At 42.6% G+C, this 57,434-nt stretch carries 67 protein-coding genes and 1 tRNA gene (1 of these 68 running past the window's edge); 8 read left to right on the top strand and 60 right to left on the bottom strand.

The features are described from left to right. Positions 1–1,146, top strand: the 3' portion of a protein-coding gene (locus LG34_RS10775) for an HlyC/CorC family transporter (protein ID WP_109216043.1). 150 nt of this gene lie to the left of the window's left edge; the window shows 1,146 of its 1,296 coding nt (coding positions 151–1,296); the start codon falls outside the window, past its left edge; it ends in the stop codon at positions 1,144–1,146. Between the two features lie 165 nt (positions 1,147–1,311). Here LG34_RS10775 and LG34_RS10770 read toward each other — a convergent pair whose 3' ends face one another. The 7 genes from LG34_RS10770 to LG34_RS10740 all read right to left on the bottom strand — a co-directional run bounded on the left by LG34_RS10770 (position 1,312) and on the right by LG34_RS10740 (position 7,899). Further along, the gene (locus LG34_RS10770) at positions 1,312–2,337 is read right to left on the bottom strand and encodes a branched-chain amino acid aminotransferase (protein WP_109216042.1); all 1,026 of its coding nucleotides are present in this window, start codon (positions 2,335–2,337) and stop codon (positions 1,312–1,314) included. A 292-nt stretch (positions 2,338–2,629) separates the two neighbouring features. Continuing rightward, on the bottom strand, positions 2,630–3,127 hold the full coding sequence (gene ilvN / locus LG34_RS10765; RefSeq protein WP_109216041.1) for an acetolactate synthase small subunit: 498 nt from the start codon (positions 3,125–3,127) through the stop codon (positions 2,630–2,632). Between the two features lie 15 nt (positions 3,128–3,142). Continuing rightward, positions 3,143–4,876 (bottom strand): biosynthetic-type acetolactate synthase large subunit, encoded by a 1,734-nt coding sequence (gene ilvB / locus LG34_RS10760; protein WP_109216040.1) that lies wholly within the window; start codon positions 4,874–4,876, stop codon positions 3,143–3,145. Between the two features lie 109 nt (positions 4,877–4,985). Continuing rightward, the gene (locus LG34_RS10755; RefSeq protein WP_109216039.1) at positions 4,986–5,936 is read right to left on the bottom strand and encodes an AEC family transporter; all 951 of its coding nucleotides are present in this window, start codon (positions 5,934–5,936) and stop codon (positions 4,986–4,988) included. A 3-nt stretch (positions 5,937–5,939) separates the two neighbouring features. Continuing rightward, positions 5,940–6,431, bottom strand: a complete 492-nt coding sequence (locus LG34_RS10750; protein WP_109216038.1) for a dihydrofolate reductase — start codon at positions 6,429–6,431, stop codon at positions 5,940–5,942. Between the two features lie 197 nt (positions 6,432–6,628). Next, positions 6,629–7,477, bottom strand: coding sequence for a thymidylate synthase (gene thyA, locus LG34_RS10745; RefSeq protein WP_109216037.1), 849 nt, complete (start codon positions 7,475–7,477; stop codon positions 6,629–6,631). 349 nt (positions 7,478–7,826) lie between these two features. Then, positions 7,827–7,899: transfer RNA gene (locus LG34_RS10740), tRNA-Gly, on the bottom strand. 361 nt (positions 7,900–8,260) lie between these two features. On the opposite strand from LG34_RS10740, the gene LG34_RS10730 reads away from it, so the two are divergent. Continuing rightward, positions 8,261–8,701, top strand: a complete 441-nt coding sequence (locus tag LG34_RS10730; RefSeq protein WP_109216035.1) for an FMN-binding protein — start codon at positions 8,261–8,263, stop codon at positions 8,699–8,701. A gap of 102 nt (positions 8,702–8,803) precedes the next feature. On the opposite strand, the gene LG34_RS10725 is transcribed toward LG34_RS10730, so the two are convergent. After that, positions 8,804–9,058 (bottom strand): hypothetical protein, encoded by a 255-nt coding sequence (locus LG34_RS10725; protein WP_109216034.1) that lies wholly within the window; start codon positions 9,056–9,058, stop codon positions 8,804–8,806. A 283-nt stretch (positions 9,059–9,341) separates the two neighbouring features. On the opposite strand from LG34_RS10725, the gene LG34_RS10720 reads away from it, so the two are divergent. Further along, positions 9,342–10,274, top strand: a complete 933-nt coding sequence (locus LG34_RS10720) for an alpha/beta fold hydrolase (protein WP_109216033.1) — start codon at positions 9,342–9,344, stop codon at positions 10,272–10,274. Positions 10,275–10,548: 274 nt separating this feature from the next. Here the strand turns inward: LG34_RS10720 and LG34_RS10715 are convergent, their stop codons facing one another. From LG34_RS10715 to LG34_RS10665, 11 genes are all read right to left on the bottom strand, one after another. Next, positions 10,549–12,504 carry a PTS mannitol transporter subunit IICBA gene (locus LG34_RS10715; RefSeq protein WP_109216032.1) on the bottom strand — a complete coding sequence of 652 codons (1,956 nt, stop codon included), beginning with the start codon at positions 12,502–12,504 and terminating at the stop codon, positions 10,549–10,551. 96 nt (positions 12,505–12,600) lie between these two features. Continuing rightward, the gene (locus tag LG34_RS10710; RefSeq protein ID WP_109216031.1) at positions 12,601–13,362 is read right to left on the bottom strand and encodes a DeoR/GlpR family DNA-binding transcription regulator; all 762 of its coding nucleotides are present in this window, start codon (positions 13,360–13,362) and stop codon (positions 12,601–12,603) included. Positions 13,363–13,422: 60 nt separating this feature from the next. Next, positions 13,423–14,691: a zinc-binding dehydrogenase gene (locus tag LG34_RS10705; protein WP_109216030.1), complete on the bottom strand. Its 1,269-nt coding sequence runs from the start codon at positions 14,689–14,691 to the stop codon at positions 13,423–13,425. Between the two features lie 433 nt (positions 14,692–15,124). Next, positions 15,125–15,334 (bottom strand): alpha/beta-type small acid-soluble spore protein, encoded by a 210-nt coding sequence (locus LG34_RS10700; RefSeq protein WP_109216029.1) that lies wholly within the window; start codon positions 15,332–15,334, stop codon positions 15,125–15,127. 220 nt (positions 15,335–15,554) lie between these two features. Then, positions 15,555–16,481 (bottom strand): LysR family transcriptional regulator, encoded by a 927-nt coding sequence (locus LG34_RS10695; protein WP_109216028.1) that lies wholly within the window; start codon positions 16,479–16,481, stop codon positions 15,555–15,557. A 129-nt stretch (positions 16,482–16,610) separates the two neighbouring features. Further along, complete coding sequence (locus tag LG34_RS10690; RefSeq protein WP_242979880.1) at positions 16,611–17,867, bottom strand: glycoside hydrolase family 3 protein; 1,257 nt, start codon at positions 17,865–17,867, stop codon at positions 16,611–16,613. A 13-nt stretch (positions 17,868–17,880) separates the two neighbouring features. After that, positions 17,881–18,846, bottom strand: a complete 966-nt coding sequence (locus LG34_RS10685) for a zinc-ribbon domain-containing protein (RefSeq protein ID WP_109216073.1) — start codon at positions 18,844–18,846, stop codon at positions 17,881–17,883. Between the two features lie 33 nt (positions 18,847–18,879). Further along, entirely contained in the window at positions 18,880–19,239 is a 360-nt protein-coding gene (locus LG34_RS10680; RefSeq protein ID WP_109216027.1) for a hypothetical protein, read from the bottom strand. A 29-nt stretch (positions 19,240–19,268) separates the two neighbouring features. Beyond that, the gene (rlmD, locus tag LG34_RS10675; RefSeq protein WP_109216026.1) at positions 19,269–20,645 is read right to left on the bottom strand and encodes a 23S rRNA (uracil(1939)-C(5))-methyltransferase RlmD; all 1,377 of its coding nucleotides are present in this window, start codon (positions 20,643–20,645) and stop codon (positions 19,269–19,271) included. A 198-nt stretch (positions 20,646–20,843) separates the two neighbouring features. Beyond that, complete coding sequence (locus LG34_RS10670; RefSeq protein ID WP_109216025.1) at positions 20,844–21,788, bottom strand: 3'-5' exoribonuclease YhaM family protein; 945 nt, start codon at positions 21,786–21,788, stop codon at positions 20,844–20,846. Positions 21,789–21,914: 126 nt separating this feature from the next. Then, positions 21,915–23,162: a S1C family serine protease gene (locus tag LG34_RS10665; protein WP_109216024.1), complete on the bottom strand. Its 1,248-nt coding sequence runs from the start codon at positions 23,160–23,162 to the stop codon at positions 21,915–21,917. A 235-nt stretch (positions 23,163–23,397) separates the two neighbouring features. Between LG34_RS10665 and LG34_RS10660 the strand changes: the two genes are divergently transcribed. From LG34_RS10660 to LG34_RS10650, 3 genes are read left to right on the top strand one after another with little or no spacing between them, the layout of a single operon-like run. Beyond that, positions 23,398–25,773, top strand: a complete 2,376-nt coding sequence (locus tag LG34_RS10660; protein ID WP_109216023.1) for an endonuclease MutS2 — start codon at positions 23,398–23,400, stop codon at positions 25,771–25,773. 10 nt (positions 25,774–25,783) lie between these two features. Next, positions 25,784–26,482, top strand: coding sequence for a response regulator transcription factor (locus tag LG34_RS10655; RefSeq protein WP_109216022.1), 699 nt, complete (start codon positions 25,784–25,786; stop codon positions 26,480–26,482). Between the two features lie 39 nt (positions 26,483–26,521). Beyond that, positions 26,522–27,916, top strand: a complete 1,395-nt coding sequence (locus LG34_RS10650; RefSeq protein WP_330427515.1) for a HAMP domain-containing sensor histidine kinase — start codon at positions 26,522–26,524, stop codon at positions 27,914–27,916. A 167-nt stretch (positions 27,917–28,083) separates the two neighbouring features. Here LG34_RS10650 and LG34_RS10645 read toward each other — a convergent pair whose 3' ends face one another. After that, positions 28,084–28,569 (bottom strand): hypothetical protein, encoded by a 486-nt coding sequence (locus tag LG34_RS10645; protein ID WP_146190219.1) that lies wholly within the window; start codon positions 28,567–28,569, stop codon positions 28,084–28,086. 105 nt (positions 28,570–28,674) lie between these two features. Further along, entirely contained in the window at positions 28,675–30,057 is a 1,383-nt protein-coding gene (locus LG34_RS10640) for a short-chain fatty acid transporter (protein ID WP_109216019.1), read from the bottom strand. Between the two features lie 279 nt (positions 30,058–30,336). Between LG34_RS10640 and LG34_RS10635 the strand changes: the two genes are divergently transcribed. After that, on the top strand, positions 30,337–31,878 hold the full coding sequence (locus LG34_RS10635) for a phosphomannomutase/phosphoglucomutase (RefSeq protein WP_242979878.1): 1,542 nt from the start codon (positions 30,337–30,339) through the stop codon (positions 31,876–31,878). Positions 31,879–32,084: 206 nt separating this feature from the next. On the opposite strand, the gene LG34_RS16760 is transcribed toward LG34_RS10635, so the two are convergent. The 33 genes from LG34_RS16760 to rpsJ all read right to left on the bottom strand — a co-directional run bounded on the left by LG34_RS16760 (position 32,085) and on the right by rpsJ (position 49,705). Continuing rightward, the gene (locus tag LG34_RS16760) at positions 32,085–32,258 is read right to left on the bottom strand and encodes a hypothetical protein (protein WP_177956967.1); all 174 of its coding nucleotides are present in this window, start codon (positions 32,256–32,258) and stop codon (positions 32,085–32,087) included. A gap of 377 nt (positions 32,259–32,635) precedes the next feature. After that, positions 32,636–33,160: a bL17 family ribosomal protein gene (locus tag LG34_RS10630; RefSeq protein WP_109216018.1), complete on the bottom strand. Its 525-nt coding sequence runs from the start codon at positions 33,158–33,160 to the stop codon at positions 32,636–32,638. A gap of 179 nt (positions 33,161–33,339) precedes the next feature. Beyond that, positions 33,340–34,299 carry a DNA-directed RNA polymerase subunit alpha gene (locus tag LG34_RS10625; RefSeq protein WP_109216017.1) on the bottom strand — a complete coding sequence of 320 codons (960 nt, stop codon included), beginning with the start codon at positions 34,297–34,299 and terminating at the stop codon, positions 33,340–33,342. Positions 34,300–34,427: 128 nt separating this feature from the next. Further along, entirely contained in the window at positions 34,428–35,021 is a 594-nt protein-coding gene (gene rpsD, locus LG34_RS10620) for a 30S ribosomal protein S4 (RefSeq protein WP_109216016.1), read from the bottom strand. Between the two features lie 19 nt (positions 35,022–35,040). Further along, complete coding sequence (rpsK, locus tag LG34_RS10615; RefSeq protein ID WP_109216015.1) at positions 35,041–35,436, bottom strand: 30S ribosomal protein S11; 396 nt, start codon at positions 35,434–35,436, stop codon at positions 35,041–35,043. 82 nt (positions 35,437–35,518) lie between these two features. Continuing rightward, positions 35,519–35,887: a 30S ribosomal protein S13 gene (rpsM, locus tag LG34_RS10610; protein WP_109216014.1), complete on the bottom strand. Its 369-nt coding sequence runs from the start codon at positions 35,885–35,887 to the stop codon at positions 35,519–35,521. A 354-nt stretch (positions 35,888–36,241) separates the two neighbouring features. Further along, positions 36,242–36,355 carry a 50S ribosomal protein L36 gene (rpmJ, locus tag LG34_RS10605; protein ID WP_003022746.1) on the bottom strand — a complete coding sequence of 38 codons (114 nt, stop codon included), beginning with the start codon at positions 36,353–36,355 and terminating at the stop codon, positions 36,242–36,244. A gap of 209 nt (positions 36,356–36,564) precedes the next feature. After that, on the bottom strand, positions 36,565–36,783 hold the full coding sequence (gene infA / locus LG34_RS10600) for a translation initiation factor IF-1 (RefSeq protein ID WP_021739335.1): 219 nt from the start codon (positions 36,781–36,783) through the stop codon (positions 36,565–36,567). 14 nt (positions 36,784–36,797) lie between these two features. Then, positions 36,798–37,073 (bottom strand): KOW domain-containing RNA-binding protein, encoded by a 276-nt coding sequence (locus LG34_RS10595; protein WP_109216013.1) that lies wholly within the window; start codon positions 37,071–37,073, stop codon positions 36,798–36,800. Next, on the bottom strand, positions 37,064–37,861 hold the full coding sequence (gene map / locus LG34_RS10590) for a type I methionyl aminopeptidase (protein ID WP_109216012.1): 798 nt from the start codon (positions 37,859–37,861) through the stop codon (positions 37,064–37,066). The genes LG34_RS10595 and map overlap by 10 nt, the downstream gene beginning before the upstream one ends. Positions 37,862–37,882: 21 nt before the next feature. Beyond that, positions 37,883–38,527: an adenylate kinase gene (locus LG34_RS10585; RefSeq protein WP_109216011.1), complete on the bottom strand. Its 645-nt coding sequence runs from the start codon at positions 38,525–38,527 to the stop codon at positions 37,883–37,885. A 139-nt stretch (positions 38,528–38,666) separates the two neighbouring features. Beyond that, positions 38,667–39,983, bottom strand: a complete 1,317-nt coding sequence (gene secY / locus LG34_RS10580; protein WP_109216010.1) for a preprotein translocase subunit SecY — start codon at positions 39,981–39,983, stop codon at positions 38,667–38,669. Continuing rightward, entirely contained in the window at positions 39,983–40,423 is a 441-nt protein-coding gene (gene rplO, locus LG34_RS10575; protein WP_109216009.1) for a 50S ribosomal protein L15, read from the bottom strand. The genes secY and rplO overlap by 1 nt, the downstream gene beginning before the upstream one ends. A gap of 18 nt (positions 40,424–40,441) precedes the next feature. Further along, on the bottom strand, positions 40,442–40,624 hold the full coding sequence (gene rpmD, locus LG34_RS10570; RefSeq protein WP_109216008.1) for a 50S ribosomal protein L30: 183 nt from the start codon (positions 40,622–40,624) through the stop codon (positions 40,442–40,444). A 13-nt stretch (positions 40,625–40,637) separates the two neighbouring features. Further along, positions 40,638–41,147: a 30S ribosomal protein S5 gene (gene rpsE, locus LG34_RS10565; RefSeq protein WP_109216007.1), complete on the bottom strand. Its 510-nt coding sequence runs from the start codon at positions 41,145–41,147 to the stop codon at positions 40,638–40,640. A gap of 17 nt (positions 41,148–41,164) precedes the next feature. Then, positions 41,165–41,533, bottom strand: a complete 369-nt coding sequence (rplR, locus tag LG34_RS10560) for a 50S ribosomal protein L18 (protein ID WP_109216006.1) — start codon at positions 41,531–41,533, stop codon at positions 41,165–41,167. Positions 41,534–41,551: 18 nt separating this feature from the next. Next, complete coding sequence (rplF, locus tag LG34_RS10555) at positions 41,552–42,091, bottom strand: 50S ribosomal protein L6 (protein WP_109216005.1); 540 nt, start codon at positions 42,089–42,091, stop codon at positions 41,552–41,554. A 333-nt stretch (positions 42,092–42,424) separates the two neighbouring features. Next, positions 42,425–42,826 carry a 30S ribosomal protein S8 gene (rpsH, locus tag LG34_RS10550; RefSeq protein WP_109216004.1) on the bottom strand — a complete coding sequence of 134 codons (402 nt, stop codon included), beginning with the start codon at positions 42,824–42,826 and terminating at the stop codon, positions 42,425–42,427. 53 nt (positions 42,827–42,879) lie between these two features. Next, the gene (locus LG34_RS10545) at positions 42,880–43,065 is read right to left on the bottom strand and encodes a type Z 30S ribosomal protein S14 (RefSeq protein ID WP_021739346.1); all 186 of its coding nucleotides are present in this window, start codon (positions 43,063–43,065) and stop codon (positions 42,880–42,882) included. A gap of 15 nt (positions 43,066–43,080) precedes the next feature. Next, a complete protein-coding gene (rplE, locus tag LG34_RS10540; protein ID WP_109216003.1) occupies positions 43,081–43,620 on the bottom strand; it encodes a 50S ribosomal protein L5 in 540 nt (179 codons plus the stop codon). Between the two features lie 23 nt (positions 43,621–43,643). Then, positions 43,644–43,949, bottom strand: a complete 306-nt coding sequence (gene rplX / locus LG34_RS10535) for a 50S ribosomal protein L24 (RefSeq protein ID WP_109216002.1) — start codon at positions 43,947–43,949, stop codon at positions 43,644–43,646. A 13-nt stretch (positions 43,950–43,962) separates the two neighbouring features. Continuing rightward, positions 43,963–44,331 carry a 50S ribosomal protein L14 gene (rplN, locus tag LG34_RS10530; RefSeq protein ID WP_021739349.1) on the bottom strand — a complete coding sequence of 123 codons (369 nt, stop codon included), beginning with the start codon at positions 44,329–44,331 and terminating at the stop codon, positions 43,963–43,965. A gap of 16 nt (positions 44,332–44,347) precedes the next feature. After that, positions 44,348–44,605 (bottom strand): 30S ribosomal protein S17, encoded by a 258-nt coding sequence (gene rpsQ / locus LG34_RS10525; RefSeq protein ID WP_081695246.1) that lies wholly within the window; start codon positions 44,603–44,605, stop codon positions 44,348–44,350. 37 nt (positions 44,606–44,642) lie between these two features. Continuing rightward, a complete protein-coding gene (gene rpmC, locus LG34_RS10520; protein WP_021739351.1) occupies positions 44,643–44,843 on the bottom strand; it encodes a 50S ribosomal protein L29 in 201 nt (66 codons plus the stop codon). Positions 44,844–44,845: 2 nt separating this feature from the next. Beyond that, a complete protein-coding gene (gene rplP, locus LG34_RS10515; protein ID WP_021739352.1) occupies positions 44,846–45,271 on the bottom strand; it encodes a 50S ribosomal protein L16 in 426 nt (141 codons plus the stop codon). Then, a complete protein-coding gene (gene rpsC, locus LG34_RS10510) occupies positions 45,271–45,924 on the bottom strand; it encodes a 30S ribosomal protein S3 (protein WP_109216001.1) in 654 nt (217 codons plus the stop codon). The genes rplP and rpsC overlap by 1 nt, the downstream gene beginning before the upstream one ends. 10 nt (positions 45,925–45,934) lie before the next feature. Continuing rightward, on the bottom strand, positions 45,935–46,321 hold the full coding sequence (gene rplV, locus LG34_RS10505; protein ID WP_021739354.1) for a 50S ribosomal protein L22: 387 nt from the start codon (positions 46,319–46,321) through the stop codon (positions 45,935–45,937). A gap of 21 nt (positions 46,322–46,342) precedes the next feature. Then, entirely contained in the window at positions 46,343–46,624 is a 282-nt protein-coding gene (gene rpsS, locus LG34_RS10500; protein ID WP_021739355.1) for a 30S ribosomal protein S19, read from the bottom strand. A gap of 10 nt (positions 46,625–46,634) precedes the next feature. Next, on the bottom strand, positions 46,635–47,477 hold the full coding sequence (gene rplB, locus LG34_RS10495) for a 50S ribosomal protein L2 (protein WP_109216000.1): 843 nt from the start codon (positions 47,475–47,477) through the stop codon (positions 46,635–46,637). Positions 47,478–47,549: 72 nt separating this feature from the next. Next, positions 47,550–47,849: a 50S ribosomal protein L23 gene (gene rplW / locus LG34_RS10490; RefSeq protein ID WP_109215999.1), complete on the bottom strand. Its 300-nt coding sequence runs from the start codon at positions 47,847–47,849 to the stop codon at positions 47,550–47,552. Beyond that, the gene (rplD, locus tag LG34_RS10485) at positions 47,849–48,469 is read right to left on the bottom strand and encodes a 50S ribosomal protein L4 (protein WP_021739358.1); all 621 of its coding nucleotides are present in this window, start codon (positions 48,467–48,469) and stop codon (positions 47,849–47,851) included. Before rplD ends, rplW begins: the two co-directional genes overlap by 1 nt. 32 nt (positions 48,470–48,501) lie before the next feature. Then, a complete protein-coding gene (gene rplC / locus LG34_RS10480) occupies positions 48,502–49,179 on the bottom strand; it encodes a 50S ribosomal protein L3 (protein ID WP_109215998.1) in 678 nt (225 codons plus the stop codon). A 208-nt stretch (positions 49,180–49,387) separates the two neighbouring features. Then, a complete protein-coding gene (gene rpsJ, locus LG34_RS10475; RefSeq protein WP_022035229.1) occupies positions 49,388–49,705 on the bottom strand; it encodes a 30S ribosomal protein S10 in 318 nt (105 codons plus the stop codon). A gap of 552 nt (positions 49,706–50,257) precedes the next feature. On the opposite strand from rpsJ, the gene LG34_RS10470 reads away from it, so the two are divergent. After that, the gene (locus LG34_RS10470; protein ID WP_109215997.1) at positions 50,258–51,118 is read left to right on the top strand and encodes a class I SAM-dependent methyltransferase; all 861 of its coding nucleotides are present in this window, start codon (positions 50,258–50,260) and stop codon (positions 51,116–51,118) included. A 172-nt stretch (positions 51,119–51,290) separates the two neighbouring features. Here LG34_RS10470 and LG34_RS10465 read toward each other — a convergent pair whose 3' ends face one another. The 6 genes from LG34_RS10465 to LG34_RS10435 all read right to left on the bottom strand — a co-directional run bounded on the left by LG34_RS10465 (position 51,291) and on the right by LG34_RS10435 (position 57,349). Continuing rightward, a complete protein-coding gene (locus LG34_RS10465) occupies positions 51,291–51,449 on the bottom strand; it encodes a helix-turn-helix domain-containing protein (RefSeq protein WP_109215996.1) in 159 nt (52 codons plus the stop codon). A gap of 374 nt (positions 51,450–51,823) precedes the next feature. Continuing rightward, complete coding sequence (locus tag LG34_RS10455; RefSeq protein ID WP_330427516.1) at positions 51,824–52,810, bottom strand: magnesium transporter CorA family protein; 987 nt, start codon at positions 52,808–52,810, stop codon at positions 51,824–51,826. A gap of 224 nt (positions 52,811–53,034) precedes the next feature. Next, complete coding sequence (locus tag LG34_RS10450) at positions 53,035–55,311, bottom strand: xanthine dehydrogenase family protein molybdopterin-binding subunit (protein ID WP_109215995.1); 2,277 nt, start codon at positions 55,309–55,311, stop codon at positions 53,035–53,037. Beyond that, positions 55,308–55,775, bottom strand: a complete 468-nt coding sequence (locus LG34_RS10445; protein ID WP_109215994.1) for a (2Fe-2S)-binding protein — start codon at positions 55,773–55,775, stop codon at positions 55,308–55,310. The genes LG34_RS10450 and LG34_RS10445 overlap by 4 nt, the downstream gene beginning before the upstream one ends. A 1-nt stretch (position 55,776) precedes the next feature. Then, a complete protein-coding gene (locus LG34_RS10440; protein ID WP_109215993.1) occupies positions 55,777–56,577 on the bottom strand; it encodes an FAD binding domain-containing protein in 801 nt (266 codons plus the stop codon). Positions 56,578–56,716: 139 nt separating this feature from the next. Next, positions 56,717–57,349, bottom strand: coding sequence for an endonuclease III domain-containing protein (locus LG34_RS10435; protein WP_109215992.1), 633 nt, complete (start codon positions 57,347–57,349; stop codon positions 56,717–56,719). Between the last annotated feature and the right edge of the window lie 85 nt (positions 57,350–57,434).

Raw genomic sequence — 57,434 nt, 5'->3', positions numbered from 1 at the left:
GTACTGAAAATCACGGATGACTCCGCAAAGATGCTTAGTGCGATCCTGATCGGCAATAACGTGGTCAACCTGACCGCTTCTTCTCTGGCTACCACCCTTACCATTCATATTTTTGGCAGCACCGGTGCCGGAATTGCCACCGGAATCCTGACGGTACTGATCCTGATCTTCGGTGAGATTTCTCCGAAAACCATTGCAACTCTGCGGGCAGAAAAAATTTCCCTGCGTTTTTGTAACATCATCTGGATCCTGATGAAAGTCTTGACTCCGGTCATCTTTATCATCAATCATCTGGCAATGCTGGTACTTCGTCTGACGGGTGTCAAAGCTTCCGAAGGCAAGCAGGCCATGACAGAGAGTGAGCTGCGTACCATCGTGGATGTCAGCCATGAATCCGGTGTCATTGAATCCGAAGAGAAAGAAATGATCAACAACGTATTCGATTTTGGCGATGCATTGGCAAAAGAAGTCATGGTACCACGTATCGATATGACCTTTGCTCAGGTGGACAGCAGTTATGACGAAATTCTCGATATTTTCCGGGAAGACCGTTTTACCCGTCTGCCGGTGTACGAAGAGACCACCGATGATGTCATCGGTATCTTAAATATCAAAGACCTGCTTTTATGTGACCGGGAGCATTTCTCCGTGCGGGAGCTGATGCGCGAACCGTATTTTACTTACGAACACAAACACACGGCGGATCTTCTGGTGGAGATGCGAAACTCTTCCATTAATATTGCTATCGTACTTGATGAGTACGGCACAACCGCCGGTCTGCTGACATTAGAAGATCTGATTGAAGAAATCGTCGGAGAGATCCGTGACGAATACGACTATGACGAAGAAGACCCGATCCAGAAGATTTCGGATCATGAATATCTGGTGGAAGGTTCCATGAATCTGGAAGATTTCAGTGATGCACTGAACCTGCATCTGGAATCCGATGATTACGATTCCATCGGCGGCTATATGATCGGTCTGTTAGACCATCTGCCAAAGATTCGGGAATCTATTATGACACCGGATGGCATTTTCCTGCAGGTGCGCACAAAGAATAAGCATCGAATTGAGAAGATTTATGTACGTCTTCCGGAGATTTCTGCTAAAGCTGAAAATTTCGGTTCAAAAGACGGATATCAGTAATGAAATAAACCGATCTGCTGACATCACATTTATCATTTTATAACAGCAAAAAAGAGACTTCTCTATGGCTCATAACCACAGGGAAATCTCTTTTTTATTTTCATTATTTATTCACAGTGAGAAATCTTACAAACTCTCTGAAACAATTCTACTTCTTTTTTTTGATTACTCGATTACGTGAATCCATCCTTCCGGAGCTTCAATCTTGCCTTCCTGAATATCAACTAATGTCTCACGCATTTTAGCAAGAACCGGTCCCATCTCATCCATACCGCTTGCGAAGCAGATCTCACGACCATGATCTACGATCTTGCCAACTGGAGAGATAACTGCTGCTGTACCGCACAGACCACACTCAACGAAGTTCGGAACCTCATCCAGATATACTTCTCTCTGCTCTACTTCCAGTCCAAGGTAATGCTCAGCTACATACATCAGAGAACGACGTGTGATAGATGGCAGAATACTGTCAGACTTCGGTGTTACGATCTTGTTGTCTTTTGTAACGAATAAGAAGTTTGCGCCACCTGTCTCCTCAACTTTTGTACGTGTTGCAGCATCCAGATACATGTTCTCAGCATATCCTTCTTCATGAGCAGTTACAATTGCATGTAAGCTCATTGCATAGTTTAATCCGGCTTTGATATGACCTGTTCCGTGAGGAGCTGCACGGTCAAAATCTGTCACACGGATTGTTAACGGTTTTACGCCGCCTTTGAAGTACGGTCCAACCGGTGTTGTCAGTACACGGAACTGATATTCCTGTGCCGGTTTTACACCGATAACCGGGCTGCTTCCGAACATATACGGACGAATGTAAAGTGTTGCGCCTGTACCATATGGTGGAACATAAGCCATATTTGCTTTTACAGTCTTCTCTACAGCCTCGATGAATTTATCTTCCGGATAAACTGGCATTTCCAGTCTTCTTGCGGAATCAGCCATACGGGATGCATTTAAGTCCGGGCGGAAAATAACTACTTTTCCGTCTACGGTTGTGTATGCTTTTAATCCCTCAAAAACAGTCTGTGCATACTGTAATACACCTGCACACTCGTTTAATACGATAGTAGCGTCCTCGGTCAGAGTTCCCTCATCCCATGCGCCATCTTTATAATTTGCTACGAAACGTTTGTCTGTCTGACGATATCCAAAGTCCAGGTTTTCCCAATCGATATTCTTCTTTTCCACTGTGATATCCTTCTTTCTTATCTATTTTGCAATTTTCACTTTTTGTTCCTGCATTTACGTTTTTTCTCTCTATGTACTGTTATACAGCAAATCATAGAGCATTTCCAGTTCTTTTTCAAAAAATGCCTGCATTTTTTTCATGTGTTTCAGGCAAAAGATGAATTAATTTTCATTCAATAATTCATCCGATATCCCATTCTTCACATGAATTGTATTTTTTACTAATCATTGCGACTGCAAAAATGCATCTTCCAGCAGTTTTTTCACATCCAACCCGAGCTTCCTAAATTAATTATCTACAGGAAGTACTGATAGATTCGATAGCTACTGCACCACCCCGCACAATCTCCACACTCTGGAACCGCTGTTTTAAAAAGGCGATCAGTTCGTTATTTCTGCGCTCTGTCAGCTTGCACTCTAAAAGAACACTGTCCATTCCGATGTCTGCCGGCTCTACATGAAAGGTCTCTGCAATTCGGAATACTTCTGCCTTATCAGTGTTGCTTAATTTTTTCACCTTGGCAAACATAAGCTCTTTCATATGGATCGGTACATCGGTCAGATCCATAACTTTAATAACCTCAACCATACGGTTTAACTGTTTTTTAATCTGTTCAAAGGTAATGTCATCGCACACTGTGCTGATGGTGATTCTGGAAGTATCCTCCTCCTCTGTCGTACCTACGGTCAGACTTTTCAGGTTGTAGGATTTTCCTGCAAATAAACCGGAGATTTTTGCAAGAACACCAACCTGGTTTTCTACATATAATGCAATCCATCTGTCTTTCATTGCCATTCTCCTCCCTTATTTGCTTTTCAGAATCATGTTATTCATCGGATTTCCACCCGGAACCATCGGAAGTACGATTTCCTCTGTAGCGATCATAAATTCGATGACAGTCGGCGCATCGGTATTGTTCTTTGCTGCCTCCAGTGCCGGAATAATGTCCTCTTCCTTTGTGACACGGATGCCGTGTGCACCGTAACTCTCTGCCCATTTCATGAAATCCGGTACATATGGCGGACAACTTTCATTTGGTCCCTTGCAATGTTCCGGACATCCTTTGCGGCGGCGCAGACAGGTAGCAGAATAACGTTTTCCGTAGAATAGCTGCTGCATCTGACGAACCATACCAAGGTAATAGTTGTTCAGCAGGCAAACGGTGATCGGCGTCTGCTGTACAATAGCGGTTGCCATCTCCTGCATGTTCATCTGAAATCCACCGTCACCGGTGATACATACCACATCTCTGTCACGATGTCCCATCTTTGCTCCAAGTGCAGCCGGGAAACCAAATCCCATGGTTCCAAGTCCGCCGGAAGTGATGATCTTCTTATTTTTATTTACATCCAGATACTGGCTTGCCCACATCTGGTGCTGACCTACGTCAGTAACGTATGTAACTTCATCGTAAACCTGATTTAAACCTTCCATGATCATCTGCGGTGTCATGCCTTTATCACGGCGCATTTCCAGTGGATTCTCATGATCCCAGGCTGCGATCTGTTTTACCCATTCGTCAGTATCCTTCGGCTCTACCCATTCCAACATCTGCTGCAGGGCAACTTTTGCATCCGCTACGATCGGCACATCTACCACAACGTTTCGGGAAATCGCTGCTGCATCGATATCCACATGAATGATCTTGGCCTTTGGTGCAAACTCGTTCAGATCACCAGTGATACGGTCATTGAAACGGGTTCCAATGGAAAAGAGCACATCACATTTGCTGACTGCGATATTTGCCGCATAACGGCCATGCATTCCGCTGCTTCCAACGTAATACGGATGGTCGGACGGGATCGCGCCTTTTCCCATAACGGTTGTAACAACCGGAACATGTGTGATATTTACGATCTGCTCTAACAGTTCGTTAGCCCCTGAGATATTGACACCGCCTCCGGCAAGGATTAGCGGGCGGCGTGCCACTTTCAGTAATTTTGTCGCTTTTTTCAACTGTCCAAGGTGAACGCCCTCGTTAATTTTGTAACCACGGATGTCTACATGATCCGGGTATTCGGACGGACCTGTTGCAGTCTGAATATCTTTCGGAAGATCGATCAGAACCGGTCCCGGCTTTCCTGTTTTTGCAATGTGGAATGCCATTTTGATGGTTTTTCCCAAATCTTTGCGATCACGGACTGTCACACTGTATTTGGTGATACCGCGTGTCATACCGACGATATCAACCTCCTGAAATGCATCGTTACCAATCAGATTTAATGGTACCTGACCGGTAAATACAACCAGTGGAATACTGTCATAAAAAGCATCTGCAATGGCTGTCACGGTGTTTGTCGCACCAGGACCGCTTGTTACCAGGCATACGCCTGTTTTTCCGGTCTCACGGGCATAACCTTCTGCCTCATGAACCAGCGCCTGCTCATGACGTGGCAAAACCAGATCAATCTTGCCATTTCCCATCAGATATAATTCATCAAATAAATCAGTTACCGTTCCGCCCGGATAGGCAAACACGGTATCTACGCCTTCTTCAAGAAGAGCTTTTACAAATAATTTTTTTCCTGTTATATCCATTCAACTCTCTCCTTTTTCCTTCCTTTTTGTCCCTACATCACTTCGGATTTTTATATACATCTATTTCTTATGTAGAAGTGATCCCTTCATTTTATGGAACTTTGGGAAGTTATATCCACCCTAACGTGCGCAGCAGGAAAATCCATCCCGTCAGTGTCACGGAAGCCAGCAGTGTGGTCGCCACTACGATGCTCGCCGTCAACACACCATCGTTATGCATATTTTTTGCCATGATATAACAGCTCGGGGTTGCCGGTGCTGCCAGCATGACTACGAGTGCGACCATTTTTTCGCCCTGAAAACCAAGAGCAGCCGCAATCGGAATAAAAATTGCTGCCTGGGCGATCAGCTTGATAAAAGCAGCCCAGAGGGTAGGTTTGATCTTTGCCAGTGCCTTCTTTCCTTCAAAGCCCGCGCCAAGTCCGATCAATGCAAGTGGGGTTGCCATCTTTGCCACATTGTTTACGGTCGAATTTACCAGTTCCGGCAGTGGATTATGTAATAATGCCACGATCAGACCAAGGACTATGCCGATGATAATCGGGTTCTTCAGGATGTTGATACCAGCCTGTTTGATTCTGCCTGTATCGCGCTCATTCTCCGGATAATCTCCTTCAAATGTCAGTACAAGCACGGAATATATGTTGTACAACGGAACCGCACCGATGATCATTAGGGATCCCATTGTTGACTGCCCGTAAATATTCTGGATAAATGCCAGTCCCATAACCGCCGCGCTGCTGCGGAAGGAAGCCTGAGTAAAAGCACCTACCATAGATTTGTCTTTCATAAAAATTTTTGTCAGGCCATACACACTCCAGAAACAGATAGAAGTGGCAATGGCACAAAACAGCACATATTTCAGGTCAAATACTTCCTGAATATTGACGGATGACAGGTCACGGAACAGCAAAAACGGCAAAGTCACCTTGAAATTGAACTTATTTGCCACCGTGACAAAGTTTTCGTTCAGCATACCGATCCGACGTAAAAAGTAGCCAATTACCATGACAAGGAAAATCGGTATCGTCACATTGATACTAAATAAAAAGTTACTCATGCTTTATGCCTTCTTTTCATATTTATAGAAATAATATTCCAGATCAAAGTAGGTCTGCTCCTCGCTGTCCGCGGTAACCACCCACTCTTCTTTTTCATCCAGATTCGGGAACCAGGCATCTGCCTCGTAAGCAAAATCGATTTTTGTAATGTGCGCCACCTCGCACTCATCCAAAAGCTGTCTGTAAATACTCTCACCGCCGATGACGTAAATATCTTTGCTGTCGTATTTTTTCAGTTCTTCGTGCAGTTCGTCCATATCGTGCACGATCACAGCTCCGTCAACCTGATAACTGTGATCACTTGTCAGAACGATATTCACACGGTTTTTCAGCGGTTTCTTTCCCGGAAAACTCTCCAGTGTTTTACGTCCCATGACAACGATTTTTCCGGTGGTTGTCTCACGGAAAAACTTCATGTCATCCGGAATGCTCACCAGCAGCTTATTATTTCTGCCGATGGCCCAGTTTTTATCTACTGCTACAATTAAATTCATGTATCTCACATCTCTCTTTCTTCTTAATTAATATTTCATACAGTTCACACGCGCCATTCGCAAAACGCCTTTTCAGGCTTCTCCGTAGCTACGCTACTATTTTTGCTCATAATAAGGCGCTCCCTTCATCACTATGCATCCAGCCAATTCCTCATGCAAGCATGATCATTGTCTGAATACATGTGATGAGTGAACTGTTAAACCGCGATTGGTATATTTGTGATCTGCGGACCGGTCTGATAATTATCCAGACGCACATCATCTCTTGTAAACTTGTAAAAATCCTTCACTTCCGGATTCAGCCAGAAGGTCGGAGCCGGAAGCGGCTCACGGGAGATCAGCTCCTGTACCAGCGGAATATGTCTGTCATAAATATGCGCATCCGCAATGACATGCACCAGCTCACCCACCTGCATATTGCAAACCTGCGCCAGCATATGCATGAGTACCGCGTACTGACACACATTCCAGTTATTTGCTGCCAGAATATCCTGGGAACGCTGATTCAATATCGCATTCAGCACCAGTTTATCCTGCCCCGGTTTCTTTGTCACATTAAATGTCATGCTGTAGGCACAAGGATACAGATGCATTTCATGCAGATCCGCGTGCACATAAATATTGGTCATAATACGGCGACTGTAAGGATTGTTTTTCAGATCATAGATCACACGATCCACCTGATCCATCATACCTTCCTTATACTGATGCTTTACGCCCATCTGATAACCATATGCTTTTCCGATGGAACCGGTTTCATCTGCCCACTCATCCCACACATGGCTGTGAAGATCATTGATATTGTTGGATTTCTGCTGCCAGATCCAGAGCATCTCATCCGTACAGCTCTTGATGGCAGTTCTGCGCAGAGTCAGTGCTGGAAATTCTTTGGACAGATCATAGCGATTTACCACACCAAACTGTTTGATGGTGTAAGCACTGGTTCCATCCTCCCATTTCGGGCGCACCTTTTCTCCCTCTGTGCTGGTTCCGTTTTCAATAATATCTTTACACATATTGATAAAAATGTGATCTGCGTAACTCATCTGCGTCCTCCAATTATATTTTCTATTCTAATATTTCGTTCCATAAAAAATAAATAGATCTGACATTCCTTCGACATCATATATTTTATTTTTCTCGTATTCGTAATAGTATAGCAAAAAAAACACAATTCTTAAAGTAGTAACTTGAAAAATACTGCATACAACAAATGGAAAACGCCGCAGCTTCCGGCACGCAAAAAAGCGCGAGACGGTGCTATTGGTCTGGAAGACCAATGGTTAGCACCGACCGAAGAGGGCTTTATGTCCTCTGAGACCTCGAACTCCGCGGCGCCGCGGGTTCATGTTTTTAGACGAAAAAAAAGGTATCCAATCGGATACCTTTTTAGGAAGCGCGAGACGGGACTCGAACCCGCGGCCTCGACCTTGGCAAGGTCGCGCTCCACCAACTGAGCCACTCGCGCATATCTTATTGTCTTTAGCTGTTCGCCTCAAGACAAGTGATATGATACCGCGGTCAGTCCCAAAAGTCAAGCACTTTTTTCAATTTTTTTACATTATTTTTTATTCCATCTGAAATTTTGTACCAGAAGATAACATTTACTTTTTCAGATTCGAAAAAAACTGGTTCTTTTTTGCCAGATTCTAATGCTACCAGGTTCTCAGATAATAGAGCGCGTAGCGTCCTTTTCCCAATCAAATCCCCCTGCTTTCATCCAAAAAGCCTTTCTCCTATCTTTTCTCCCCATTTTTTCCGAAGGAACACATATTTTTCTTCTTTTTGCATATGATGTACAAAGTATGATATGAGGGGGAAACTGTTGCATGCGTTCAAAGACAAAAATTATAGTGCTTCACATGAAAGAAGTCATTTATACAACCATTTTTATTATTCTCGGAATTGTACTCATTTTTTTACTGATCTACATGTTTGGTCCGGGCAGGCATCAGAAAAACGATAGCGACCAGCCGAAATACAAAGCCGGTGTATACACATCTTCAATCGCCTTTGAAGGGCAGACGTTGGATGTGCAGGTCGTAGTGGATGAAGATCACATTAACTCTGTGTCTTTTGTAAATCTGAATGATACCGTTGCCACCATGTATCCGCTGATGCAGTCCTCCATGGACAATATCAGTGAGCAGATCTGCAAAACGCAGTCCACCGACAACATTTCTTATTCGGAAGAAAATCAATATACCGCAACGATGCTCCTGAATGCAGTCGAAGATGCGCTGGACAAAGCGATTGTTTCTGATGAATAACATGACACAACACTCATTTTTATTCGATTTTTGCAAAAAACAAACCCCATCGACGGGCATCTGCTGCTCACGATGGGGTAATATTTTTCAAAACTTTTTGGATTACTCTGATGCACTGTCTGTTGTGGTCAATCCGCTCAGATAATCACTCAGTGCTGCTGTGGAAAGTTCTGTTTTTGTCATCGGTTTCTTCTCCTGATAATAAGAATATCCGGAAAATCCGATCCAGCATACAACTGCTGCCGCAATCACTACACCAAGGGATCTTGCAAGTACACGATTGCGTTTTTCTTTTTTCATTGTCTGTTTTCTGTTTTTCTTTTCTTCTTTATATCTATCAACTTTTGCCTGACTCATATTCTGATAAGCTCCTTCTTGCTTTCTTTTCCCCAAAAGTATAGCATACCTGTTCGGGTTCGTCAATGAACGATACCGCCACTTCACTACAGTTCCCGGCATTTGTCTCTTGCATCCATTACTTTTTCCCGATATGATGGAAGCATAACAATCACGGATGGGCTTGCGATGATTCTGAAAAAAAGTATCTGCTTACACTTACCAGATCCTCGCACCAAATCTCATGTGCGTTCGACATTTTAATCATTTGAGAAGTACAGATTGTAGAGGGGGAAAATCCAATATGAAACACGATATCACTTACCCATCCTCGGATGGAAAAACACAGATTCACGCGATTATCTGGGAACCGGAAGGTACACCAAAAGCGGTCTTGCAGATTTGTCACGGCATGGTTGATTACGCAGACCGATACGACGATTTTGCACAACATGCTGCCGCTCAGGGTTACTATGTGGTCGCCAACGATCACCTTGGGCATGGCGCATCCGTTGTTACCGACGACCAGCACGGTTATTTCGGACACCCAAACGGCAATGAATGTGTTATTGCTGATATTCATACCCTGCGGACTATGACGCAGAAAAAATATCCGGATCTGCCTTATTTTTTCCTTGGACACAGCATGGGGTCCTTTCTGACTCGTCAGTATATCCAAATGCATGCGGATGGACTGGCAGGTGCCGTGATCATGGGAACCGGTTCCCAACCAGGCATTGTGTTACATATCGGAAAGCTGCTCTGCCGACTGATCGCGCTGTTTCGCGGATGGGAATACCGAAGTTCCTTTGTAGATAATATGGCATTTGGCGGTTACAATAAACAATTTGAACCTGCGCGTACACCAAGTGACTGGCTCACCAAGGATGAAGCCATTATTGATGCCTGTGTCAACAATCCGTGGTCTACTTTCCGCTTCACGGTAAACGGTTATTACCAGATGTTTCGTGGGATACAATATATTCAGAATCCGGCTCATATTCAGCAGATTCCAAAAAATCTGCCACTGTTTTTCGTTGCCGGTGCAGATGATCCTGTTGGAAATAATGGAAAAAGCGTGACGCAGGTCTGCCAGCAGTATAAAGATGCCGGCATTCAGGATGTGCAGATCAAACTTTATCCGGGAGATCGGCATGAGATTTTGAATGAAACCGATCGTGATGTGGTCTATGCAGATATCCTTACGTGGCTGAATGGGCACCTTGCACGTAGGTAAAAATTCTGCGGCGGGAAAAATTTAGGTATTGAATGGGGAACCATGGGATTTTGTCTTGTCAGCTAACAATCGCTTTCCAAGAAAAAATCCCCTGATTCCCCAATTTACGTTACGGAATATATAAAACTTCCACTTCCTTAAACGTAATTTTTTGAATCTCAATATCGCAAATTGGAAACTCCGGCTATTTTTCTTAGCGAGCGATTACTAGCCGATAAGACAAAATAGCCGGAGTTTCCTTCACAATCTTAAATTTTTACCACCAAAGAAACTTTTAAGATAACCGTTCCATTACCCAGTCAAGGTCAGAAGTCGTTTTCATTTTTTCCAATACTTCATCGTCTTCCAATACTTCACAGATCTTTGCCAGCAGATCCAGATGTTCATCCCCGATTCCGGCAATTCCAAACACAAGCTGTGCCTTTTCATCACCAAAATCAACACCTTCCGGATACTGTAAGAATACGATACCAGTTTTCTTTACGGTGCCTTTTGCCTGACTGGTTCCGTGCGGGATTGCAACACCCATTCCCATATAGGTTGTGATCAGTTTTTCACGTTCCTGCATAGCATCTACATAAGTTTCATCCACGTAGCCAAGCTGATGTAATAACTCACCTGCTGCTTGAATAACTTCTTCTTTTGAAACCGGTGCCTGATTCAGACGAATTCCTTCTTTGATCAGAACCTGTTTTTTCTCAGAAGCAGCCTGTGATGTCTCAGCAGATACGTCTGAAATTTTTTCTTCTATTTCTGCATTTTCAACAACAGGTGTCGTTTTCTCTGCCTGTTTTTCATTTATAACATTTGTATCAGCTATCGGTGTAGAAGCTGCTGTATCAGCGGTTTTGCTGGTCAGCTGTTCATACAGTTCATCCAATGCCGGATCCGCAAGGAAGTTTCCAATGGTCACAAGCTGTGCCTGCGGTGCAGATTTTCTTGCACGGTCTGCCAGTGTTGTCTGAACAACCGCGATATCGCAGTCTGCCGGAATATTATCGACAGAAGTGTTACTTACATGAATCTGCGGACAAACCGCTTTCAGACGGTTACGGAATTTTGTTGCTCCCATAGCAGAGGAACCCATTCCTGCATCACATGCGAAAATGATTTTCTTTACTTCAGATGCATCTTTGATTGCAACCGGAGCAGCAACCTCACCTTTTGCTTCTGCTTTCATCGCTGCCATCTCTGCCTGTGCATCTTCCAGACTGGTCTTGCCACCTGCCATTTTTACGATCGGTGATGCGATGGCAAAGGAAATACCTGTTGCGATAGCCACACCAACTAATACTTTCCAGATATCCGGTCCCGGAGCCATCATCAGATATGCAATGATGGAGCCCGGGGAAGCCGGTCCTACCAGACCGCAGCCTGTCAGGTTAAACCAGAAAATTGCTACCATATTTCCGACGATCGGTGCGATGATCACAAGCGGATTCATTAAAATATACGGGAAGTAAATCTCATGAATACCACCTAATACGTGAATGATCACAGCGCCCGGTGCGGACTGTTTTGTCTTTTTATCTTTACAGAAGAACATGTATGCAAGCAGAACACCAAGTCCAGGACCTGGGTTTGGCTCAAGCATATACATAATGGTTTTTCCGACCTCTGCTGCCTGTGCAGTAGCCAGCGGTGTGAAAATACCATGATTAATTGCATTGTTTAAGAATAATACTTTTGCCGGCTCAATGAAAATTGCAACCAGCGGAAGCAGGCTGTGGCTTACCAGAATATTTACTCCTGCTGCCAGAACAGCTAAAATACCACTCATCACCGGGCCGACAACCACATACCCCAGAATTGCCAGCAGCATACCAATGATACCTGCGGAAAAGTTGTTGATCAGCATCTCAAATCCTGCCGGCATATGGCCGTCCATCAGCTGATCAAATTTTTTGATACAAAATCCTGCCAACGGTCCCATAACCATAGCAGCCATCAGCATTGTGATAGATGTATCACTCATAATCGCACCGATAACTGCGATAGCACCTACGACACGACCTCTGTCGCCGCCTACCATTTTTCCACCGGTAGATGCGATCAGGATTGGGATCAGATATGTCAGCATCGGTGATACCATACTGTTTAATTTTTCATTTGGAATCCAGCCTGTATCGATGAACAGCGCTGCCAGAAAACCAAATGCGATCAATGCTCCAATATTCGGCATAACCATTCCCGACAGGAACTTACCGAATTTCTGTACTTTGTTTTTCACAATAATACCTCCCACTTTTGTAGTCCCCATACTACGAACACAATGGGAAATATTGCAAAACCAGCATCCGAAAAACTTTCTTTTTATGTACTATTTTTAATATACGACAATGTGATGTTTTTCACATTCCAAAAGAAAATCTTCCGGCAATTTTCCGTCGGATATAATGACGTCCACATCCGACAGACCACAGATTGTATAAGTACTTTTGACATCTGTTTTGGAAGAATCCATCAAAACGATCACCTGCTCCGCCTGCGCGATCGCTGTGCGTTTTAACATTGCTTCCTCACTGTTTCCACAGGTAAAACCTGCTTTCATTGAATACCCTGTTACCCCTAAAAATGTCTGATGAAAGTTTACCTGTTCCAGTTCCCGAATCGCGGAGATACCGTACATACTGATGCTGTAGCGGTTCAACTGTCCGCCGGTCAGCATGATGACAGGCTTTGTGAGATTGGCAAGTTCCGTTGCACAGGAAAGTCCTGTGGTATAGATCAGATTGGACTGATCCGGAAAAATCCGGGCAAGTTCTGTCGTTGTACTTCCGGAATCCAGAAAAATAGCGGTATCCGGCAGGATCAGCTGTTTTGCCTTTTTTGCAATCTCCTGTTTTGCCTGTATGTTGCGCACCGAACGTCTGGTGAGATAGTCGTCTGTACCGATCACCAGCTGTACAGATTTTGCGCCACCATGAATCCTTACGATCTCTTTTGCCGCATCTAAGGCTTTGAGATCCGTACGGAGTGTCATTTCCGATACATTCGGGAACTGTTCCTTAATCTGTGAAAAACTTACGGTTCCGTGTTTGTTTACCAGTTCTGCAATCGCATTTCTGCGCATTTCCATTGCGTCCATAGTCTCTCCTCTCCGCCAGAGACTCTCAATTCCTGACGGATCGGAGAATTCTGGCAGTACTTATTCTGTAATAAAGTTTGCAAGTAAATATTCTTCTGCTTCCGGACACCATAATCCCTGATGTGCATCCACAATGTCAGCCAGAGCGATGTAACGGTCATCGTTTCTCTCTTCTGCTGCTTTTCTCAGTTCATCTAATGCTGTCAGCGGCATGCTTAAATGTGTATAAATTAATTTCTTTCCACCCGGAATCTTCGGAAGATTCAGAGTTGTCTCAGCTGCAGCATCCAGTCCACCGATATGTGTTACCATAACAGCCGGATTGATGCGTTTTGCAGCGGTCAGCTCCAGAGATTCGATCATGTCTGCAGTATTTCCACCGGTAGTTCCCATTACATGTGTAGAATTGTAATGTACATCGTAGAAATTCATCTCTGCGCTGAATTTTTTGTCTGTCGGACCTGCGAAGAAGTTCAGGCAGCCATCTCTTCCAAGGATTGCGCTGGACTGAGTTACAACAGATGATACCGGTGCATAACATAATACATCGTCATATCCTGTGCCGCCGGAGATTTTGATCAGCTCAGCAACCGGATCCTCAAAGTTTCCTGTATTTACAAAATGAAGATCGATTCCTTCCTTTTTATAATCAGCAACCGGGAATAATTCCTCTGCACGATCCAGACGCTCCTGATTAATGTCTGTAACAACAACCATGGATGGACGTACATCGCGGTGTAATGCATAGGTTAAAGCACCAAGTCCCATCGGGCCTGCACCTGCCATGATCGCAAGTTTACCATTCTCTTTGATACCCATCTCGTGTGTGTATACACCCATCTGTGTATGGTAAGCTGCATGGAAAGCTCCGATACTGCAGGACATCGGCTCAGCCAGAGAAGCTTCATAATAAGCACGGCCTTTGTACTCAAGCAGGCATCCAAGCTCCATAACCTCTGCTGGAATTACGCAATAAGTAGTATCTCCGCCAAAAAACTCATAAGAATATCCTGGGCTCCACATGGTTCCTTTGTAGTTTAATGCCGGCTGAAGTGTAAATTTCATACCCGGTTTAAACTGATCCTGATGATTTTTACCAACTTTTACGATGTCACCTGCGAACTCATGTCCCATGATTGCCGGATGCTCTGCAACATCCTCATGTACTCTCTTATGCTCTGTTCCAAGGATCGCACATTTGTAAGTTGACATACAAATACTGTCAGAAACTACTTTTACAAGGATTTCGTCATCTGTGATTTCCGGAAGTTCGAACTCTTCCAGTCTCAGGTCATTTGCTGCGTGTAATCTTACTCCTTTTGCTTTCATAATAAAAGCTCCTTTCTACATGTTATTCCCGTTTTTTCGCTTTTGCAACAACAAAAATATTTTCTTTTTCATTATTGCCTTTTATTGTTGTTTTAAAAGCTCATTTATTTTATTTCAACAGCTGTTGTCATTATAATATGCCTATACAGTGGAAATGTCAATTGTTGTTTTGACGTAAAAATACACAAAATTTTGCTTTAAATTTTTACTTCAAAAATTATAACTTTTGAATTGACAGAATACTTTTGTTGTGCTATATTGTTGGAACAACAGTAAAGACCTTTTTACTTTGTAACGTTTCAATCTTCATTATGAAAAGCGCCAACTTTTCATAGAAAAAGAGCAGCCGCACAACGCAGCTGCTCTTCTTTTTTCTCATATCCGAATATTCGGTATATGATTTTCTCTCTGATCTGAGTAGTTTTAGCAGGTCTTATTTGTCAGACATCTGCTCCTCCTGTCTCATGATCATTTTTTTCACCATTTCACCACCGATGGATCCTGCCTGACGGGATGTCAGATCTCCGTTGTAACCCTCTTTTAAAGGTACTCCAAGTTCGGATGCCACTTCCTGTTTGAAACGGTTCATTGCTTCTTTTGCCTCCGGAACTGACACTTTGTTTGAGCTCTTAGAATTACTCATGTTGTTACACCTCCGTAATGTTTTTCTCTATAGTAAAGACAGGGCGCTTCCCGGTAATTTTGTTGAATGGGAAAGGTTGTTTTTCTTTTCAACTCAACAGAAGTATCCTTGTGAAGCTTTCTGTCTTGTTCCTAGTATGAGCGGAGATGTGGTTTTTATGTCTGGGAAATTCTTCTTGTTTTTGGTGCCTTCACTAACTCAATTTTTTAATCACAAACTACTACGCCAGATACTGGCGCAGTGCCATCACATATTCCTGTCCCAGTTTGCTCAAAATCAGATTTTTTCTGGTGACATATCCGATCTCCATCTGATTTTCATCCTGTATATCACCCGTCTGATCTAAACTCCGAAACGGTACTGCCCGATAATCACTGCCATTTAATTCCTCACAGATCAAACCGGAACACAACGTATAGCCGTTTAGACCGACCATCAGATTCAGCATCGTTGCCCGGTCGTTGGCATGAATGATCTGACTGTATTCATTGGTCGGGAACAATTCTTCTGCCAGATAGAAAGAACTGTCATCTCCCTGTTCAAAGGACAGACACGGATAATGTTCCAGTTGTTCCAGCGTCAGATATGGTTCCTTCGCCAGCGGATGATCCTTCCACAAATACACATATGCTTTGCAGGTGATCAGCGGATGAAATTCCAGATTTGCAGATTTGAATAATTTTTCCATGGATTTTCGATTGAATTCGCTCAAATACAGGATTCCAATCTCACTTTTCATCGTGCTTACTTCCTGGATGACTTCCGCTGTCTTGGTCTCACGAATGGCTAATTCATATTTTGACATATCCAGTTTTTTTGCCACATCCACAAACGCTTTTACCGAAAAGGAATAATGCTGCGTAGATACCGCAAATTTCTTTTTATAAGAACCACCATCCCCATAACGCTGCATCAGCTGCTCATACTCCCGGTAAATCTCACGGGCATAGGTCAAAAACTCCACACCATCGTTTGTCAATGTCACACCGCGCCCGGTACGGAAAAAGATGGTAATTCCTACTTCTTTTTCCAGTTCCTTTAATGCATTGGTCAGAGACGGCTGCGATACATACAACTGTTCTGCTGCCTTATTTAGTGATTTCGTTTCCGCTATGGTCAATATATATTTTAACTGTACAAATGTCATGTCCATTCCTTCTTTCAGTAACTATGAATGCCTTAATGAAAAATAAGATAAAATTTCTTAACTGGTAGTTTAGCATTTTTATATCATACTGTAAAGATAGGAATTATATCAAATAATAGATTGTTCTATTTACTGCATACTCAATTTCACATTTAAAATTCTTCTTACAGAACAATCAATCTGTTCCTGTGTCAATGTACCATTCTCCAGCGCATCCAAAACGCCCTGATAGGCTTCCTGAAAATTTTCCGGCATCAACAGCATATCTGCACCTGCCTGTAATGCTTTGACCGCAGCATCGGCAGAAGAATAATTTTGTACGATAGCTCCCATATTCAAGGCATCTGTAATGACAATTCCATCGTAATTCCATTCATTTCGTAAAATATCCGTGATCATAACTGGCGATAATGAACTCGGTGTATTATCACCAATTACATTCGGTGCTGAAATATGCGCCACCATGACAAAAGGTACTCCATTCGCGCATGCCTCCTGAAACGGCACCAGTTCTTCCTGTTGTAATTCCTCCCTGGTCTTATCCGTGTACGCATAACCCTCATGAGTATCGCCGATGGTGCATCCATGTCCCGGAAAATGTTTTACACAGGATAATATTCCCGTTTCTTCAAATCCTTTCATTTCTGCCAACACCATATTGGTCACCAGTTCACTGTCAGAACCAAAAGAACGCTTGGCAACAATCTGATTTTCGGAATTGGTAAGTACATCTGCTACTGGGGCAAAATCCACATTAAATCCAAGATCCGAAAGATATGTCCCTATCGTAACCCCGACTTCATATGCTTTGTCAGTATCTCCGCTTTTCCCGATCAGATTCATCGAACCGACATTTTCTATGGAAAATCCATCATTTCCTGCAATTCTGGCTACCGTTCCGCCTTCCTCATCCACCGTCAGAAAAATTGGCAAATCCGCGATTTCTTTATACATTGTCTTGGTATTTTCCAATAATTTTTTTGTCTGATCTTCTGATACCAGATTGGCTTTCATATATACCATGCCGCCAACCGGATACTTTTCCAGTGCCTTTCGGGTCGCATTTCCAGCAGCCGTGACTGTCTGTACATCGGTAATGGCTTCCGGCGTAATGACAAATAGCTGTGCTACTTTTTCTTCGGTTGTCATATCTGCCAGATATTGTTCCACTTTTTCACGTTTCAACTCATCCGCTGATTTTTTGGGAACTTCTGATTTTTCAAGAACTTCCTGTTTTGTACTTACTTCCGAAATGTCCTGACTGGAATCTGTCGACAAACTCCCGTTATTCTGTTTTTCTGTGCTGCCGCATCCGACAACAAAAAATGCAGTGAGCACGGCAATTGCCGCGCCCACACTCATTCTTTTTATCCACTTTAATTTCATGGATCTAACCTCTTTATTCATACTCACAAATATAAGCAATTTTTCCACTCAAATAACTTTCTGTTTCAAGCGGGTTGTTTGCAACATCGTTCAGTACCCAGCGGTTTGCTGATTTCATATACAAAATTGCCATAACATCTTCTGTTACATCGCCATCCTGAAAACTCGGCTCATTTTCAAGCCACAGATCATTGCCCCAGAATGCACTGCTGTTCAGTGGTTCTCCATACAATTCACCATTTTCATTCTTCCAATAATAAGAGCTTCCACCATCGTTTCTGGTTCCTGATACATAAAAATAGCATGCCTCTGTGTTGGATGCCTGAATCTGTGCAATAATAGCATTCCACTCTTCTCTGGAATTGATTCGTGCCAGATATCCTCCACGCTTTATACAGTCATTATATGCTTCATCCCAGGTCATATCAGCGGTGATCACCTCATAGGTATGAATCCCCTCTTCAGATGACTGTTTGTCTGTCTCCTCTGAATCTGCTGAATCACTGTCCTGATCAGAATTCTGATTCTTATTCAAATTAGAATTTTTGTCTTTATCATCATTATCCTGATGATCTTTACTGTCGATGTTTTCATCATCCTTAGTATCCGACTTGGTAGCATGGTCGCTGCTTACAGTATAATTATTCTTTGACAGGAACGGTAACGTGTAACCCAAATGTTGCGCTACAAGTATAACTACAATCGCTGCCACAATTACGGCTATGACCACCACCAGCACCATCTTCACATTTCTTTTTTTATGATTCGGATATGATGAATCATACTGCATATTCTCCTGTTGCTCTTTGATTGGCTGCATCGGCTCTGCTTCAGGTTTCCTTGACACCTCAACCGGTTTCGGCTGCACACCAGCCTTCCTATTCTGCGCATTTTTGTTAACGGATTCTATTGAAAATCCACAGTTGAAACAAAACTTTGCACCATCATCCAATTGCTTACCACACTTTGGACAAAACATTTTCTTTTCTCCTTTCTTCTCTCTACCTTTTTTCTATTGTAAGCTTCGATTTTCTTTTGCTTCCACTAACCAATCCTCATGCCAGCCAACGGCAATTCCCGTTTCGGTAGAGTCACACTGTATTGCTATTTGAATACAATCTTTTCTTAATTTTCTTTCGTATTGTCCCAATGTATCAAACTGCAGCCTGCAATTTGAAAAATATCGGTCTCTATATTCCCAATCATAGCCGATCTTTTGACCATTGCTATGAATAAAATATCCATCATTTCCATACGTTTCTTCATCATTCGGTTTCATTATGACATCATTGCAAACCTTACAATTATTAAACAATTCTGCAAAAGTATACATTGATTCATCGTGTTTATTATACATTGATGGTCTGTACATCACATTCTCCTTTTCTGCAATTTGCTCCCTTATTTATCTTTTCTTTCCATTAAACAAACACTCTCTGTATGAACAGTGTGGCAGAACTGATCCACAGCCCGGGCACGCTTTAATTCATATCCATTTTCACACAGTATCTTCAGATCCCGTGCCAGTGTCGCAGAATCGCAGCTCACATAAACCACCCGATCCGGTGCCATTTTTACAATCGTCTCCAGCAGTTTTTCGTCGCATCCCTTTCTCGGCGGATCTACCACAATCACATCTGCATGCGCCTTCCGTCCTGCTGCCGCCTCTTTCTCATAAAACTCTGGCAGTACTTCCTCAGATTTTCCAACGAAAAATTCTGCATTTTCGATACCATTTTTCACCGCATTCCGTTTCGCATTTTCAATCGCCTGCGGAATGATCTCCACACCATACACCTGTTTTGCCTTCTGCGCCAAAAACAGTGAGATCGTTCCAATGCCGCAATACAGATCCCAGACATTTTCCTCCCCGTGCAGATCTGCATACTCCAATGCCAAACCATAAAGTTTCTCCGTCTGCACCGGATTCACCTGATAAAAAGATACCGGTGAGATTTCATAAGAAATTTCTCCAATCTGATCTGTGATATATTCCTGTCCCCAGAGCACGACCGTCTTGCGTCCAAGAATCACATTGGTACGCTCGGTATTACAATTGATAGAAATACTTGTCATTCCATCAATCTTGCGCAGCGCTTCCACAAGCTTTTCGCTGTGTGGCAGACTTTTTCCATTGATGATCAGACAGACCATCTTCTCCTGACTGGTAAATCCACAGCGAATCAACACATGACGCACCAGTCCTTTTCCGGTTTTCTCATCATATGCGGAAACATGATATTTTTCCATAAAATCAATGACAAGATCCAGAATCTCCCGGTTTACAGGAAGTCCCAATGCACAGTCACGATTCGGAATGATCGTATGTGTGCGTCCCGCATAAAATCCGGTCACGATATGGCCATCTTTGTCTGTTCCCACCGGGAACTGCGCCTTGTTCCGATAATGATATGGCTCTTCCATACCAACAATCGGTTCCATCGGGATTTCCGAAAATCCACCGATACGTTCCAGATTATTACGTACTTTACGCTCTTTAAACTCTAACTGTTTTTCATAGGACAAAGCCTGAATCTGACAGCCGCCGCACTGTCTGTAATACGGACATTTCGGTTCCACACGATCCGGCGACGCCTCCAGGAGCTCCATAAGACGGGCATAGCCATAAGTCTTTTTCAGTTTCATGACCTTCGCCCGCACCACATCGCCAATAACGGCATCTTTTACAAAAAATGTCATACCGTCTGCTTTTCCGATACCAGCTCCGTCCACGCCCATATCCTCTATTTTCAAAATCAATTCATCGTTTTTCTGCATAGTTATCCTTTCCAAAAGTAACATCATTTTCAAATGTCAACAAGCAGCCATATCATGGCATCATTCCATGCCGCAATCTTTTCCAGCATCGTTGTATTTTTCAGAAATCTGCAAATTACATATCATCCTATCTTCTTAGAAATCAAGTGCTCCGGACACAACAGCATCGGGAGCACTTATTTTTACTCATCTGATATATTACTTGCTTGTTCTTCTGATATTAGAATCAAGGAAACGATTGAATCCCTGCCACTCCAGACTGTTTTCCGGAATGTTAGACAATGCTTCCCGCATAGTTTCCAGTTTTGCATCGGAGTTGTCCGCAAAACTCAGTGCAATCGCCTCTGCCAGCGCCGGTTTTTTCGGGGAACCATATTCCAGTTCGCCATGATGTGCCAGAATACAGTGAATCAGCTCAGAAGCTGTCCGTTTCGGAAATCCTTCAATCTGATCAATATGTTTCTGCACTTCCATGGCTCCGATCATAATATGTCCCAGTAACTGACCATCATCCGTGTAATCATTTGCCGGGAACGTAGAAAGCTCTGTAAGTTTTCCGATATCATGGAACATCGCAGCAGTCAGCAGCAGATCACGGTTCAGCATCGGATACAATTTGCTGAAAAAGTCACAGATCTGTGTCACATGTAACGTATGTTCTACCAGTCCGCCCACGAATCCGTGATGTACACTTTTTGCAGCGGAATGAAACTGGAAACGTTTTGCAAAGTCTGCATCTGCAAAGAAAGACTCTGCAAGCTGTTTCAGATATGGATGCTTCATCTGTGCGATATAAGCTAACAGTTTCTGATACATTTCTTCTATATTATATTCACTGACCGGAAGATAATCGGATGGATTCACATCGGTCTCTGACATTTTTTTCACACGTTTGACATTCAGCTGTAACGCGCCCTGAAAGCTGGTCACATCTCCGACCACATAGATATAATCCAGTTTGTCAAACTCCTCAATTCCGCTGGAACCAACATCCCAGATTTTTGCATCCAGGGTGCCCGTTTTATCCTGAAGAATCAGAGAATCATATGGTTTTCCTGCTTTTGTTGTCGCAGTCTGTTTATGTTTACACAGATATACCTCTCCGATTCGTTCTCCCTCACGCAGTTCTTCAATATATTTCATAATTCACTCATCCCCTGTCGGGTCCTTTCTATTTCATACTGTCTTTTTCTTACGGTATTATTTTTGCTGTCATGTTCTGACTGGTCTTGTTTTTGCCCTTATATTCTTATGTTCTTGCCACTTCAGCTATTTTGCCGCATCAAACGTTACTTCCACCGTCATTTCCTGATACTTCTTATCCGCGCCCATACGCTGAAGTGTGACTTTCTCCTGCTGCCCCTCTTTTTCCTGTAACAAACAGGTGCGATACTGTTCCGCGGAAGTCAGTTCTGTATTGCCAATCTGTGTGATCACATCGCCATTTTGAAGTCCCGCCTGCATCGCCGGCGAATCCTGTGCGACATTTTTCACATATACCCCTTTCGGGATCTTGTTCTCTTTGGCGATAGTACTTGACACTGTACTCACTTCCAGACCAAGATACGCCGGAGTATCCCCATTTGACATTTTTTCCAGCATAGAACGGATCTCTGTAATACCAATCGCTGTAACGGTACTTTGTGCTGCCTCCGTACCAAAACTCTGCAAGATCAGTCCCACGACCTCACCGTTTAAGTTGATCAGCGCACCACTTCCGCCTGAACCGGCATTAATATCTGTGGAAATCACTTTATAATTTGCATCCGTAGCTGTCACTTCATGACTGCTGGAAGTCACGTTTCCCGTCAGAACTGAAAAAGGCTCTCCAAGCGGACTTCCGATTGCGATCACAATGGTTCCCTGTGTCAGTGCCGAAGAACTTCCCAGAGTCGCTGCTGCCACCCGGTTTTGCGTATCCTCTGACACCTGACTTTTCTGTACACTTAAAACAGCAATTCCGGTCGTTCCATCGTACGCGATCAGTTCTGCTTCCGCAGTACTGTCATCATAAAAGCTGACCTCAATCTGGTTTGCTTCTGCAATCAACTTTCGCTCCGTAGCGATCAGATAACGACCGTTCGTATCGGCAAGAATAATGCCGGAACCCTGATTTTCCATCACATGCTCCGTGTCAAACCAATCCGTCGTCTGTCCGATGCCTTTGACGGACACCACGGATTTGTTCGCTTCCCGTCCCACCGCATACAGTTTATTTTGCAAAATCTGATAATCATTCAGATCCATCTGCTGCGTTTCTGTAATATATACCGGTTCATCAGCAGTATCCGCTTCTTTTGTCTCATCACTGGACAATACTACCTGCTCATTTTCGGACTGAAACAGCCGCTCGATTGCCGGTTTTACAGCACAAAACACCAGTGCAGCAACCACACCGAACACAGCTGCCAGAAGAATCGTCCATCCCAGACTCATTCTCCGTTTCTTTCGATCCGGCGGAATTTTCTTGATATGCTCTTTTACAAAATGATATTCTTCCTGCTTTTTCTTATCCATGGTCAAACACCTTTCTGAATCATTTCAGCGTCCACACATTCCGGAACGCCCTCAGCATATAAGTCTTATGGAACTATTATACGTTTTCTGTAATTCTTATGCAACTATTTCTTCCACAGTGCCAATACCATAGCAAAATTAATGCAATCTTCTCTTTTCACTTTCCTGATTATGCGTTAAAATATAAATAATAGCGACTTAATTTCGTTTATGTTGTTTATGTTATGGAGGACATATGAATCAAAAAGCATTAAAAGTTTTAGAATATGACAAAATCATTCACCTGCTTGCAGATCAGGCGACTTCCGATGCCGGCAAAAAACGCTGTCTCGAACTGAAGCCTATGACAGACAAACAGGATATCATACAGGCACAGACACAGACATCGGATGCACTTTCCCGCATCTACCGCAAAGGCAATCTGACTTTCGGTGGCTTAAAAGATCCGGGATTTCAGATGAAACGACTGGAAATCGGCGGTACATTAAACGCTGCCGAACTTCTGTCTGTCTGTAACCTGTTAGAGATTACGAAACGCGCAAAATCTTATTCCAGAGAAAACCGTGACGATCTGCCAAAGGATTCGCTGGATGATATGTTTGCAAGACTTGAGCCGCTGACACCGCTTTTAGAAGAAATCCGCCGCTGTATTTTAGCAGAGGATGAGATCAGTGATGATGCAAGCCCGGCTCTGCACAGTGTGCGGCGAACCATCCGCAATATCAATGACAAGATCCATGGTGCCATGAACAGTTTGTTGAACAGTTCCACCACCCGTTCTTATTTACAGGATACGGTTGTCACCATGCGAAACGGTCGTTACTGTCTGCCGGTCAAGGCAGAATACAAAGGACAGGTTCCAGGCATGATCCACGATCAGTCCGCTACCGGTTCCACCCTGTTTATCGAACCGATGTCCGTTGTAAAATTAAATAACGATTTAAAAGAAGCATTTTTAAAAGAGCAGGAAGCCATCGAAGCAGTGTTGGCAGAACTCAGTAATCTGACTGCCCAGTACTCAGATTTCCTGATGGATAATTATCATATCCTGACGGATCTTGATTTTATTTTTGCAAAGGCAAATCTGGCAAAAATCCAAAACGGTATGGCTCCGATCTTCAACACGGAAGGACGTATCCGGATCCGTCAGGGACGACATCCGCTGCTGAACCCGAAAAAAGTCGTTCCCATCGATGTTCATCTGGGCGATGAGTTTCACCTGCTGATCGTTACCGGACCGAATACTGGTGGTAAAACCGTTTCTTTAAAAACGGTCGGTCTGTTTACCCTGATGGGACAGGCAGGATTGCACATTCCGGCAAAAGATCGTTCCGAACTTGCTATTTTTGACGATGTATACGCAGATATCGGAGATGAACAGAGTATTGAGCAGAGTCTGAGTACTTTTTCTTCTCATATGACAAACATCGTTTCCATCCTGAAACATGCTACCCCGCACTCCCTCGTTCTTTTTGATGAGTTGTGTGCCGGTACAGATCCGGATGAAGGTGCCGCCCTTGCGATTTCCATCCTCGACCGTCTTCGTCAGGATAAGATTCGCACCATGGCAACCACGCACTACAGTGAGATCAAGCTTTACGCACTCTCCACAGAAGGTGTAGAAAATGCCTGCTGCGAATTCAGCGTACAGACCTTAAGCCCTACCTACCGTCTGCTGATCGGTATTCCGGGCAAAAGTAATGCCTTTGCCATTTCCAGCAAGATCGGACTTCCTTCTGATCTAATCGAAGATGCCAAAACACGCATTACCAAAGAAAATGAAAGTTTTGAGGACGTGATCGCTGATCTGGAACAGAGCCGTCTCACCATTGAAAAAGAACAGGCAGAGATCAACCGTTACAAACAGGAAGCTGCCTCTTTAAAGAAACAATTAGAAGAAAAACAGGATAAATTAAACCGCAGCCGCGACCGTATTTTACAGGAAGCAAACCAACAGGCCGCCGCTATTTTAAAAGAAGCAAAAGATCTGGCAGACGAAACCATCCGCAACTTCCATAAATATGGCAAAACTCATGTGGATGCTGCTGCCATGGAAAAAGACCGTGAAAAAGTCCGCAAGAAACTGGACAAAGCTCAGTCCAAATCTTCCATGAAAAAGAAAGCTGCCGTCAACCACAACGTTCCGAAGAAGCTGCGTCTGGGGGATTCCGTCAAGATTCTCAGCATGAACCTGAAGGGAACCGTTCACACCCTTCCGGATGCCAAAGGAAATCTGTTCGTGCAAGCTGGTATCCTGCGTTATCAGACCAATATCCGCGATCTTGTTCTGTTAAACGAAGATGCCACTCCGGTTGTACAAAACACAAAAACCGGCGCCGGCAAGCTGAAAATGGCAAAATCATTATCCGTTTCTCCAGAAATCAACCTGATCGGTAAAACCGTAGATGAAGCTCTAATCGAACTGGATAAATATCTGGATGACGCTTATCTGGCACATTTAAAAACCGTGCGTATTGTTCACGGAAAAGGTACCGGTGCGCTGCGCAAAGCGGTTCAGAACCATTTAAAGAAACAAAAATATGTAAAATCTTATCATCTTGGCGAATTTGGCGAAGGTGATGCCGGTGTAACGATCGCCGAATTCGAATAGGAGGAAAATTATGGCAGTCAAACAGAAAATTCTGATCGTAGATGACGATGCCAATATCGCTGAGCTGATCTCATTGTATCTGCTGAAAGAATGTTATGATACGAAGATCGTAGAAGACGGAGAATCCGCTCTGCGCGAATTTAAAACTTATCAGCCAAATCTCATTTTACTGGATCTGATGCTCCCGGGCATCGACGGATATCAGGTCTGCCGTGAGATCCGGACACAGTCCAACGTACCGATCATTATGCTTTCTGCCAAAGGTGAAGTATTTGACAAAGTACTTGGTCTGGAACTTGGCGCTGACGACTATATCATCAAGCCATTCGATTCTAAGGAATTAGTTGCGAGAGTCAAAGCAGTGCTGAGACGCTATCAGGTCATGAAACCGGAAAAGGCAGAACCAGAGATCAAATGTGTGGAATATCCGGATCTGGTCATCAATCTGACCAACTACTCTGTCATGTATTACGGACAGATCATCGACATGCCGCCAAAGGAGCTGGAACTTCTGTATTTCCTTGCTTCCTCTCCAAATCAGGTGTTCACCAGAGAACAGCTTTTGGACAACATCTGGGGCTATGAATATCTGGGCGACACACGTACCGTTGACGTACATGTCAAACGTCTCCGGGAAAAAATCAAAGATCACGAACATTGGGGGATTTCAACGGTATGGGGCATCGGATACAAATTCGAACGCCGCTAACCGCATTTATTTCATATGAAACATAAAATACTTTTCAGGATGATATTTTCTTATCTTGTATTTGCAGTGCTTGGATTTATTATGATATCCACCTTTACTGCCCGTTACAATCAGAAATATCTCGAAAAACATTTTGCCTCTGCTCTACGCCGGGAAAGTAACCTGATCGCCACGTCCTTTGGAACCAACTATTACAGTTCCGATATGACGCTGACACAGTTTCAAAAACAGCTTTATGCAGTAGGCAGCTACCTGAATGCAGATATTTATGTCGTGGATACCGACGGGAAAATTCTTGTGACTTCTACCGAATCCTGGGAAGCCACTGACTCCGAAATGATCCCGGATTTTGACATTCTGGATTTTGGAAGCGATTATTATAATATCAACCATTTTTACAACCTTTATGATTCCGATGTGCTAAGTGTTTATACGCCGGTCACTCATAATTACAGTGTAAGCTGTTATGTCCTGATCTGTCAGCCACTGAGCCACATTTCAGATCTGCAATATGGCTTACTGAACAGTTATTATCTGTCCCTGATTTTTCTGGCACTGCTGGCCATGATCATTTTGGTGGTATTCTTCTTTACCGTTTACCGCCCACTGAATACGATCTGTAAAGCCGCTGTCTCCTATGCAGAGGGCGATTTTGAAACCAAACTGGAGTTGCATCGGCAGGATGAACTTGGAACACTGGCAGATACTTTAACCTACATGGCAGTGGAATTGGATGCACTTGAAAACGATCAGCACAAATTCGTTTCCAATGTGTCTCACGACTTCCGTTCTCCACTGACATCCATCAAAGGTTACGCACAGGCGATGGCAGATGGTACGATTCCACCGGAGTTACAGGAAAAATATTTAAACGTTATCATTTTTGAAGCAGAACGTCTGGAAAAGCTGACGCAAAGTCTTCTGGAATTGAATAAATATGGTTCTAAAGGCACGTACCTGAATCTGACCGTATTTGATCTGAATCAGCTCATCAAACGAACAATACTGATGTTTGAGGGACGCTGTAAAGAAAAGCGCCTTTCCTTTGACCTGATCCTGACCGGAGACGAACTGTATGTCAAAGCAGATTCCGCAAAAATTGATCAGGTTATGCACAATCTGATCGACAATGCTTTTAAATTCAGCAATGCAGATTCCGCCATCACGATTGAAACTACGCTGCGAAACGGAAAGGTATTTGTATCCGTCAAAGATCGCGGCATTGGTATTCCCAAAGACAGCATCGGACGTATCTGGGAACGTTTTTATAAGACAGATGCATCCCGTGGAAAAGATAAAAAAGGCACCGGACTTGGTCTTGCCATTGTAAAAGAGATCATTCATGCACACCATGAAAATATTAATGTCATCAGTACCGAAGGGGTAGGAACCGAATTTATCTTCACCCTCCCTTATGCAGAGAATGAAAATTAATTTCTTCTCATTCTCCTTGCAATAGATTTGTGAACATTTATACTTACTTCTTATGACCGGCAGATTGTATAGATAATCAAGCGTTTAATAAGAAATTCAGCATAATTTCCAATCAAGCAAAGAAAGAACCCGAACAGTTCATTTCTGATCTGTTCGGGTTTTCCTTTTTACTCCACATTCACCATTGCTTTTTCCCGCATGGTTCGTTTTTTCTTCACATCTGCTTTTGCTTTTTTACTCACCTTTCTATGATAGTTATTATCAAAGGATATTTTCTCCAGCTGGTCCAGAATCCGTTTCTGTCCCTTCTGTGGCTTTGCAAAATAGACAATCAGTAAAATGGCAAGCAATACAGTCGCGACAATGGATACTTCCATATCCTGACGTGCGATTGCTCCAAATATTGCTGCGATACAGAGCGCTGCTCCCATTCCAAGAAACAGATTTGCTGTTTTCTTCTTTCCGAATTTACCAACAATCTTACAACCACGCTCATCATCTTCGATTGTTCCATTAAAGTAAAGTCCAAGACTCATACCTTTAATTTCAAACTCTTTGTGATGGCAGATCGTAAAGTCCCTGTCATTCTTAAAATGTCCCCAAAAGCAATTCTGCTGCTGATACGCACGCATATTCTCTCTTGAATCTTCCACAACCTTATTTTCCCACGACATTTTCCACTCACGCGGGGTCAGGTGACTGATAATTGTTACATTTTCCATACGTTAAAAAACAAACTTTCTAAAAATTATTTCTTCCTATGCCAGTAATGGTACTAAGAACAGGAATCCAAGTGCTGTAACGATACCGGATACGATCAGTACGATTGCACAGTAACCCATGATATCTCTTGCACCCAGACCTGCGATACCAAGTGCCGGAAGTGCCCAGAACGGCTGCAGCATGTTTGTCCATGCATCACCCCAGGCAATACCCATAGCTGTAACAGCTGGTGTAACGCCAAGTTTTAATCCTGCAGGCATCATGATAGGTCCCTGAACAGCCCACTGTCCGCCGCCTGACGGTACGAAGAAGTTTACGATACCTGCTGCTAAGTAGCACAGTACCGGGAATGTACGCGGTGTAGAAATACTTACAAATCCATTACTGATTGCAGATGCAAGGGATACGCCGTTTGAACCTGCGGTAACCATCATACCCTGAATACCAGCGTAGAATGGGAACTGTAAGATAATACCACCAGCACTCTCTGCAGACTCCATGATGGCTTTTACATAACCGATCGGTGTCTTATGGAATGCAATACCAAGGATTAAGAAAATCAAGTTTACGATATTCAGTGATAATGCGTTCAGAATAGAACCTGCATTCACGAAATAGTAAATCAGATAAACTGCTCCGATTACAACAACGATATAAGAAAGAATCATACTGTTCTCAAGTTTCTCAGCCGGTGTACGATCTTTTTTCGCTTTTGTCTCAACTGCTTCCGGTGCATCTTCCAGAAGTTTCGGATCTATGGAAACAACATCTTTTGCATCCGGATGCATTTTTGCATTTACGATAGCGACAACAACTACTACTGCTACAACCATGATCAGGTTCCATGCAGAGAAAATTGTCTGTGATGTAGGAACAACCTCTGTAACTGCTCCACCTGTATTTGCAACAGTTCCGTCAACATCGAGAGCTGTCATACCAAGCGGAATAGATCCGGAAATTCCTGAATGCCAGATTACGAATCCTGAATAAGCGGCTGCAATGATCAGACGATAATCAAGACCTTTAATCTTCTTTGCTACTTCTTTTGCAAGTAATGCGCCGATGATCAGACCAAATCCCCAGTTAATAAAGCAGCAGATTGCAGAAATAATTGTAACAAATGCAACTGCTCCTGCTGGTTTTTTCGGTACTCCAGCAAGTTTTACAATAATTCTCTTGATAGCCGGTGCGTTTGCCAATGCACTACCAAGTACAAGAACCAGTGCCATCTGCATAGAGAATGCTAACAGTCCCCATACACCTGATCCCCAGGCGTTTGCAACTTCGATCGGATTCATACCTGCTACCGGCATTGCTGCGATAAATACGACAATCGTTAAGATAATACAGAAAACGAATGCGTCAGGAAGGAATCGCTGTACGAGTTTTACACAGCCATTTGTAAATTTTTTAAACATAGTCCCCTCTCCTTTCTCTACCTTGAACTATGCATTGTATTATACTCCTCTTTTTTTGAGTTACCAAGCAGTTACTTAATAACAAATCAAATTTGAGAAAAATTGAATCGTTTTTATACTTTTTTAGCATTTTTTATAAAGATTTTATATTTGTAAAAAATAGTAGGCAAATTCGCTTATAAACCACTCCTATTTTTCTCTCTTTCATTCTCTCTTGTATTCCATACGCGACTGAATTATAATCAATCTGAAAAAGAATAAAAAGGAGCAAATCATTTTATGTCAATGAGTAAAACTGAATTACTGAAGTTGCAGAACGGCAGCGATGTAAGGGGCATCGCGTGTGAAGGCATCGAAAATGAGCATGTCACACTGACTTCCGAGGCAGCGTACCTGATCGGTCGTGCATTCGCCATCTGGCTTCTGAAAAAGAAAAATATCAAGCCGGACGAATGTATCATCGGTATCGGTACAGACTCCAGAATCACCGGTCCTGAGCTGAAAAAGCAGGCTATGATGGGTATGTTAGACGAGGGCATCTACGTATCCGACTGTGGCATGGCTTCCACACCTGCCATGTTCATGTCCATCGTATATCCGGAAACCCGGTACGATGGTGCCTGCATGATCACAGCAAGCCATCTTCCGTTTAACAGAAACGGACTGAAGTTTTTTGACAAAGACGGCGGACTGGAGCACGATGATATTACTGCCATTCTTGAAATTGCCGCAGGACTGGCAGAGCAGGTATCATCAGACACACTGACCAGACCATTGCCGACAGACTGCAACCGTCTGACAGAGTTTGAACTGATCTCACTTTACAGTGCAAATCTGTGTATGAAGATCTGTGATGGCGTAAATGCCGAAAATTATGACGAACCATTAAAAGGATTAAAGATTGTTGTAGACGCCGGAAACGGTGCCGGTGGATTCTTTGTAAATGAAGTATTAAATGAACTGGGTGCAGACACAATCGGAAGCAATTTCCTTGATCCGGACGGTATGTTCCCAAATCATATTCCAAACCCGGAAAACAAAGACGCTATGAAAGCCATCTGTGACGCAACCGTTGCTGCTGGTGCTGACCTTGGTCTGATCTTTGATACGGATGTAGATCGTATGTCTGCTGTATTGTCCGATGGCACACCGATCAACCGTGATTCCATTATCGCCATGATTGCAGCTATTCTGGCGCCGGATTATCCGGGCAGCACCATTATCACGGATTCCGTTACTTCCGACCGTCTGACTGACTTTCTTGAAAATCAGCTTGGTCTGAAGCATCTGCCTTATATGCGCGGTTACAAAAATGTAATCAACAAATGTAAGGAACTCAATGCCAAAGGCATTGTAAGCCCACTGGCTATGGAGACTTCCGGTCACGGCTGCCTGAAAGAGAATTATTATCTGGATGACGGCGCTTATCTGGCTGTCAAACTGGTGATTGCCGTCGCTAAAGCGAAACGTGAAGGAAAAACTATTGATCATTTCATTTCCGGTCTCAGCACCGAATATGCCGACCGTGAAGTACGTTTTCCGATTCTTACAGAGGATTTCCACAGCTATGGCTCCCGTGTACTGGCAGAGTTCAAGACCAGAGCTTCTGAGTCCGGCTTTGAGCTTCCAACTGCCTATGAAGGGGTAAGAATCCGCTTCTCTGGTGTATGTACCGGCTGGATGCTTCTGAGAGCCTCTCTGCATGATCCGGTTATGGTTTTAAATCTGGAAGGACAGACAGTACGTGATCTGGAGATCATCACAGGGATTGCACAGAGTCTGGTGGAAGATTTTGACAAACTTGACCTGTCCGCACTGTAATAAAGGAATAGTATAAGTGTACAAAAATATTGCATATAAATTGCACAAAAAAAGAAGCGGTTCGTTCCGCTTCTTTTTTCTGTTTCATACTTCGGACAAAGTATATAAAGAGTTAGGTTTTAATCGTGTAGCTTCCCTTCTACACGAACATGAAGGTTTGGTATTTATGTTGGTATTTGAAAATTACTAATTTGTTGTGCTGCTTCTTATCGGTATGAAGTAGCATCAAAGGTTACGTCTGTTGCTGTATAAACAGAAATCACTGTTCCGCACTGTGGGCAACGACGGCCAAAATTGTTTGTAAGGTGTCCACATAAGTTACAACGATATTTGCTGTCTACAGCTGTAACAGTTACTTTTTTGTTTTCCGTACTTCTCATATGAATTCCCTCCGTTCTTTCCAATTATTCCCTTTATTAATTATTTATTCCCTATGTTTTGTACTTTCTCAAGCACATGCTTATAATACAATATGATTTAATACATTTCCAATAGAAAAAAGCTACCTTATAATAACAAAAACTTATTAATGTATTATTTCAATCACTTGTTACCAATTGGAAATGTGCAATCCGCATACTTTATGAATACATTTGAATGGTCTTTCGTAGCATGGTGCACAAGTACTGTGGATCATCAACAATTTATTAACAAGGTTTTTATGCAAACTTCCATGCAAAATATTTTTAAATTACACAAAAAAAGAAGTCATACGAAAATTTCTTTTCGTATGACTCCATGAAGTACTCTGTAAATCTTATACTAACTCAAGAACAACTTCCATTGCTCCGTCACCTTTACGAAGACCGATTTTAACGATTCTTGTGTATCCACCGTTACGATCTTTGTATTTTGGTGCGATCTCTGTAAATAATTTATCTACTAAATCAACTTCTTTAGTATCTTTTTTCTTTGCGCCTGTCTCTGTTACAGGGTAAAGAACTTTCAGCATCTCTCTTCTTGCATGAAGACGGGACGGCATATCTTTCTTGATTGTTTTCTCAACTTCATCATAAACAGTAACTTTTTTACCATCTACAACTTCTTTTACTCTCTTGCCTTCGCTGTCTTTACGAGCAACTTTAGCTTTTACAGTAACTTCTTCGAAGTTATCGCACTCTTTTACTGCAGATGCGATCAGACCTTCAGCGACTTTACGAACTTCTTTTGCTCTAGCCTCTGTAGTGATGATTCTTCCGTTGTGAAGTAATGCAGTTACCTGACTTCTGATTAATGCTTTTCTCTGGGAAGATGTTCTTCCTAATTTACGATATTTTGCCATTTTAATAGCCCTCCATTATTGTGGTTCATCCGGCAACGCTCTTTGGACTTAGATACCGAATGTGATGCGGGGAGACGTTTTGTTGTCTGCCCTGTTGATATTCCTCCACTCATGAATGACGACAGATTAACGCACATCGGTCTTATATCCTCTGCCGCTTAATGAGTTATATAAAAGAATTACTCTTCGCCCTGATTGAGCTGTAAGCCTAACTCTTTTAATTTTGCCAGTACTTCTTCTAAAGACTTGCGTCCAAGATTACGAACTTTCATCATGTCTTCCGGTGTTCTGTTTGTCAACTCTTCAACAGTGTTGATTCCTGCTCTCTTCAGGCAGTTGTAAGAACGAACGGATAATTCAAGCTCATCAATGTTCATTTCCAGAACTTTCTCTTTTGCGTTGTCTTCTTTCTCGATCATGACTTCTGCTGTCTTAGCATTCTCAGACAGGTCGATGAAGAGATTCAGATGCTCGCTTAATACTTTTGCTGCAAGGCTGACAGCCTCATCCGGCTCAAGTGTTCCGTTTGTATGAACATCTAATGTAAGTTTATCATAGTCAGTGATCTGACCTACACGTGTATTCTGAATTGTCAGGTTTACACGATCAACTGGTGTGTAGATTGCATCTACAGCGATAACGCCGATCGGTACATCTTCGCCTTTGTTTTTATCTGAGCTTACATATCCACGTCCTTTTGTAATTGTCAGTTCCATGTATAACTTGGAATCTACCCCACCGTTTAAGTGAGCAATTACAAGATCCGGATTCATGATCTGGATATCCGGATCAGCCTGGATATCAGCTGCAGTAACAACGCCTTCACCTTCAAATTCAATGTAAGCAACTTTAGATTCATTTGTTGGACTGGTATTCTTTAAAGCCAAATTTTTGATGTTCATGATGATCTCAGTAACATCCTCTTTAACACCTGGGATTGAGCTGAACTCATGTAAAACACCATCAATCTTTACCTGACTAACTGCTGCTCCCGGCAATGAAGAAAGCATGATTCTTCTCAGGGAATTACCAAGAGTAATGCCGTAACCTCTTTCGAGCGGCTCTACGACAAATTTGCCATACTTTTTGTCTTCTGAAATTTCAGCAATCTCAATTTTTGGTTTTTCAAAATCGAACACTGTACGTCCCTCCTTAAATTTTATACTAATCAGTGCTTTTATTTTAAGACACAAAAATCATCCGCCTGCATGATGCCATGAAGCGTCTGATTTTTGTGCAAATTCGGCACTGCTCGTTGCCTACATGATTATTTAGAATATAACTCGACGATAAGCATCTCGTCTACCGGTACATCGATCATCTCGCGTGTCGGTAACTCTTTTACTTCGCCTTTCAGGTTCTCCTGATCAACATCAAGCCATTCCGGAACGAGACGGCCTGCTGTTACCTCAAGGATATCTTTATATCTCTGAGAGCTTTTAGCGTTCTCTTTGATTTCGATTGTGTCACCAGCTTTTACTAAGTAAGACGGAATGTTTACGCATTTGCCGTTTACTAATACATGCTTGTGATCAACGATCTGTCTAGCTTCTTTTCTTGTTCTAGCTAATCCAAGACGGAATACTACGTTGTCAAGTCTGCTCTCAAGAATTGTCATGAGGTTTGCACCAGTCATGCCTTTCATTCTATCAGCTTTCTCATAGTAGTTGTGGAAAGGTTTCTCCAGAACTCCGTAGATGAATTTTGCTTTCTGTTTTTCTCTTAACTGAAGACCATACTCAGAGATCTTCTTGTTTGCTCTTTTTGACTGTCTATTTGATTTTTTATCAATTCCTAAATAAATCGGATCCATACCAAGGGATCTGCATCTTTTAAGAACAGGTACTCTATTTACTGCCATCTCAGACTACACCTCCTAATTAGACTCTTCTACGTTTTGGCGGACGACAACCGTTGTGAGGTACCGGAGTAACGTCTGTGATACTTGTTACTTCAAGGCCGCTTGCGGAAAGAGCACGGATAGCTGCTTCTCTTCCTGAACCCGGTCCTTTTACGAATACGTCTACTGTTTTAAGACCATGAATGAGCGCTGCTTTTGTAGCAGTCTCTGCTGCCATCTGTGCAGCATAAGGAGTAGATTTTCTTGAACCTCTAAATCCAAGACCACCGGCACTTGCCCATGATAAAGCATTGCCTTCAGCGTCTGTCAATGTAACGATTGTATTATTGAAAGAAGACTGAATATGTGCCTGTCCACGTTCAACGTTTTTCTTTACACGCTTTTTAGTCACTTTCTTTGTAACTTTCTTAGCCATAATTAAACTAACCTACTTTCTACAGATTTTTGTCAAAATGCATTGCGGTCTGTCCCATGGACGACCTCTCTATCTCAATGCATTATTTTTTCTTGTTTGCTACTGTTCTCTTCGGACCTTTTCTTGTTCTAGCGTTGGTCTTTGTTTTCTGACCACGAACCGGAAGTCCTTTTCTGTGACGGATACCACGATAGCATCCAATCTCCTGAAGTCTCTTGATGTTCATAGCAACTTCTCTTCTTAAGTCACCTTCTACTGTCTGAGACTCATCAATTACTGCACTGATTTTCTTAACATCATCATCTGTTAAGTCTTTGCAGCGGATATTAGGATCAACTTTTGCTTCTGCAAGAATACGATTGGAACTTGCAACGCCAATACCATAAATATAAGTCAAGCCAATCTCTACACGTTTTTCTCTTGGTAAATCTACACCTGCGATACGAGCCATGTGTGTTTACACCTCCATAATGATTTCGTTTTCTTAGTTACATCCCGATACATTTTATGCAGCTCCGGATTACCCGGCCTGAAATGTGTGCACAACCTGTATCAGCTGTTCATTAATGCTTCTATATTATAGAAACATTACAGTGTCGTTTTATCTTCCGCCATGAACAGCAAAATTCAGAGGGAATCTTGCTGCAGCCGCACATCCGGAAAATTTCAGGAGACGCTGTAATCCCTTCTGATTCAAACAGATCCTGTTCCAAATTGGTACTCTGTGGCAGAGTGCTCCATGGAGGAACGGATTAGCAGTTTCGCGTTGTCTCCAACCTGCTCTCATCATCTATTTAAAGAATGATTAACCCTGTCTCTGTTTGTGCTTCGGATTTTCACAGATAATTCTGATGCTTCCTTTTCTTTTAATTACTTTGCATTTTTCGCAAATAGGTTTAACTGATGATCTTACCTTCACAGCAAATCCTCCTTTCCTTAAACAAAAAAACTCCATACTATAAAGCCTTTTCGTTTTGTGAATAGAAGCCAGGCAATATACATAATATTCCCTTGGTTCTCCAAAAGCGTCATTGGGTATTATAGCATGGAGTATTCCTTATTGCAACATGTTTTTTAAGTTTTTTATACTCTTTTTGTATAAAAACAAATACTTACAAGTTCCGTGTTCTATTTATCTCTCCAGGTAATTCTGCCTTTTGTCAGATCATACGGTGAAAGTGCTACTTTAACCTGATCTCCCGGTAAAATACGAATAAAGTTTGTACGTAATTTACCGCTGATATGAGCAAGTACCTGATGACCATTCTCTAATTCTACCTGAAACATCGCATTCGGAAGTTTCTCTACAACTGTTCCGGTCATTTCAATTACATCTGCTTTTGACATTGATTTGCCTCCTGTTATTGTTCTACTGTATTTTGGATACGCTGTTGATACAGTTTCAGTGCCCGCTTTACATTCAGATCGTTTCGATCTTCCTGATTTAAAAGAAGTTCTGTCACCTCTGCCGGCAGTTTTTTAATCCGTTGAATATGTCTGCAGTTCTTTTTCTTCGGCTGTTCACACAGCTTCAGAATGCCATCTGCTACATAGACAAAATCTCCTTCTTCACGCAAAATGACATAGTAATGCCCTTTATCGTGTCCTGCCAGTGACAATGCCAGTTCTACTCGCATCCCAGTCCTCCATTCTGCATCAGAACACGCTCATCCTCTGTCAGTGTCAGAATCTCCGGCTCGCCGTCTGTGATCAGAATTGTATTCTCATAATGAGCTGAAAGAGAACCATCTTCTGTGATAACTGTCCAGTCGTCGTCGGTCCACTCCACATCATAACGACCTGCATTGACCATTGGTTCAATTGCTAATGTCATACCCGGACGCAGACGGATACCTCTGCTTTTCTGAGCAAAATTCGGAATCTGTGGATCTTCATGCAGCTCACAGCCTACACCGTGACCTACCAGATCTCTTACAACGCCATAACCAAATTTCTCACAGTATGCACCAATTGCATTGGAAATCTGATGAAGATGATTTCCTGCTTTCGCATACTTAATACCTTCAAAAAAGCTCTGTCTTGTACGTTCGATCAGTAATCTGGCTTCTTCTGAAACTTCACCGATTGCATGGGTTCTTGCTGCATCAGAATGATAACCTTTGTAGATGCAACCCATATCAAGACTTACAATATCACCGTCCTGAATGATTCTTTTTGCTGATGGAATACCGTGTACTACCTCATTGTTGATGGATACACACACGGAACCCGGAAAGCCACCATAATTTTTAAAGTTCGGTACGCAGCCATAGCTTCGGATCATATCTTCTGCCATGCTGTCTACTTCCAGAGTGGACATTCCTGCTTTCAGCTCTTTACCAAGATCCTGATGAATCTTGGCAATGATATGGCAAGACTTGCGGATCAACTCAATTTCACGTTCAGATTTAATAGTTACTGACATGTTTTCCTCCATTCTGGAGCATTAAGCTTCTAACATTTTCACGATTTCTTCAAAAACAGTCTCCATCGGCTGAGTGCCGTCTACTGTTTTCAAGATACCTTGATCGCCATAGTAATCGATCAGAGGTTTTGTCTGTGCATGATATACATCCAGACGTTTTTTTACTGTCTCCGGCTGATCATCATCACGAAGTACAACCGGCTCTCCACAACGGTCGCAAATTCCCGGTTTCTTGGTCGGAATATTTACAATATGATATGTTGCACCACAGTTTAAGCATGCTCTTCTGCCAGACATTCTGCTGATGATATTTTCATCCGGCACATCTACATTGATGGCGTAATCCATTTTCTCATTACGTGCATTCAATGCTTCTGTCAGGCACTCTGCCTGCGGGATTGTTCTTGGAAAACCATCCAGAATGAATCCGTTTTTGCAGTCATCTTCTGAAATACGGTCTACAACAAGATCACAGGTCAGTTCATCCGGAACTAACAGTCCCTGATCCATATATGTTTTGGCTTTCTTTCCAAGCTCTGTATCATTTTTAATATTGGCACGGAAAATATCTCCTGTTGAAATGTGTGGAATGGCAAACTTATCTGAAATCTTCTTTGCCTGAGTTCCTTTGCCGGCACCTGGTGCCCCTAACATAATTATTTTCATTGTTCTTCCTCCTCCGATATGAGCCTTTCCCTTACTGCTCTCTCTATTGTACAGGATTTGCTTCGTTTTGAAAATACTAAAAAACATTTATAAAGCACAATAGGAGATACCTGTAATTTCAAGTATCTCCAACAGTACATTAATCATTTAAAAATCCTTTATAATTCCGAACCAGCATACGGGACTCAATCTGTTTTAATGTCTCAATGATAACACCAACGATGATGATCAGAGATGTTCCACCAAATGAAATTGATGCATTGAATGCTCCCTCAAAGAAGATCGGAATAACTGCAACAATTACCAGACCTACGGCACCGATAAAAATGATGTAGTTTAAGATCTTTGTCAGATATTCACTGGTTGGCTTACCTGGACGGATACCCGGGATAAAGCCTCCCTGTTTTTTCATATTGTCTGCAATTTCCAACGGATTAAATGTAATGGATGTATAGAAATATGCAAAAGCAATAACTAATGCAATATATACAATTAATCCTATAGAGTATATCGGTTCATTGAAATCACACCAATTGGACTGATTTAACATTTTAAGAATTGTACCGCCAATTCCGTTTCCACCAGATTTACCAAGCAGCTGCATGATGATCAGTGGGAACATGAATAATGACTGTGCAAAGATGATTGGAATAACACCTGCAGTATTTACCTTTAACGGAATATGAGATGTCTGTCCACCAACCTGTTTTCTTCCCTGTACTTTTCTGGAATACTGTACCGGAATTCTCCGCTCAGCTCCCTGTAAAGCGACAGTTAAGACTGTTACTATAATGATAATTGCAATAATAATTGCCAAATTCAGTACCTGGAATGCAATTTCTTTTCCCTTTACAAACTGTTCAAATAATAATGTAAGATCCTGTGGGATTCTTGAGATAATGTTGATTGTAAGTACGATAGAGATACCGTTTCCTACACCATTCTCTGTAATTCTCTCACCGATCCACATGATTACGGTAGATCCTGCAGTCAATGTTACGACAGCTGTAATAACATTCAGAGCATTAAATTTGATCAGAAGTCCACTTCTGCCGAATCCGATTGCCATAGCAAGAGATTCCATTAATGCAAGTGCTACTGTCAGATAACGTGTAATTGCAGTCATCTTCTTACGACCTTCTTCACCGTCTTTCTGAAGCTCTTCCAGTTTTGGAATCGCAATGGTCAGAAGCTGGATAATAATAGAAGACGTAATATATGGAGTAATATTCAATGCAAATACCGACATCTTCTCGAAAGAACCGCCGGTAATTGCATCAAAAAATCCGAAAGCGCTGCCTGAATTGCCAGAAAACCATTCTGAGAAATAGCTTCCATTAACTCCCGGAACCGGAAGCTGCGTACCGATTCGTACCACTACTAACATGAGCAGGGTATAAATGATACGGCTTCTGATTTCCTTGAGCTTAAATGCGTTACGGACTGTTTCAAGCATTAGATCACCTCTGCATTTCCGCCAAGTGCCTCAATTTTTTCTTTTGCTGATGCACTGAAAGCGTTTGCCTGAACTGTAAGTTTCTTTGTCAGTTCTCCGTTTCCAAGGATTTTAACACCATCTCTCGGGTTTTTAACAAGTCCTGCCTCGATCAGAGTGTCTACAGTTACAACTGTATCATTCTCAAATCTCTCAAGAGCAGATACGTTTACAGAAACGATCTCTTTGGAGTTTCTGCAAGTGAATCCTCTTTTCGGGATTCTTCTGTATAATGGCATCTGACCACCTTCAAAGCCTGGTCTTGGAGCTCCGGAACGAGCTTTCTGTCCTTTATGGCCTTTACCTGCTGTCTTACCATTTCCTGAACCGTGTCCACGGCCTCTTCTGAAGTTATCGCTGTGTTTTGAACCTTCTGCCGGTCTTAAGTTTGATAAATCCATCGTGGCACCTCCTTACTATTAGATTTCTTCTACTTTTACTAAATGTCTAACCTGCTGAATCATACCACGAACTGCTGCGTTATCCGGCATTTCAACAGTTTTGTTAAGTTTCTTTAAACCTAAAGCTTCTACTGTTTTAACATGTTTCGGAACTGCACCGATTGTAGATTTCACAAGTGTGATTTTTAATTTATCTGCCATCTTATATCCCTCCTTAACCCAGGATCTCTTCTACGGATTTACCGCGAAGTCTAGCTACTTCTTCCGGGGATTTTAACTGGCTGAGCGCATTGATTGTAGCAAGTACAACGTTCTGCTTGTTATTGGATCCCAGAGATTTTGTACGGATGTTTTTGATACCAGCGAGCTCGCACACGTTACGTGCCGGGCCACCAGCGATAACTCCAGTACCTTCCGGAGATCTTTTTAATAATACAGATGCACCTGTATGTTTACCAGTTGTATCATGTGTAATACTGTTGTTTGCGTCTAATTTAACCTCGATGAGTTTCTTCATTGCATCTTCTTTTCCTTTGCGGATTGCTTCCGGAATTTCAGCTGCTTTTCCTAAACCTGCACCAACATGACCGTTGCCATCGCCGACTACGACTAAAGCTGTAAAACGCATGTTACGTCCACCTTTAACAACTTTGGTTACACGTTTAATTGATACCACTTTTTCATTTAATTCCAACTGGCTGGGATCAATGATTGTACGTTTCATGTATTGTTTCCTCCTTGTTAAAAGTTTAATCCAGCTTCACGTGCTGCGTCTGCTAATGCCTGAACTTTACCCTGATAAATGAAACCGCCTCTGTCAAATACTACAGTTGTGATTCCTTTCTCAAGTGCTTTCTTAGCGATTGCTGTACCAACCTGAACTGCTGCATCTACGTTATTTGTTTTCTCGCAAGCTGCTTTAATGTCTTTATCCATTGTAGAAGCTGCACAAATTGTGTTTCCAACTGTATCATCAATAATCTGGGCGTACATATGATTATTGCTTCTAAAAACAGCTAAACGTGGTCTTTCAGCAGTACCTGCTAAATGATTACGCACTCTTCTGTGCTTTTTAACGCGAACTTCTGTTCTTGATTTCTTACTAACCATTACCTGTCACACCTCCAATTATTTCTTACCAGTCTTACCAACTTTACGTCTGATAACTTCATCAGCATATTTGATACCTTTTCCTTTGTAAGGCTCAGGTCTTCTCTTATCTCTGATTTCTGCTGCGTACTGGCCAACTTTTTCTTTATCGATACCTTTTACAATGATTTTGTTTCCATCAACAACTGCCTCTAAGCCTTCTGGATCAATCATCTCTACCGGATGAGAATATCCAAGGTTTAATGTCAGTTTGTTTCCAGATTTGGATGCTCTGTAACCAACACCGTTAACTTCCAGTGTTTTCTCGTAACCAGCTGTTACACCGATTACCATGTTGTGGATCAGAGTTCTTGTTAAACCATGTAAAGATTTCATTTTCTTTAAATCATTTGGTCTGGTTACAATGATCTCAGAACCTTCCTGTTTGATATCCATCTCTGCAGGTAACACTCTCTCAAGTGTTCCTTTAGGACCTTTTACAGTCACCTGATTATTTTCTGCGATTGTTACGGTTACTCCGTCCGGAATCGCGATTGGCATTCTTCCTATACGTGACATGCCCGTACCTCCTATATTCTGTATTGGTCGACATCTGCCGACATGCATTGTTACACAGTATGTTCCACCTTTGCAGTGGAATTATACTTTTGGATCGTTTATAGATTTTACCACCTTACAGCATTGTCTGTAAAGCAGTCTCTTAACTCTCTCATCGAGAAATTAAGGATGTTTGTCAGAAGCCATATTCTGGCTCCTGAACATTTCCACGGGAATCTTCTGTTCGCTAAGCTCAAGCTGCGCCTATGGCTTGCTTTTGCTAATCTCACAGAAGGACCTCGCACTAACCTCAATCTGCGCCCGAAGGCTTGATTTCGCTAAGTGGCTTCCGGCCTACCATACAAATGCTAATACTTCTCCGCCAACCTGAAGTTTTCTAGCTTCTTTGTCAGTGATAACGCCCTGGTTTGTAGAAAGGATTGCTGTTCCTAAACCACCCAGAACTTTCGGGATCTCGTTTTTGCTTGCATATACACGCAGACCCGGTTTGGAGATTCTCTTGATACCTGTGATGATTTTTTCATTTTTATCAGCACCGTACTTCAGTGTAACACGGATTGTTTTGAAATTACCATCTTCAATGATCTCGTATTTTGCAATATATCCTTCGTTGAATAAAATCTCTGCGATAGCATTTTTCATTTTGGATGAAGGAATATCTACTGTATCATGTTTAGCAGTATTTGCATTACGGATTCTTGTAAGCATATCTGCGATTGGATCACTCATTGTCATGTTGTGTTTCCTCCTGTAATATTTTCATTCAGCTTGCTTTCGTTAAGTGTATCTTACCAGCTTGCTTTCTTAACGCCCGGAATCTCACCTTTGTAAGCTAATTCACGGAAACATACTCTGCAGATACCATATTTCTTTAATACAGAATGCGGACGTCCACAGATTTTGCAGCGTGTATATGCTCTGGTAGAGAATTTCGGTGTACGCTGCTGTTTGATTTTCATTGATTTCTTAGCCATTAAAGTCCCCTCCTGTTATTTAGCGAATGGCATGTTGAACTGTGTCAGTAATTCGCGTGCTTCTTCATCTGTGTTAGCTGTTGTAACGAAGATGATATCCATACCTCTTACTTTGTCAACTTTATCATACTCAATTTCAGGGAAGATTAACTGCTCTTTGATACCAAGTGCATAGTTACCTCTGCCGTCAAATGCATTCGGGTTTACGCCACGGAAGTCACGTACACGCGGTAATGCAAGGTTTACAAGACGATCAAGGAACTCATACATTTTCTCGCCTCTTAAAGTAACTTTGCATCCGATCGGCATACCTTCTCTGATTTTGAAGTTAGCGATGGAATTCTTAGCTTTTGTTGTAATTGGTTTCTGACCTGCAATGATCTCAAGATCTTTCATAGCTGCCTCAAGAATCTTTGCGTTCTCTTTTGCCTCACCAACACCCATGTTGATAACAATTTTGTCAAGTTTCGGCACTTCCATGATATTTTTATATCCAAATTTTTTGATCATAGCGTCTACGATCTCATTCTGATATGTGTCTTTCAGTCTACTCAACTTGATGGACCTCCTCTCTTTGATTAATCAATCACTTCGCCAGTTGATTTAGCGAAACGAACTTTTTTGTCGCCGTCCATCTTGAAGCCTACACGAGTAGCTGCTCCTTTATGAACATACATAACGTTAGAAATATCGATCGGTCCTTCCTGCTGAACGATACCACCTGCCTGGTTAGCCATACTTGGTTTTGTATGTTTTGTAACCATGTTGATACCTTCAACAGTAACTGTGTTTTTCTTAGCGTTAACAGCGATTACTTTGCCTTCTTTGTCTTTATCTTTTCCAGCGATTACTTTAACTGTATCACCTTTTTTAATTTTCAGCATTAATCGGTACCTCCTATAATACTTCCGGAGCGAGGGAAACAATCTTCATGAACTGTTTCTCACGAAGTTCTCTTGCAACCGGTCCAAAAATACGAGTTCCTCTTGGAGTTTTGTCATCTTTGATGATAACAGCAGCGTTCTCATCAAATTTGATGTAGGAACCGTCTTTACGACGTGCGCCTCTTTTAGTACGAACAACTACAGCTTTCACAACGTCGCCTTTTTTAACAACTCCGCCTGGTGTTGCATCTTTAACTGTAGCTACAATAACATCACCAATGTTAGCATATCTTCTTGTAGAACCGCCCATAACACGGATGCAAAGTAACTCTTTTGCTCCTGTATTATCAGCTACTCTAAGTCTGCTTTCCTGTTGAATCATGCTGGCAGCCTCCTTCTTATTTTGCTTTCTCCATAATCTCTACAAGTCTCCATCTTTTATCTTTAGATAAAGGTCTTGTTTCCATAACTCTGACTGTATCACCGATACCACATTCATTGTTCTCGTCATGAGCTTTTAATTTATAAGTTTTTTTCACGATTTTGTTGTAAAGAGGATGTCTTACATTATCCTGGATAGCTACAACGATTGTTTTGTCCATCTTGTCGCTTACAACTTTACCAACACGTGTTTTTCTAAGATTTCTTTCTTCCACGATGCGTTCTCCTTTCATGGGTTACTCGCCAGGGGAATTACTCCGCTTTCTCAGTGATAACGGTCTGAATTCTGGCAATATTTTTTCTAACTTCTTTAATTCTTCCAGTATTGTCCAACTGATTTGTTGCGTTCTGGAATCTAAGATTGAAAAGTTCTTTTTTTGCAGCTACTAACTGTTCCTGTAACTGAGCAGCGCTCTGTGTTCTTAACTCTTTTAAATATTCACTAGATTTCATTCTTATTCACCGCCTTCTAAGTCTTCACGGGAAACGATTTTGCACTTGCATGGTAATTTGTGAGTTGCAAGTCTTAACGCTTCACGAGCGATTTCTTCAGACACACCGGAGATCTCGAATAATACGCGACCCGGTTTAACTACAGCTACCCAATATTCCAAAGCACCTTTTCCGGAACCCATACGTGTCTCAGCCGGTTTAGCTGTTACTGGTTTGTCCGGGAAAATTTTGATCCAAACTTTACCACCACGTTTGATGTAACGTGTCATGGCAACACGGGCTGCCTCAATCTGGTTAGATTTGATCCAGCATGGCTCGAGAGCAACGATACCGTATTCACCGTTTGTAATCTTATTGCCTCTTAACGCTTTACCAGCCATTGTGCCACGGAACTGTTTACGTCTTTTAACTCTTTTTGGCATTAACATTATTTATCGCTCCCTTCCACTGCCTTTTTCGGAAGTACTTCACCTTTGTAGATCCATACTTTAACGCCTACTTTACCGTAGGTTGTATCTGCTTCTGCGAAACCGTAGTCGATATCAGCTCTCAGTGTCTGAAGCGGAATAGTACCTTCGCTGTAGAACTCTGTACGAGCCATATCTGCTCCACCAAGACGTCCAGAAACGGATGTTTTGATACCTTTAACGCCAGCTTTCATACTTCTGCCCATGCAGGATTTCATAGCACGACGGAAAGATACACGGTTCTCAAGCTGTGCTGCGATGTTCTCTGCAACGAGCTGAGCGTCTTTGTCCGGTCTCTTAACTTCTTTGATATCTACGATTAATTTCTTATCTGTATATTTCTGAAGCTCTTTTTTCACTTTCTCGATCTCAGCTCCGCCTTTACCGATTACAACACCCGGTTTAGCTGTGTAAACGATAACTTTAACGCGGTCAGAAGCTCTCTCGATCTCGATTTTAGCGATTCCTGCGCTGTATAATTTTTTCTTTAAAAATTTTCTGATATTGTAATCTTCAACTAAGAGATCTGCAAAATTGCCTTCTGCATACCATTTAGAACTCCAGTCTTTGATAACACCGACTCTCAAGCCATGAGGATTAACTTTCTGTCCCATGTTTTACCTCCTATCTTTCATTAAGCACGATTGTGATGTGGCTCATTCTCTTCTCGATTCTGTAAGCTCTACCCTGTGCTCTCGGATGAATTCTCTTCATTGTAGGTCCTTTATTTGCGTAGCACTCTTCTACATAAAGGTCATCAACTTTCATTCCGTTGTTGTTCTCAGCATTAGCAATTGCTGATTTTAATAATTTTTCAATAACGCTTGATGCGTATCTCGGATTGTACATTACGATAGCTAAAGCTGTTTTTACATCTTTGCCACGGATTGCATCCAGTACGAAGCAAGCTTTCTGTACAGACATTCTAGCATATGATAATTTTGCTGAAGGTCTGGTATCTTTCTGTGCATTTCTCTCTCTTTTAATTTGGGATCTATGTCCTTTTGCCATGGATATAACCTCCTTCCAAAATTATCTTACTTTAGATTTCTTTTCGTCTTTTCCATGTCCTCTGTATGTTCTGGTTGCTACGAACTCACCGAGTTTGTGTCCAACCATATCTTCTGTAACATATACAGGAACATGTTTTCTTCCATCATGAACTGCGATTGTATGTCCAACCATCTGCGGGAAGATTGTGGAACGGCGGGACCAGGTTTTGATTACCTGTTTGTCTCCTGCAGCGTTCATAGCATCAATCTTTTTCAGTAAGCTTTCATCAGCAAATGGTCCTTTTTTTAATGAACGAGCCATATTAAACCTCCTATTTGATTGCTTTACCGTCTCTTCTTCTTACGATAAGTTTGTTAGACTGTTTGTTTTTCTTTCTTGTCTTTAAGCCAAGAGCAGGTTTGCCCCAAGGTGTGCATGGACCTGGACGACCGATACTTGTCTTGCCTTCACCACCACCGTGTGGATGGTCATTCGGGTTCATAACAGAACCACGTACTGTTGGGCGGATACCCATGTGACGTTTACGTCCTGCTTTACCGATGTTGATCAGGCTGTGGTCACCGTTTCCGATAACACCTACTGTTGCACGGCAATTAATAGGAACCATTCTCATCTCTCCGGACGGAAGTCTTAAAGTAGCATATTTGCCCTCTTTAGCCATAAGCTGTGCGCTCATTCCTGCGGAACGAACCAGCTGTCCGCCTTTACCCGGATGTAACTCAATATTGTGAACCTGTGTACCAACTGGGATGTTTGCCAGCGGTAAGCAGTTACCTACGCGAACCTCAGCTTCCGGTCCGTTCATAACTTTCATACCATCTGTAAGTCCTGCCGGTGCAAGGATATATGCTTTCTGACCATCAGCGTAGCTGATCAGAGCGATATTAGCTGTTCTGTTCGGATCGTACTCGATACCGATAACAGTTGCCGGAATACCATCTTTATTTCTTTTGAAATCGATGATTCTGTATTTTTTCTTAGCTCCGCCTCCGCGGTGTCTAACAGTGATTTTACCCTGATTATTACGTCCAGAATTTTTGTTTAAGGAAACCAGTAAGGATTTCTCAGGAGTGCTCTTTGTGATCTCAGAGAAGTCAGAACCAGTCATATTTCTTCTGGAAGGTGTATATGGGTTATATGTTTTGATTCCCATAATGAATCTCCTTTCAATACTGTGTTTTATTATCGCACTTTACTGTGCCTAGCCTACTGCTTTGTGGATATCTTACAGACCTGCGAAGATCTCGATATCTTTGCTATCCTCTGTTAACTGAACGATAGCTTTTTTTGTTTTAGCAGTTTTACCAAAAGTCATTCCACGTCTTTTTGTTTTGCCTTCGCAATTCATTGTGTTAACTTTTGCAACTTTAACGCCGTCGAACATTTTCTCAACAGCTTCTTTGATCATAGCTTTGTTAGCTTCCGGATGAACCAGGAAAGTATATTTTTTCTCAGCCATGATATTCATGCTTTTCTCTGTAATAACCGGTTTGAGGATTACATCGTAGTACTGTACGTTTGCCATTATGCGTATACCTCCTCGATTTTCTCTACAGCTGCTTTTGTTGTGATCACGGTATCATATTTCAGGATATCGTATACATTTAACAGTGTAGCCTGTGTTGTTTTAACATCCGGTACATTTGCTGCGGATTTCTCAATAACAACATCTTTGTCTCCCATAACAACCAGTGCTTTGGAAACATTTAAGTTATTTAATACTTTAACAAAATCTTTTGTTTTGATTGCTTCTAATTTTAACTCATCTAAAACAACAAATTTCTGAGCCTCTACTCTGGATGTCAGAGCGGATTTTAAAGCTGCTCTTTTCTCTTTTTTGTTGATCTTGAAAGAGTAATCTCTCGGTACCGGAGCGAATACTACTCCACCACCTGTCCACTGCGGAGCTCTTGTTGAACCCTGTCTTGCATGACCGGTTCCTTTCTGTCTCCAAGGTTTTCTTCCACCGCCGCTAACTTCAGAACGTGTTTTTGCTTTCTGAGTTCCCTGACGATTATTTGCAAGCTGCTGTACAACTGCCATGTGTACTAAATGCTCGTTAACTTCTACACCGAAAACTGCGTCATTCAGTTCCATGGAGCCCACTTCGTTGCCTTCCATATTATAAACAGATACGTTAGCCATCTGTGTGTCCTCCTTTCCTAATCAAGTAAAACTTAAGCTTTTACTGTTTCCTTGATTGTTACTAAAGATTTCTTAGGTCCTGGTACGGAACCTTTAACTAAAAGTAAATTGTTCTCAGCATCTACACGAACAACTTCAAGGTTCTGAACTGTAACCTTTACGCTACCCATGTGTCCTGGCATGCCTTTTCCTTTGAATACTTTACTCGGAGAAGAACAAGCGCCGTTGGAACCCTGATGACGATGGAATTTAGAACCATGAGCCATAGGTCCTCTGTGCTGACCAAATCTCTTAATTGCGCCCTGGAAACCTTTACCTTTGGAAATTGCTGTTGCATCGATCTTGTCGCCTTCAGCGAAGATATCAGCTTTGATCACATCTGCAAGGTTGTATTCCTCAGCATTGTCAAATTTGAACTCGCGAACGAATCTCTTACCGGATACGCCAGCTTTGTCAAAGTGACCTTTCTCTGCTTTGTTAACACCATGTCTGTGTTTGATTTCTTTTTTACCGTTGGCATCTTTTGTAACAACTTTCTCTTTTTTGTCAACAAAACCAACCTGTACAGCGCTGTATCCATCGTTATCAACAGTTTTGATCTGTGTAACGTAGCACGGACCAGCCTGTAATACAGTAACCGGAACTAAAACTCCGTCTGCGTTGAAGATTTGAGTCATTCCGACTTTTGTAGCTAAGATAGCTTTCTTCATCTCATTTACCTCCTGTTTACTCTACAGCGGAGCGCTTTATGCGCTCATCCTAGAACAGTGATATATAAGTGGAACATTGAATCCATTGTTGTTTTGCAACGTGGGTTAAAACGGATTCGAAGAATGCTGCTTCTATATATAACCCTTCAGGATTTTACCTTAATCATGTTGCTTCCTATTATATAAGGAAGACTTTTTACCAGATGAATTATTTGTTTTTCATCTTGATGTCGATGCTGACACCAGCCGGCATTTCTAATCTTGACAGTGCATCAACAGTTTTCTGTGTTGGTGCTACGATGTCGATCAGTCTCTTGTGTGTTCTCTGCTCGAACTGCTCTCTGGAATCTTTGTATTTGTGAACCGCTCTTAAGATTGTTACAACCTCTTTCTTAGTAGGAAGTGGTACCGGTCCGCTCACCTGTGATCCGTTTTTCTTTACAGTTTCGATAATTTTCTTTGCTGATGCATCCACCATCTCGTGGTCATAAGCCTTGAGAATGATTCTCATTACTTGACTTGCCATAAAAAAAGTCGCCTCCTTTTCGCACTTTTGATTAGTACGACAAGCGGTGACTGTACACTCTCCCGTGTGTATCATTCAATCTCACACGTTGTTTTCAACCATTTCATGGTCTTCAGTTTCAGTACAGTGACTTGTCGTCAGTTTCCTAACTTGACATTCGCTCCACGGAAAACCTGCCACTCGGGCAGCAACCTCGCGCTTCATTGCTATCATGTCACAGCAATAGCTAGTATAAGAGATTTCTTTCGGAATTGCAAGTAGTTTTTTCAATTTTTTTCAAAATATTCGTGTTTTTCTTGTATTTTTATAAATACATTAATTTTTGATACAAAAATGATTGCTAAGAAAGCGTGAAGAAGAGAAACATACACCAAGACACGATCATTTTCTATTTCCGCTACATCGCTTATCTCCTTGACGAACGTAGCAGTAGCATCTATAATCATAAAGAATTGTACAAACGCATACAAGCACATACATTATTATAATATAATAAGAAGAAACACATTTTATACAAAGACAATTTCATTGAGAAAGTAGAGGAAATAGACAATGTGGATAGCAAGAAACTGGAAAGATTATCAGGTGATTGATTGTTCTCAGGGTGAGAAGCTGGAGCGATGGGGAAAATATCTCCTGGTTCGCCCGGACCCGCAGGTCATCTGGGATACCCCGAAAACGGAAAAGGGATGGCACAAGCACAATGCCCACTATCATAGAAGTAAAAAAGGCGGCGGTGAATGGGAATTTTTCGATCTGCCGGAGCAGTGGACCATTCATTACAATGAACTTACCTTTAACTTAAAGCCATTCAGCTTTAAACATACCGGCTTATTCCCGGAGCAGGCTGCAAACTGGGACTGGTTCGGTGACAAGATTCGTAAAGCAGGCAGACCGATCAAAGTATTAAACTTATTTGCTTATACCGGTGGGGCAACACTTGCTGCTGCCGCTGCAGGCGCACAGGTTACTCATGTGGACGCTTCCAAAGGAATGGTTCAGTGGGCAAAAGAAAATGCTGCTTCTTCCGGTCTCAGTGACAGACCGATCCGCTGGCTGGTGGATGACTGTGTGAAATTTGTAGAGCGTGAGATCCGCCGCGGCAACCACTACGATGCAATCATTATGGATCCGCCTTCTTATGGCAGAGGACCGAAAGGTGAAATCTGGAAAATTGAGGAATCTGTTTACCCACTGGTAAAACTGTGTACACAGATCCTCTCCGATGATCCGCTGTTCTTCCTGATTAATTCTTATACAACAGGACTTCAACCAGCAGTACTGGCTTACATGCTCGGAACCGTTATGAAAAAATACAACGGTATCGTAACTGCTGATGAAATCGGACTTCCGGTTTCTTCCAACGGACTGGTTCTTCCATGTGGAGCATCCGGTCGCTGGGAATCTAAATAACAGAGTTTCCCCGATGCAATGACCTGGCAGAATTGTAAATCTGTTTATAGCTGCCACTATGTAGCAAAATTTAATCAGTACTAAAAAAACTATATCACAAGGCAAAATTTCTATGTCTGTGATATAGTTTTCTTCTTTATATTATATTTTTCCACTACCAGGGCATCACGCTTTAATCTTCCCGAAAGGTTTTACGGTATTCCATCGGGCTCATGGAATAAATCTGCTTGAACGCATCCACAAACCGCCGCACATTGTTATATCCGACTTTTTCACCAATCTCATACATCTTGGCATCTGTCTGGATCAGCAGTTTGATTGCTTCTTCCATTCGGATGGAAGTCAGATATGCTTTGTAATCCGTTTTCTGTTCCCGGGCTCATGGCACTGTATTTTGCTTTCAGTAATACTTCTCCTTTTCCCGGTGCCGGAATCTCCTTCTCCTTTAAGACTACTTTCCCCGGCTGAGCCTCTGCATAGATGGTTTTCACATTGTTAATTCCCCTCCTGTTTTTTGCGGGTTACTTTTATGCCCGGAACTTCTTTTCCTGCATAAAAAAACGCCGCATATGAAATTTATTATCTCGATGGGATAATTATTTCATATGCAACGTTCTATCTCAATGTCGTTTTCTGTGAAAAAACGGACGTTTTTTGTGATGTTATGTAACCTCACCATTCTAAATTGCAGATTTGATGACATTACTACAACATATTTTTCTTTCTTAAGATCAGCAGGATCAGAATACAAATGATCAATGTACCAAGACAGATGATTCCAAATCCGTAAGGTGTATTGGACAATGGCATCCATTTTCCACTGACGTTCATTCCGTATAATCCGGAAATGATGGTCGGAATCGCCATGACCAGTGTGATGGATGTCAGGTATTTCATGACGTTGTTCAGTCGGTTGTTAATAACTGAGGATACCAGTTCGCGGGTACCATTAATGATATCTCGGTAGATCATTGTCATCTCAATCGCCTGCTTGTTCTCAATAATGACGTCATCCAACAGCTCCGTATCTTCCGGATACTGCTCCAGTCGTTTGTATCTGGACAGACGCTCCAACACAACACCGTTTGCTCTTAAGGATGTGGCAAAGTATACCAGCGTAGATTCCAGTTCATGTAAATTTACAAGGTCTTCATCTTCAGTATTTCCGCCGATATTTTCCTCGATGTCGGTTCTCTTTTTATCAATGATACGCAGTGTACTCTGATACATTGCCGCTGTGCGGAACAGAATCTGATATACAAAACGCATTTTCTTCTTTGTGGAAAATTCACGGACTCTGCGCTCAATGAAATGCTGCAGGATCGGAGTCTCCTCGGTACATACGGTAATGATACATTCCTGTGTCAGAAGGATACCAAGCGGGATAGTTGTATAGTTTTTGGATTCATGACGGATCTCTGTTGCCGGAATATCCACCAGGATCAGGGTATATCCATCCTCCAGCTCAATACGGGAACTTTCTTCCTCATCCAGTGCGGCACGGACGTCTGCCATATCGATATCATATTGTTCCGCGACTTCCTGACTCTCCTCCATTGTTGGGTTTGTCATCATGATCCAGACTCCCGGATCCATCTCTTCTACTTCATGAAGGACACGGTTGTCCGTCTTGTACACGGTCATCATATGTGCCACACCTGCCTTTCTGATATATTCAAGATTTGTCTGCAAATCTTGCTGCGAACTGAACATCTGCAAAGCTGATATTTTCCGCTGTTCAGTTCTGCAATCCTTACGGAGTATTCTTTTGCTTTGAAGAAGTAAAAGAATGCCTTAAAACTTAGTATACCAAGTTTCAAGGCATTTTGGTAGTGTTGAAATTAACTTTTACCGGTCTTTTTCATATTCTTTTCCTTTTTCATAAGGAAACACACACATTTTTACTTCTTTTTCCCTTACTGCTCCGGTACACCCATCGCAATTTTCTCCGGTGTGATCGGAAGTTCACGCACCCAGACACCGGTTGCGTTTGCGACTGCATGTGCAAGAGCCGGAGACGGTGTGTTGATAACAATCTCTCCGATGGATTTTGCACCAAATGGACCGGACTGCTCATAACTGCTCTCGAACTCTACGCGAAGTTTACATAAATCCACGCGGGCAGGAATCTTATACTGCATCAGGGAATTGTTCATCATTCTTCCATAATCCGTATATTGTACATTCTCGTACAATGCCATGCCGATGCCCTGTCCCAGTCCTCCTTCTACCTGAACTCTCGCAAGGTTCGGGTTCAGCGGTGTTCCACAGTCAACCACAGCCACATAATCGATCAGTTCCAGTTCACCGGTTTCTTTATCAATTTCCACTTCTGCCATTCCAACCATAAACGGTGGCGGAGAAGTCGGAGAATAATGACTTTCTGTTACCTGAAGCGCATGATTATTGGCACACATGGAATGTACACCAATCTCTGCTGTTGTCACAGATTTTCCTGTGGAAACACAGCTTACATGATCTCCTTCAAATCTGGTATCTTCCACCCCGCACTCCAACATCTGCGCCGCGGTCGCTCTGATTTCTTCGATCAGATGTCGGGCAGTTTTTTCCACTGCTTTACCGGTAATGTATGCGGTACTGGAAGCATAAGATCCGGAATCGTAAGGAGACGTATCTGTATCCGCACCGGATACTGCAATTTTGTCCGTATCACATTCCAGACATTCTGCTGCCACCTGTGCCAGCGTTGTATCGCATCCGGTTCCCATATCAGCGGCACCGATAGAAAGCAGATAACTTCCGTCTTCATTCAACTTAATAGTCGCAGAACCTACGTCCACGTTAGAAATACCGGATCCCTGCATGGACATTGCCATACCGACGCTCCGCACTTTTCCATTACCCATGTCGCGGCAAGGGAATTTTTCTTCCCAGCCGATCATCTCTGCCGCACGTTTCAGACAGCGGTCTAATGCGCAGCTGTTGTTTCGCTCACCGTAATACGCTGGCATGATCTCGCCTTCCCGCACCATATTCAGCTCACGCAGCTTCACCGGATCCATATGCAGTTTCTGCGCCAGTTCGTTTACTGCTGATTCCAACGCAAACTGTCCCTGCGTCGCACCATAACCTCGATATGCTCCGGCAGACATTACGTTTGTATACACAACATCGTAGTCAAAACGGAATGCCTCTGCTTTTGCATAAAGCGGAATGGATTTGTGTCCGCTTAATCCTACGGTTGTCGGGCCATGCTCGCCGTAAGCACCGGTATTTGACAGTGTATACATGTCAATGGCACGGATGGTTCCGTCCTTCATGGCACCTACTTTTACGTGTACTTCCATCTCATGACGTGGTGAGGAAGCGATCTGGCATTCCACTCTGGTAAAAATAATTTTGGACGGTTTCTTTGTCATCCAGGTTACAAATGCCGGATAAACCTCAGAAACAGCGGTCTGTTTCGCTCCGAAACCACCGCCGACTCGGGGTTTTGACACACGGATCTGGGATTTCGGAATACCAAGGGCATTGGACACGATTCTTCGCACATGGAATACAATCTGTGTGGAACTGAAAATATTCAGTCTGCCGTAGGCATCGATGGAACAATACGTACGGAAGGTCTCCATCATCGCCTGCTGATCCGCAACCGTGTGATAGGTATGCTCCACGATGGTATCACATTCTGCCATCACACCGTCCACATCGCCTTCTTCAGATCTCGCTGTGGCACAAAGATTTCGCTTATTGTCCGCTCCAACCGGACAGAGAGATCTCCAGTTATCTTCCGGATGAACCAGGATCTCGTTGTCTTTTGCCACATGAAAATCCAGAATAGCCGGAAGGACTTCATATTTTACTTTGATCAGGCGCATGGCTTTTTCCACGCAGGCTTCATCTTCTCCGGCAATGATCGCCACCGGATCACCTACAAAACGCACATGCTGATCCAGAATCAGACGATCGTAAGGAGTTGCCTCTGGATAGGTCTGTCCTGCCGTAGTAAAACGCTGCTGCGGTACATCTTCCCAGGTATAAATCGCTTCAATTCCCGGTACTTTCTCCGCTGCTGTTTTATCGATTTCTTTTACGATTGCATTTGCATGGGGGCTGCGCAGTAATTTGACGATCAGACAGTCCTTTGGAACCAGATCGTCCATAAAAACCGGTTTTCCTGTCACCAGCGCCATGGCATCTTTTTTTCGAATTGGCTGATTTACTGCTTTCATCTGCTGCCTCCATTCTTTTTGTATTCCAGAAACGCTTTGATTCCACGCATCTGTCCCTCATATCCGGAACATCTGCAGAGGTTTCCTGCTAAATATTCTTTGATTTCTTCATCGGAAGGATCCGGATTTTCCCGGAATAAGGCAATGGCATTCATGATCATGCCCGGATTACAGAAACCGCACTGCTCAGCACCCTGATCCGCAATAAAGGCACCAAATTCTTCCGCTTCTTTCTGAAGTCCCTCTAACGTATCTACTTTACATCCATTTACCCGTGCCACCAGCATGGAGCAGGAAAGCACCGGTTTTTCATTTACAAATACGGTACAAAGTCCACAGTTGGATGTTTCACAGCCACGTTTTACGCTATAGCAACCGTGATCACGCACAAAGTCGATGAGCAACGTGTCCGGTTTTACAAGTGCATCCACTTTTTTTCCATTTAATGTAATTGTCACAACCATGTTACTGCACCTCCTCTGTCACGGTCAGCAGTGCACGACGGATCAGCACCTTAGCCAGATGAGTCCGATATGCGGCACTGGCGCGCATGTTATCCTGTGTCGGAATCTGAGCCGCAAGTTCTTCTGCAATCTTTGCCGCTGCATCCGCACCGTTTTTTCTGATTTCTTCTGTCTGCTCCTCAGAAACAGTCAGAAGCATTGCTTTCTGCGGTCTTGCACCGACTGCCACTCTGGTTCCTTTTTTATCCAGACAGACGGCACATGTCAATACTGGAAAATCTGTTTTCGTATTTCTCTGAGACAGATAGACGCATTTCCCAGGTATCTTTTTTATGATGAGACGAATCAACACATCGTTATCACGAGGAAGATTTACAAAATCTGCCAGAGACAGGATTCCATTGTGATACAGTTCCACATATGCGTCCATTGCCAAAAAGCAGGTCAGCACATCGGAAAATCCAAACCTTCCAAACAAACTCCCACCTACGGTCGCAAGATTCCGAAACTGTACACCTACGATATGGCGCACACTCTCACGGACTGCACCGTCACTCCACTGGTTTAATCCTTCGTGTAACTCCAACTGACGCAGGGATGTCATACATCCGATGGAAAACTGCGTCTCATCTTCCTCAATGGTATCAAGACCAAGACCAGACAGATCGATGGCGGTCTGTATCCTGTGATCTCCCATTTTCATCCAGAGCATTCCACCAATGATCTGATTGGTTCGCTTCTGATTTAATTCAAATGCCTGCTCCAGACTTTCTACCTTCACATACTCTTTGATTTCCAGCATTCATGTTCTCCTTCTTTTACAATGATTTCAAAGTTTTCTCTCATACAAAGCTTTTCATCCCTTACTTAATGCAAATACTATCTTCACTTTTCCAAAGGGACATTTTTATTCTTATCGCATCTTTACTATATCATTAGCATCAGATGCGTTTTTTACAAATATCATTTAAACAACACTTGTCACAATATGGCTGTGTCCGTGCAGTACAGACTTCTCTGCCATGCCACACCAGACGGTGGCAGAAATCACTGCCTTCCTCCGGTGGGATGATCTTCCACAGTTCCATTTCTACTTTTTTCGGCTCCTTGATGCCATCCACCAGTCCCATGCGGTTTACCAGACGGATGCAGTGCGTATCTGTCACAATGGCCGGTTCACCAAACACATCACCCATGATCAGATTTGCACTTTTTCTGCCGACCCCCGGAAGTTTCAACAGTGCATTAAAATCCTTTGGCACGTTTCCACCGAACTCATCCCGAAGCATTTTCATACAGGCACTGATATCTCGCGCCTTACTTTTGCCAAGTCCACAGGGACGGACGATCTCCTCAATGTCTGCCACCTCAGCCTCTGCCAGTGCTTCCACGCTTGGATATTTTTCAAACAGTTTCGGAACGATCTGATTTACTCTGGCATCCGTACACTGCGCTGCCAGACGGACACTGATCAGAAGTTTCCATGCCTGATCGTAATCCAGGGTACAGTCCGCATCCGGATATTCTTTTTTTAAACGGTCTATGATTTCAAGCGCCCTTTGCTTTTTCGTCATAATTTTCCTCGCAATCTTTTTTGCATATCTTTGTCTTTATAATTCAAGAATGCTCCGGCATTCTTGTTGCGAGGTGCGCGTCATG

Origin of the sequence: Eubacterium ramulus (assembly GCF_003122485.1) — a bacterium.
In the GTDB taxonomy this organism is placed as follows: Bacteria; Bacillota; Clostridia; order Lachnospirales; family Lachnospiraceae; genus Eubacterium_I; species Eubacterium_I ramulus_A.
The sequence above is the reverse complement of the archived record's forward strand: the minus strand, read 5'-3'. Positions and strand labels throughout refer to the sequence as shown.

Bases quoted from the DNA above. Each gene is read 5' to 3' on its own strand.
- ilvN (WP_109216041.1), bottom strand. From the start codon at position 3,127: ATGAAAGACAGATGGATTGCATTATATGTAGAAAACCAGGTTGGTGTT.
- ilvB (WP_109216040.1), bottom strand. From the start codon at position 4,876: ATGGATATAACAGGAAAAAAATTATTTGTAAAAGCTCTTCTTGAAGAA.
- LG34_RS10755 (WP_109216039.1), bottom strand. From the start codon at position 5,936: ATGAGTAACTTTTTATTTAGTATCAATGTGACGATACCGATTTTCCTT.
- LG34_RS10750 (WP_109216038.1), bottom strand. From the start codon at position 6,431: ATGAATTTAATTGTAGCAGTAGATAAAAACTGGGCCATCGGCAGAAAT.
- thyA (WP_109216037.1), bottom strand. From the start codon at position 7,477: ATGAGTTACGCAGATCACATTTTTATCAATATGTGTAAAGATATTATT.
- LG34_RS10730 (WP_109216035.1), top strand. From the start codon at position 8,261: ATGCGTTCAAAGACAAAAATTATAGTGCTTCACATGAAAGAAGTCATT.
- LG34_RS10725 (WP_109216034.1), bottom strand. From the start codon at position 9,058: ATGAGTCAGGCAAAAGTTGATAGATATAAAGAAGAAAAGAAAAACAGA.
- LG34_RS10720 (WP_109216033.1), top strand. From the start codon at position 9,342: ATGAAACACGATATCACTTACCCATCCTCGGATGGAAAAACACAGATT.
- LG34_RS10710 (WP_109216031.1), bottom strand. From the start codon at position 13,362: ATGGACGCAATGGAAATGCGCAGAAATGCGATTGCAGAACTGGTAAAC.
- LG34_RS10705 (WP_109216030.1), bottom strand. From the start codon at position 14,691: ATGAAAGCAAAAGGAGTAAGATTACACGCAGCAAATGACCTGAGACTG.
- LG34_RS10700 (WP_109216029.1), bottom strand. From the start codon at position 15,334: ATGAGTAATTCTAAGAGCTCAAACAAAGTGTCAGTTCCGGAGGCAAAA.
- LG34_RS10695 (WP_109216028.1), bottom strand. From the start codon at position 16,481: ATGACATTTGTACAGTTAAAATATATATTGACCATAGCGGAAACGAAA.
- LG34_RS10690 (WP_242979880.1), bottom strand. From the start codon at position 17,867: ATGAAATTAAAGTGGATAAAAAGAATGAGTGTGGGCGCGGCAATTGCC.
- LG34_RS10685 (WP_109216073.1), bottom strand. From the start codon at position 18,846: ATGTTTTGTCCAAAGTGTGGTAAGCAATTGGATGATGGTGCAAAGTTT.
- LG34_RS10680 (WP_109216027.1), bottom strand. From the start codon at position 19,239: ATGTACAGACCATCAATGTATAATAAACACGATGAATCAATGTATACT.
- rlmD (WP_109216026.1), bottom strand. From the start codon at position 20,645: ATGCAGAAAAACGATGAATTGATTTTGAAAATAGAGGATATGGGCGTG.
- LG34_RS10670 (WP_109216025.1), bottom strand. From the start codon at position 21,788: ATGAAATATATTGAAGAACTGCGTGAGGGAGAACGAATCGGAGAGGTA.
- LG34_RS10665 (WP_109216024.1), bottom strand. From the start codon at position 23,162: ATGGATAAGAAAAAGCAGGAAGAATATCATTTTGTAAAAGAGCATATC.
- LG34_RS10660 (WP_109216023.1), top strand. From the start codon at position 23,398: ATGAATCAAAAAGCATTAAAAGTTTTAGAATATGACAAAATCATTCAC.
- LG34_RS10655 (WP_109216022.1), top strand. From the start codon at position 25,784: ATGGCAGTCAAACAGAAAATTCTGATCGTAGATGACGATGCCAATATC.
- LG34_RS10650 (WP_330427515.1), top strand. From the start codon at position 26,522: ATGATATTTTCTTATCTTGTATTTGCAGTGCTTGGATTTATTATGATA.
- LG34_RS10640 (WP_109216019.1), bottom strand. From the start codon at position 30,057: ATGTTTAAAAAATTTACAAATGGCTGTGTAAAACTCGTACAGCGATTC.
- LG34_RS10635 (WP_242979878.1), top strand. From the start codon at position 30,337: ATGTCAATGAGTAAAACTGAATTACTGAAGTTGCAGAACGGCAGCGAT.
- LG34_RS16760 (WP_177956967.1), bottom strand. From the start codon at position 32,258: ATGAGAAGTACGGAAAACAAAAAAGTAACTGTTACAGCTGTAGACAGC.
- LG34_RS10630 (WP_109216018.1), bottom strand. From the start codon at position 33,160: ATGGCAAAATATCGTAAATTAGGAAGAACATCTTCCCAGAGAAAAGCA.
- rpsD (WP_109216016.1), bottom strand. From the start codon at position 35,021: ATGGCAGTAAATAGAGTACCTGTTCTTAAAAGATGCAGATCCCTTGGT.
- rpsK (WP_109216015.1), bottom strand. From the start codon at position 35,436: ATGGCTAAGAAAGTTACAAAGAAAGTGACTAAAAAGCGTGTAAAGAAA.
- rpsM (WP_109216014.1), bottom strand. From the start codon at position 35,887: ATGGCTCGTATCGCAGGTGTAGATTTACCAAGAGAAAAACGTGTAGAG.
- infA (WP_021739335.1), bottom strand. From the start codon at position 36,783: ATGTCAAAAGCAGATGTAATTGAAATGACCGGAACAGTTGTAGAGAAA.
- LG34_RS10595 (WP_109216013.1), bottom strand. From the start codon at position 37,073: ATGCGAGTAGAACTGGCATTGTCACTGGCAGGACACGATAAAGGGCAT.
- map (WP_109216012.1), bottom strand. From the start codon at position 37,861: ATGTCAGTAACTATTAAATCTGAACGTGAAATTGAGTTGATCCGCAAG.
- LG34_RS10585 (WP_109216011.1), bottom strand. From the start codon at position 38,527: ATGAAAATAATTATGTTAGGGGCACCAGGTGCCGGCAAAGGAACTCAG.
- secY (WP_109216010.1), bottom strand. From the start codon at position 39,983: ATGCTTGAAACAGTCCGTAACGCATTTAAGCTCAAGGAAATCAGAAGC.
- rplO (WP_109216009.1), bottom strand. From the start codon at position 40,423: ATGGATTTATCAAACTTAAGACCGGCAGAAGGTTCAAAACACAGCGAT.
- rpmD (WP_109216008.1), bottom strand. From the start codon at position 40,624: ATGGCAGATAAATTAAAAATCACACTTGTGAAATCTACAATCGGTGCA.
- rpsE (WP_109216007.1), bottom strand. From the start codon at position 41,147: ATGAAACGTACAATCATTGATCCCAGCCAGTTGGAATTAAATGAAAAA.
- rplR (WP_109216006.1), bottom strand. From the start codon at position 41,533: ATGGTTAGTAAGAAATCAAGAACAGAAGTTCGCGTTAAAAAGCACAGA.
- rplF (WP_109216005.1), bottom strand. From the start codon at position 42,091: ATGTCACGTATAGGAAGAATGCCAATCGCGATTCCGGACGGAGTAACC.
- rpsH (WP_109216004.1), bottom strand. From the start codon at position 42,826: ATGACAATGAGTGATCCAATCGCAGATATGCTTACAAGAATCCGTAAT.
- LG34_RS10545 (WP_021739346.1), bottom strand. From the start codon at position 43,065: ATGGCTAAGAAATCAATGAAAATCAAACAGCAGCGTACACCGAAATTC.
- rplX (WP_109216002.1), bottom strand. From the start codon at position 43,949: ATGCTGAAAATTAAAAAAGGTGATACAGTTAAAGTAATCGCTGGAAAA.
- rplN (WP_021739349.1), bottom strand. From the start codon at position 44,331: ATGATTCAACAGGAAAGCAGACTTAGAGTAGCTGATAATACAGGAGCA.
- rpmC (WP_021739351.1), bottom strand. From the start codon at position 44,843: ATGAAATCTAGTGAATATTTAAAAGAGTTAAGAACACAGAGCGCTGCT.
- rplP (WP_021739352.1), bottom strand. From the start codon at position 45,271: ATGTTAATGCCAAAAAGAGTTAAAAGACGTAAACAGTTCCGTGGCACA.
- rpsC (WP_109216001.1), bottom strand. From the start codon at position 45,924: ATGGGACAGAAAGTTAATCCTCATGGCTTGAGAGTCGGTGTTATCAAA.
- rplV (WP_021739354.1), bottom strand. From the start codon at position 46,321: ATGGCAAAAGGACATAGATCCCAAATTAAAAGAGAGAGAAATGCACAG.
- rpsS (WP_021739355.1), bottom strand. From the start codon at position 46,624: ATGGCTCGTTCATTAAAAAAAGGACCATTTGCTGATGAAAGCTTACTG.
- rplB (WP_109216000.1), bottom strand. From the start codon at position 47,477: ATGGGAATCAAAACATATAACCCATATACACCTTCCAGAAGAAATATG.
- rplW (WP_109215999.1), bottom strand. From the start codon at position 47,849: ATGGCAAACGTACAGTACTACGATGTAATCCTCAAACCGGTTATTACA.
- rplD (WP_021739358.1), bottom strand. From the start codon at position 48,469: ATGGCTAACGTATCTGTTTATAATATGGAAGGCAACGAAGTGGGCTCC.
- rplC (WP_109215998.1), bottom strand. From the start codon at position 49,179: ATGAAGAAAGCTATCTTAGCTACAAAAGTCGGAATGACTCAAATCTTC.
- rpsJ (WP_022035229.1), bottom strand. From the start codon at position 49,705: ATGGCAAGTCAAGTAATGAGAATCATTCTCAAGGCTTATGACCACGAG.
- LG34_RS10470 (WP_109215997.1), top strand. From the start codon at position 50,258: ATGTGGATAGCAAGAAACTGGAAAGATTATCAGGTGATTGATTGTTCT.
- LG34_RS10465 (WP_109215996.1), bottom strand. From the start codon at position 51,449: ATGGAAGAAGCAATCAAACTGCTGATCCAGACAGATGCCAAGATGTAT.
- LG34_RS10450 (WP_109215995.1), bottom strand. From the start codon at position 55,311: ATGAAAGCAGTAAATCAGCCAATTCGAAAAAAAGATGCCATGGCGCTG.
- LG34_RS10445 (WP_109215994.1), bottom strand. From the start codon at position 55,775: ATGGTTGTGACAATTACATTAAATGGAAAAAAAGTGGATGCACTTGTA.
- LG34_RS10440 (WP_109215993.1), bottom strand. From the start codon at position 56,577: ATGCTGGAAATCAAAGAGTATGTGAAGGTAGAAAGTCTGGAGCAGGCA.
- LG34_RS10435 (WP_109215992.1), bottom strand. From the start codon at position 57,349: ATGACGAAAAAGCAAAGGGCGCTTGAAATCATAGACCGTTTAAAAAAA.